General features: G+C 72.1%; 35 protein-coding genes and 1 pseudogene (1 of these 36 running past the window's edge). 19 read left to right on the top strand and 17 right to left on the bottom strand.

Annotated elements, in window-relative coordinates; genetic code table 11:
• The 12 genes in view from ACWCQK_RS28240 to ACWCQK_RS28185 are tightly spaced (at most 7 nt apart) and all read left to right on the top strand, a layout consistent with a single transcriptional unit that may run on beyond the window.
• Positions 1 to 65, top strand: partial view of an O-antigen ligase domain-containing protein gene (locus ACWCQK_RS28240; RefSeq protein ID WP_451159618.1) — the final stretch only. Its footprint begins 1,168 nt before the window's first position; only the last 65 of its 1,233 coding nucleotides appear in the window; the start codon falls outside the window, past its left edge; it ends in the stop codon at positions 63 to 65.
• Positions 66 to 67: 2 nt separating this feature from the next.
• Complete coding sequence (locus ACWCQK_RS28235; protein WP_451159616.1) at positions 68 to 1,345, top strand: glycosyltransferase; 1,278 nt, start codon at positions 68 to 70, stop codon at positions 1,343 to 1,345.
• The gene (locus ACWCQK_RS28230) at positions 1,342 to 2,577 is read left to right on the top strand and encodes a class I SAM-dependent methyltransferase (protein ID WP_451159614.1); all 1,236 of its coding nucleotides are present in this window, start codon (positions 1,342 to 1,344) and stop codon (positions 2,575 to 2,577) included. The genes ACWCQK_RS28235 and ACWCQK_RS28230 overlap by 4 nt, the downstream gene beginning before the upstream one ends.
• A complete protein-coding gene (locus ACWCQK_RS28225; protein WP_451159612.1) occupies positions 2,574 to 3,401 on the top strand; it encodes a sugar phosphate nucleotidyltransferase in 828 nt (275 codons plus the stop codon). The genes ACWCQK_RS28230 and ACWCQK_RS28225 overlap by 4 nt, the downstream gene beginning before the upstream one ends.
• Positions 3,398 to 4,045 (top strand): PIG-L deacetylase family protein, encoded by a 648-nt coding sequence (locus tag ACWCQK_RS28220; protein WP_451159610.1) that lies wholly within the window; start codon positions 3,398 to 3,400, stop codon positions 4,043 to 4,045. Before ACWCQK_RS28225 ends, ACWCQK_RS28220 begins: the two co-directional genes overlap by 4 nt.
• Positions 4,046 to 4,048: 3 nt before the next feature.
• A complete protein-coding gene (locus ACWCQK_RS28215; protein WP_451159608.1) occupies positions 4,049 to 5,074 on the top strand; it encodes an NAD-dependent epimerase/dehydratase family protein in 1,026 nt (341 codons plus the stop codon).
• Positions 5,062 to 6,345 carry a DUF4910 domain-containing protein gene (locus tag ACWCQK_RS28210; RefSeq protein ID WP_451159606.1) on the top strand — a complete coding sequence of 428 codons (1,284 nt, stop codon included), beginning with the start codon at positions 5,062 to 5,064 and terminating at the stop codon, positions 6,343 to 6,345. Before ACWCQK_RS28215 ends, ACWCQK_RS28210 begins: the two co-directional genes overlap by 13 nt.
• Positions 6,346 to 6,350: 5 nt before the next feature.
• Complete coding sequence (locus tag ACWCQK_RS28205; protein WP_451159604.1) at positions 6,351 to 7,661, top strand: hypothetical protein; 1,311 nt, start codon at positions 6,351 to 6,353, stop codon at positions 7,659 to 7,661.
• Positions 7,658 to 8,605, top strand: a complete 948-nt coding sequence (locus ACWCQK_RS28200; protein WP_451159602.1) for a glycosyltransferase family 2 protein — start codon at positions 7,658 to 7,660, stop codon at positions 8,603 to 8,605. Before ACWCQK_RS28205 ends, ACWCQK_RS28200 begins: the two co-directional genes overlap by 4 nt.
• Entirely contained in the window at positions 8,602 to 9,834 is a 1,233-nt protein-coding gene (locus ACWCQK_RS28195; protein WP_451159600.1) for a polysaccharide pyruvyl transferase family protein, read from the top strand. The genes ACWCQK_RS28200 and ACWCQK_RS28195 overlap by 4 nt, the downstream gene beginning before the upstream one ends.
• Positions 9,831 to 10,382, top strand: a complete 552-nt coding sequence (gene rfbC, locus ACWCQK_RS28190; protein WP_451159598.1) for a dTDP-4-dehydrorhamnose 3,5-epimerase — start codon at positions 9,831 to 9,833, stop codon at positions 10,380 to 10,382. The genes ACWCQK_RS28195 and rfbC overlap by 4 nt, the downstream gene beginning before the upstream one ends.
• A gap of 7 nt (positions 10,383 to 10,389) precedes the next feature.
• On the top strand, positions 10,390 to 11,733 hold the full coding sequence (locus ACWCQK_RS28185) for a glutamate-1-semialdehyde 2,1-aminomutase (protein ID WP_451159596.1): 1,344 nt from the start codon (positions 10,390 to 10,392) through the stop codon (positions 11,731 to 11,733).
• Positions 11,734 to 11,745: 12 nt separating this feature from the next.
• Here ACWCQK_RS28185 and ACWCQK_RS28180 read toward each other — a convergent pair whose 3' ends face one another.
• Both ACWCQK_RS28180 and ACWCQK_RS28175 read right to left on the bottom strand, forming a co-directional pair.
• Positions 11,746 to 12,426 carry a phosphatase PAP2 family protein gene (locus ACWCQK_RS28180; RefSeq protein ID WP_451159594.1) on the bottom strand — a complete coding sequence of 227 codons (681 nt, stop codon included), beginning with the start codon at positions 12,424 to 12,426 and terminating at the stop codon, positions 11,746 to 11,748.
• Between the two features lie 344 nt (positions 12,427 to 12,770).
• Positions 12,771 to 13,196 carry a nuclear transport factor 2 family protein gene (locus ACWCQK_RS28175; protein ID WP_451159592.1) on the bottom strand — a complete coding sequence of 142 codons (426 nt, stop codon included), beginning with the start codon at positions 13,194 to 13,196 and terminating at the stop codon, positions 12,771 to 12,773.
• A 177-nt stretch (positions 13,197 to 13,373) separates the two neighbouring features.
• Between ACWCQK_RS28175 and ACWCQK_RS28170 the strand changes: the two genes are divergently transcribed.
• Positions 13,374 to 14,267, top strand: a complete 894-nt coding sequence (locus tag ACWCQK_RS28170; RefSeq protein ID WP_451159590.1) for a LysR family transcriptional regulator — start codon at positions 13,374 to 13,376, stop codon at positions 14,265 to 14,267.
• Positions 14,268 to 14,333: 66 nt separating this feature from the next.
• Here the strand turns inward: ACWCQK_RS28170 and ACWCQK_RS28165 are convergent, their stop codons facing one another.
• The 5 genes from ACWCQK_RS28165 to ACWCQK_RS28145 all read right to left on the bottom strand — a co-directional run bounded on the left by ACWCQK_RS28165 (position 14,334) and on the right by ACWCQK_RS28145 (position 35,783).
• The gene (locus tag ACWCQK_RS28165; RefSeq protein WP_451159588.1) at positions 14,334 to 15,368 is read right to left on the bottom strand and encodes a ketoacyl-ACP synthase III family protein; all 1,035 of its coding nucleotides are present in this window, start codon (positions 15,366 to 15,368) and stop codon (positions 14,334 to 14,336) included.
• Positions 15,365 to 22,240 carry an acyltransferase domain-containing protein gene (locus tag ACWCQK_RS28160; protein ID WP_451159586.1) on the bottom strand — a complete coding sequence of 2,292 codons (6,876 nt, stop codon included), beginning with the start codon at positions 22,238 to 22,240 and terminating at the stop codon, positions 15,365 to 15,367. The genes ACWCQK_RS28165 and ACWCQK_RS28160 overlap by 4 nt, the downstream gene beginning before the upstream one ends.
• Before the next feature lie 338 nt (positions 22,241 to 22,578).
• Entirely contained in the window at positions 22,579 to 27,942 is a 5,364-nt protein-coding gene (locus ACWCQK_RS28155; protein ID WP_451159584.1) for a non-ribosomal peptide synthetase/MFS transporter, read from the bottom strand.
• A 204-nt stretch (positions 27,943 to 28,146) separates the two neighbouring features.
• The gene (locus ACWCQK_RS28150) at positions 28,147 to 29,427 is read right to left on the bottom strand and encodes an ATP-grasp domain-containing protein (RefSeq protein ID WP_451159582.1); all 1,281 of its coding nucleotides are present in this window, start codon (positions 29,425 to 29,427) and stop codon (positions 28,147 to 28,149) included.
• Between the two features lie 50 nt (positions 29,428 to 29,477).
• Positions 29,478 to 35,783 (bottom strand): amino acid adenylation domain-containing protein, encoded by a 6,306-nt coding sequence (locus tag ACWCQK_RS28145; protein ID WP_451159580.1) that lies wholly within the window; start codon positions 35,781 to 35,783, stop codon positions 29,478 to 29,480.
• A gap of 687 nt (positions 35,784 to 36,470) precedes the next feature.
• Between ACWCQK_RS28145 and ACWCQK_RS28140 the strand changes: the two genes are divergently transcribed.
• Positions 36,471 to 38,144, top strand: coding sequence for a B12-binding domain-containing radical SAM protein (locus ACWCQK_RS28140; RefSeq protein ID WP_451159578.1), 1,674 nt, complete (start codon positions 36,471 to 36,473; stop codon positions 38,142 to 38,144).
• 94 nt (positions 38,145 to 38,238) lie between these two features.
• On the opposite strand, the gene ACWCQK_RS28135 is transcribed toward ACWCQK_RS28140, so the two are convergent.
• The 6 genes from ACWCQK_RS28135 to ACWCQK_RS28110 all read right to left on the bottom strand — a co-directional run bounded on the left by ACWCQK_RS28135 (position 38,239) and on the right by ACWCQK_RS28110 (position 47,086).
• Complete coding sequence (locus ACWCQK_RS28135; RefSeq protein WP_451159576.1) at positions 38,239 to 43,053, bottom strand: amino acid adenylation domain-containing protein; 4,815 nt, start codon at positions 43,051 to 43,053, stop codon at positions 38,239 to 38,241.
• A gap of 447 nt (positions 43,054 to 43,500) precedes the next feature.
• Positions 43,501 to 43,935 (bottom strand): VOC family protein, encoded by a 435-nt coding sequence (locus ACWCQK_RS28130; RefSeq protein ID WP_451159574.1) that lies wholly within the window; start codon positions 43,933 to 43,935, stop codon positions 43,501 to 43,503.
• A gap of 52 nt (positions 43,936 to 43,987) precedes the next feature.
• Entirely contained in the window at positions 43,988 to 44,533 is a 546-nt protein-coding gene (locus ACWCQK_RS28125) for a GNAT family N-acetyltransferase (protein ID WP_451159572.1), read from the bottom strand.
• A 217-nt stretch (positions 44,534 to 44,750) separates the two neighbouring features.
• The gene (locus tag ACWCQK_RS28120) at positions 44,751 to 45,062 is read right to left on the bottom strand and encodes a hypothetical protein (RefSeq protein WP_451159570.1); all 312 of its coding nucleotides are present in this window, start codon (positions 45,060 to 45,062) and stop codon (positions 44,751 to 44,753) included.
• Between the two features lie 127 nt (positions 45,063 to 45,189).
• On the bottom strand, positions 45,190 to 46,236 hold the full coding sequence (locus ACWCQK_RS28115) for an NAD(P)-dependent alcohol dehydrogenase (RefSeq protein WP_451159568.1): 1,047 nt from the start codon (positions 46,234 to 46,236) through the stop codon (positions 45,190 to 45,192).
• Positions 46,237 to 46,387: 151 nt separating this feature from the next.
• Positions 46,388 to 47,086, bottom strand: coding sequence for a type 1 glutamine amidotransferase domain-containing protein (locus tag ACWCQK_RS28110; protein WP_451159566.1), 699 nt, complete (start codon positions 47,084 to 47,086; stop codon positions 46,388 to 46,390).
• 243 nt (positions 47,087 to 47,329) lie between these two features.
• Here ACWCQK_RS28110 and ACWCQK_RS28105 point away from each other — a divergent pair, with 243 nt between their 5' ends.
• A complete protein-coding gene (locus ACWCQK_RS28105) occupies positions 47,330 to 48,244 on the top strand; it encodes a helix-turn-helix transcriptional regulator (RefSeq protein ID WP_451159564.1) in 915 nt (304 codons plus the stop codon).
• Between the two features lie 75 nt (positions 48,245 to 48,319).
• On the opposite strand, the gene ACWCQK_RS28100 is transcribed toward ACWCQK_RS28105, so the two are convergent.
• Positions 48,320 to 48,754 (bottom strand): VOC family protein, encoded by a 435-nt coding sequence (locus ACWCQK_RS28100; RefSeq protein WP_451159562.1) that lies wholly within the window; start codon positions 48,752 to 48,754, stop codon positions 48,320 to 48,322.
• Between the two features lie 36 nt (positions 48,755 to 48,790).
• The gene (locus ACWCQK_RS28095; protein ID WP_451159560.1) at positions 48,791 to 49,633 is read right to left on the bottom strand and encodes an alpha/beta fold hydrolase; all 843 of its coding nucleotides are present in this window, start codon (positions 49,631 to 49,633) and stop codon (positions 48,791 to 48,793) included.
• Between the two features lie 571 nt (positions 49,634 to 50,204).
• Here ACWCQK_RS28095 and ACWCQK_RS28090 point away from each other — a divergent pair.
• The 4 genes from ACWCQK_RS28090 (at position 50,205) to ACWCQK_RS28075 (ending at position 55,947) form a co-directional block, all read left to right on the top strand.
• On the top strand, positions 50,205 to 51,581 hold the full coding sequence (locus ACWCQK_RS28090; RefSeq protein ID WP_451159558.1) for an NADP-dependent succinic semialdehyde dehydrogenase: 1,377 nt from the start codon (positions 50,205 to 50,207) through the stop codon (positions 51,579 to 51,581).
• Positions 51,582 to 51,600: 19 nt separating this feature from the next.
• Positions 51,601 to 52,509 (top strand): NAD(P)-dependent oxidoreductase, encoded by a 909-nt coding sequence (locus tag ACWCQK_RS28085; RefSeq protein WP_451159556.1) that lies wholly within the window; start codon positions 51,601 to 51,603, stop codon positions 52,507 to 52,509.
• Between the two features lie 44 nt (positions 52,510 to 52,553).
• Complete coding sequence (locus tag ACWCQK_RS28080) at positions 52,554 to 53,354, top strand: maleylpyruvate isomerase N-terminal domain-containing protein (RefSeq protein WP_451159554.1); 801 nt, start codon at positions 52,554 to 52,556, stop codon at positions 53,352 to 53,354.
• Between the two features lie 307 nt (positions 53,355 to 53,661).
• Positions 53,662 to 55,947, top strand: coding sequence for an FUSC family protein (locus ACWCQK_RS28075; protein WP_451159552.1), 2,286 nt, complete (start codon positions 53,662 to 53,664; stop codon positions 55,945 to 55,947).
• Positions 55,948 to 56,043: 96 nt separating this feature from the next.
• Here ACWCQK_RS28075 and ACWCQK_RS28070 read toward each other — a convergent pair whose 3' ends face one another.
• Together ACWCQK_RS28070 and ACWCQK_RS28065 are read right to left on the bottom strand one after the other, a co-directional pair.
• A complete protein-coding gene (locus tag ACWCQK_RS28070; protein WP_451159550.1) occupies positions 56,044 to 56,532 on the bottom strand; it encodes an RICIN domain-containing protein in 489 nt (162 codons plus the stop codon).
• A 761-nt stretch (positions 56,533 to 57,293) separates the two neighbouring features.
• A pseudogene (locus ACWCQK_RS28065) lies at positions 57,294 to 57,671 on the bottom strand (ScbR family autoregulator-binding transcription factor); the annotation flags it as partial.

The raw sequence follows: 57,671 nt of genomic DNA, 5'->3' as shown, positions 1-57,671 counted from the left end.
TGTCCACGCCCGAAGTGCCCCAACGACGCGTCCCGCGATGGGCCCAGAGATCGGAGGCGACCTGAGCATGCACGTGCTCGTGGTGCACAACCGCTACGCCTCGGCGCAGCCGAGCGGAGAGAACAAGGTCGTCGACCAGGAGGTGGCGCTGCTGCGCGAGGCCGGCCACCAGGTCGGGGTGTTCGAGCGGCGCAGCGACGACATCGCCGCCCGGTCCCTGCCGGGCAAGGCCGCGATCCCGCTGCTGGTGCCGTGGAACCCGGCGGTGCGCGCGGAGCTCGCCGCCAGGCTCCACAGCGAGCGGCCGGACGTGGTGCACGTCCACAACGTCTTCCCGCTGCTGTCACCGGCGGTGCTGGCCGCCTGCTCCGACGCCGGGGTGCCCGCCGTCGCCACCCTGCACAACTACACCCAGGTCTGCCCGCCCGGGACGCTGCAACGGGACGGCCGGCCGTGCGCGGAGTGCGTCGGGACCGCGCCGCTGCCCGCCGTCCGGCACGGCTGCTACCGCGGCTCCCGGCTGGCTACGGTGCCGCTCGCGGTCAGCCTGTCGGTCAACCGACGGCGGTGGTGGTCCGGCGTGGAGCGGTTCTTCTGCATCTCCGCGGCGCAGCGCGACGTCCTGGTGCGGGCCGGAATGCCACCCGAGCGGCTGGCGGTGAAGCACAACTTCGTGCCCGAACCGGGCGTCGTCCGGACCGGCCCGGGCGAGCATGTGCTCTATCTCGGCCGGCTCGCGGAGGCCAAGGGCGTACGGCTGCTCATGGCCGCGTGGGACGCGCTCGCCGCCGACGGCGGGGTGGGCGTCCCGCTCGTGATCGCCGGCACGGGGCCGCTGGAGCCGGAGGTGGCCGCCTGGGCGGCGGACCGGGACGACGTGCGCTACGTCGGCCTGTACGACCTGGCGCAGTGCCGGCAGGCCATCGCGCGGTCGGTCGCCGTGGTGGCTCCCTCGACGTGGCTGGAGGCGTTCGGTCTGGTGGTCGTGGAGGCGATGGCGGCCGGGGTCCCGGTCGTCGCCGCCGGTCACGGCGCCTTCGTGGAACTCGTCGAGGACGGGGTGGCCGGGCTGCTGCACCGGCCGGGCGAGGCCGCCTCGCTCGCGTCGTGTCTGCGCCGGATCACGGCCGAGCCGGCCGGCAACCGGGAGATGGGACAGGCGGCCCGGCGCCGCTACGAACAGGACTTCAGCCCGGCCGTCGGGCTGGAGCGCCTGGTGAAGGGGTACCGATCCGCGATCGCGGGTCGGTCCGGCGGCGGGGAGAGCCCGCCGCCGGAAGGGGACACAAGCACTGGCTCGCGGTGGGGGCACTCGCGCGAGCGGAATGGGGGCGGAAAAAGATGACACGATGCCGACTCTGCGACTCGGCGGCGCTGGAGAGCGTCGTCGATCTTGGGGCGACCCCGCCGTGCGAGAGCTTTCTCGCGGCGGACCGGCTGGACCAGCCGGAGCCCGCGTACCCGCTGCACCTGCGGGTCTGCACCGACTGCTGGCTCGCGCAGATCCCTCCGCTGATCACGCCGGAGGAGACGTTCAGCGAGTACGCGTACTTCTCCTCCTTCTCGACCTCGTGGGTGGAGCACGCGCGTACGTTCGTCGCCGACGCCGTACAGCGGCTGGAGCTCGGCTCGGACGCCTTCGTGGTCGAGGTGGCGAGCAACGACGGCTACCTGCTGCGGCATGTGGTGGACCGTGGGATCCGCTGCCTGGGCATCGAGCCCTCGGTGAACGTCGGCGCCGCCGCGCGGGACGCGGGTGTGCCCACGCTGACGAAGTTCCTGGACCCGGCCACCGGCGGCGACGTCCGGGCCGAGCACGGCCCGGCGGACCTGGTCGTGGCCAACAACGTGTACGCGCACATCCCCGACGTGGTCGGCTTCACCCGGGGGCTGCGCGCCCTGGTCGCCGACGACGGCTGGGTCTCCATCGAGGTGCAGCACCTGCTGACCCTGATCGAGGACAACCAGTACGACACCATCTACCACGAGCACTTCCAGTACTACACGGTCGCGTCCGCGGCCCGGGCGCTGGCGAGCGGCGGACTCACGCTCGTGGACGTCGAGTTGCTGCCCACGCACGGCGGCTCCATCCGGCTGTGGGCGCGGCCGGCCGAGGTGGCCGGCGAGCCGACCCGGCGGGTGGCAGAGGTGCTGGACCGGGAGAAGGCCGCCGGACTGCGGGAGCTGTCCGGGTACACCCAGTTCTCCGCTCGGGTGGCCAAGGTGCGCCGGGACCTGCTGCGGTTCCTCATCAACGCGGCCGAGCGCGGTGAGACGGTCGTCGGCTACGGCGCCCCGGGCAAGGGCAACACCCTGCTCAACCACTGCGGCATCCGGCCCGACCTGCTCCCCTACACGGTCGACCGCAACCCCTACAAGCACGGCAGGTTCACCCCGGGCACCCGCATCCCGATCCTGCCGCCCGAGCGGATCGCCGCCGACAAGCCGGACTACGTCCTGGTCCTGCCGTGGAACCTGCGGGCCGAACTCGTCGAGCAGTTGTCCTTCGTGCACGAGTGGGGCGGCCGGCTGGTCTTTCCCATACCGGAACTGAGCATTGTCGAGGCCAAGTCATGAAGGTCGTACTGTTCTGCGGCGGCTATGGGCTGCGGATGCGCAACGGAACCTCCGACGACGTGCCCAAGCCGATGGCGATGGTCGGCCCGCGGCCGCTGATCTGGCATGTCATGCGCTACTACGCCTCCTTCGGGCACACGGAGTTCATCCTGTGCCTCGGGTACGGCGCTCACCACATCAAGGACTTCTTCCTCAACTACGAGGAGACGACGTCCAACGACTTCGTGCTGCGGGGCGGGCGGACCGAGCTGCTGTCCACCGACATCGCCTCCTGGACGATCACGTTCGTGCAGACCGGCGTCGAGTCACCGATCGGGGAGCGGCTGCGCCGGGTGCGACACCACCTGGACGGCGACGAGATGTTCCTCGCCAACTACGCCGACGTCCTCACCGACGCCCCGCTGCCGCAGATGATCGACCGGTTCGCCCGGCGCGACGCCGGTGCGTCGATGATGGTGGTGCCACCGCAGTCCTCGTTCCACTGCGTGGACCTGGGCGATGACGGCCTGGTGGGGGGCATCACCCCGGTGAGCGAACTGCCGCTGTGGGAGAACGGCGGCTACTTCGTGCTGCGCCAGGAGGTCTTCGACCACATCCCGGAGAACGGGGACCTGGTCGCTGACGGATGCACCGAACTCGCCAAGCGGGGACGGCTGGTGGCCTACCAGCACCGCGGCTTCTGGAAGCCGACCGACACCGTGAAGGAGCGGGCCGCGCTCGACGACGCCTACGCCCGGGGCGACCGCCCGTGGGCCGTGTGGGAGCGGGACGACGCGGGGGCCGGCGCGACCGGCGGCGGAGACGGCGCCGGAGCGAGGGCGTGATCCGGCTCGGGGCCGGGCCCCTGGACCGGGTCGTCGCGGTGGGCGCGCACTGCGACGACATCGCCATCGGCGCCGGCGGCACGCTGCTGACGCTGTGCCTCGCGCGGCCGGGCATCCGCGTCGACGCGCTGGTGCTCTCCGGCGGTGGCAGCGCGCGCGAGCAGGAGGAGCGGGCCGCGCTCGCCGCCTTCTGCCCGGGCGCCGACCTGCGGCTGACCGTGCACAAGCTGCCGGACGGCCGGCTGCCCGCGCACTGGGACGAGGCCAAGGGCTCGGTCGAGGAGCTGCGCGGGCAGACCGATCCGGATCTCGTCCTCGCCCCGCGCACCGATGACGCGCACCAGGACCACCGCGGACTGGCGCAGCTGATGACCACCGCGTTCCGTGACCACCTGGTGCTCGGGTACGAGATCGTCAAGTGGGACGGCGATCTCGGCCGTCCGGCGGCGTACCAGCCGCTCTCGACGGAGGTCGCCGAGCGGAAGGTGGGGCTGCTCCAGGAGCATTACCCCTCGCAGCGGCACCGGCCCTGGTACGACCGCGAGGCCTTTCTCGGGCTGGCGCGGATCCGCGGCATCGAATGTCACGCGCGCTATGCCGAGGCGTTCGCCGTCACCAAACTCACTCTCAACCTGGGGGGTTGAACCATGCGTGTACTACTGACCGGACACCAGGGCTACTTGGGCACCGTGATGGCACCGGTCCTCGCGGCCGCCGGACACGAGGTCGTCGGTCTTGACGCCGGCCTGTTCGCCGACTGCGTCCTCGGCCCGACACCCGCGGACCCGCCGGGGGTGCGGGTGGACCTGCGCGACGTCACCGCCGACCAGGTGGCCGGGGTGGACGCCGTGATCCACCTGGCCGCGCTGTCCAACGACCCGCTGGGATCGCTGGCGCCCGACCTCACCTACGACATCAACCACCACGCGTCCGTGCGGCTGGCCCGGCTGGCCCGCGAAGCCGGAGTGCGGCGCTTCCTGTACGCGTCGACGTGCTCGGTCTACGGCGCCGCCGGCGGCGACGACCTGGTGGCCGAGGACGCCCCGCTGCGCCCGGTGACGCCGTACGCGGAGTCCAAGGTGCGGGTGGAGGACGACCTGCACGAGCTCGCCGACGGCGACTTCAGTCCGGTGTTCATGCGCAACGCCACCGCCTTCGGCTTCTCGCCCCGGCTGCGCGCCGACATCGTGCTGAACAACCTGGTGGGGCACGCGCTGTTGTCCGGTGAGGTCCTTGTGCTCTCCGACGGCACCCCCTGGCGTCCGCTGGTGCACGCCGCCGACATCGCACGGGCCTTCACGGCGGCGCTCACCGCGCCGCGGGACTCGGTGCACGACCGGGCGTTCAACATCGGCAGCGAGATCAACAACGTCACGGTCGCCGAGATCGCCGAGCAGGTCGCCGAGGCGGTGGCCGGCGCGAAGGTGGTGATCACCGGGGAGAACGGTGCCGACCCGCGGTCCTACCGGGTGGACTTCTCCCGGTTCCGCGCCGCGATACCCGGCTTCGACTGCGAGTGGACGGTGAAACAGGGCGCGCTCGAACTCGCCGACGCCTACCGCGAACACGGGCTGACGCGGGAGGACTTCGAGCGACGCTTCACCCGGCTGGCCGTGCTGCGCGCGGCGTCCGAGGCGGGCACCGTCGACGACACCCTGCGGTGGCGCCGATGACCGACGCAGGCGAGGAGATGTACGCCCTGGTGGAGCGGTTGTACCCGCTGTGCCGGAGCATCACCGGCGACGGGGTGCGCGCCACCCTGGACATCGTCGGCGAGTACGTCCCGCTCCAGGTGCACGAGGTGCCGACCGGGACGCAGGTGCTCGACTGGACGGTGCCGCAGGAGTGGAACATCCGGGACGCGTACATCGCCGACGCCGCCGGCAACCGGATCGTCGACTTCGCCGCGTCCAGCCTCCACGTGCTCGGCTACAGCGTGCCGGTGTCGGCGACCATGCCGCTGGCCGAGCTGCGCGGACACCTGCACACCCTGCCGGAGCACCCGTCCTGGGTGCCCTACCGGACAAGCTACTACCAGCCGGAGTGGGGGTTCTGCCTGGCCCAGGAGACCCTGGACGCGATGCCGGACGGCGACTACGAGGTGCGCGTCGACTCCACGCTCGCCGACGGCCACCTCACCTACGCCGAGCACGTGGTCCCCGGGCAGGTCGCCGACGAGGTGATCGTCTCCTGTCACGTCTGCCACCCGTCGCTGGCCAACGACAACCTGGCCGGCATCGCGGTGGCGACCTTCCTGGCCCGGGCGCTGGCGCGGCGGACGCCGTACTACACCTACCGGTTCATCTACGCGCCCGGCACCATCGGGGCGATCACCTGGCTGGCCCGCAACGCGGAGCGGGTGGAACGGGTCAAGCACGGGCTGGTGCTGGCCTGCGCGGGCGACCCGGGCCGGCTGACGTACAAGCAGAGCAGGCGCGGTGACGCGGAGATCGACCGGGTACTGCGGCATGTGCTGGCCGCCTCCGAACGCCCGCACCACGTCACCGAGTTCACTCCGTACGGCTACGACGAGCGGCAGTTCTGCTCACCCGGGTTCGATCTCGGCGTGGGCTCGCTCAGCCGGACCCCGTACGCCGGGTACCCCGAGTACCACACCTCGGCCGACAACCTGGACTTCGTCTCCCCGGAGGCGATGGCGGACACGCTCGCCCTGTGCCGCGAGGCATTCGCGGTGCTGGACGGCAACAGGCGGTACGTCAACCTCAGCCCGTACGGCGAACCACAGCTGGGCAGACGCGGGTTGTACGACTCGCTCGGCGGCCGCAGCGACGCGAAGCAGGCTCAGATGGCCATGCTCTGGGTGCTCAGCCTCTCCGACGGCGAGCACTCCCTGCTGGACGTCGCCGAACGGTCCGGGCTGCCGTTCGACACCGTCGTCGCGGCGGCCGACGCCCTGTGCGACGCCGAACTGATCAAGGCGTGACGCCCATGACCACCGAGAAGGAGAAGACGACGGCGACGGCGGCGGCACCGGAGGGACCCCGGCGGACCGCCAAGCGCGCCATGCTCGGCCGGCTGTCCTGGGGACTGGCCGACCAGGCGGCCTCCAGCATGACCAACTTCGCGGTGGGCATCTACGTGGCACGCTCCCTGGGGCCGGCCGCGTTCGGCGTGTTCAGTCTGGCCTGGGTGACCTACGGCGTGGTGCTCAACGTCTCCCGGGGGCTGGCCACCGACCCGCTCGTGGTGCGCTTCAGCGGCGTGTCGGACACCGCCTGGCGCGGGGCGGTGGCCCGGTCGTCGGGTACGGCGCTCGGCGTCGGTGCCGGCCTCGGCGCGGTGTGCCTGGTGATCGGGCTGGGCCTCGGCGGCAGTGTGGGGCCGGCGTTCGCCTGTCTCGGCGTCGTCCTGCCGACGCTGCTGTTGCAGGACGCCTGGCGGTACTCGTTCTTCGCCGCCGGCACCGGGCAGAAGGCGTTCGCCAACGACCTCGTGTGGGGCGTCGCGCTCATCCCGGCCATGGTCGTGGCGGCCCGTGTGGGCAGCGTGGCCGCGTTCGTGGTCGCCTGGGGCGCGTCCGCCGCGGTGGCCGCGGGGTACGGCTGTCTCCAGTCCGGCATCCGGCCCCGGCCGGCCGGAGCGCGCGGGTGGCTCCGCGAGCAGCGCGACCTCGGCTACCGGTACCTGGTCGAGAACGTCAGCCTCAGCGGCGCGAGCCAGCTGCGGGCGTACGGGCTCGGCGCGATCGTCGGAGTCAGCTCGGTGGGCGCGGTCCGGGGCGCCGAGCTGCTGCTCGGTCCGTTCCTCGCCGTGCTGATGGGGCTGTCGCTGGTCACCGTCGCGGAGGCGGCGCGGGTGCTGCGGCGGGCCTCGCACCGGCTGGGCACCTTCTGCCTCCTGCTCGGCGGCGGGCAGGCCGTCGCCGCGCTGTGCTGGGGCGGGGCGCTGCTGCTGATGCCCGACCGGTTCGGCGAGTTCGTGCTCGGCGACGTCTGGCACTCCGCCTCGCAGCTCATCCTGCCGGCCACGCTCGGCGTCGCGGGCGCGAGCCTCGGCACCGGCGCGGCGGCCGGGCTGCGCGCGCTCGGCGCGGCCCGGCGCAGCCTGCGCTGCCAGCTGTTCGCCTCCGCCTGCTATGCCGGCGGCGGCCTCGGCGGGGCGGCCGTGGCCGGCACGGTCGGCTCGGCCTGGGGCGTCGCCGCCGCGACCCTCGGCAGCTCGGCCCTGTGGTGGCTGCACCTGCGCGCCGCCCTGCGCGAGCACCACCGCGATCCCATTCCCGAAGTGAGGACCTCATGACCGACCGACCCCGGCTGAGCATCGGCCTGCCCGTCTACAACGGCGAGGAGTACCTGGCCGAGTCGCTGGAGGCCCTGCTCGGCCAGACCTACGAGGACTTCGAGCTGGTCATCTCGGACAACGCCTCGACCGACGGGACCCAGGACATCTGCCGCCGGTACGCCGCACGGGACTCGCGCATCCGCTATCTGCGGCTGCCCCGCAACATCGGCGCCGCACCGAACCACAATCATGTGTTCACCGAGTGCCGGGGCGAGCTGTTCAAGTGGGCCTCGCACGACGACCTGTACGCCCGGGACCTGCTGCTGCGCTGCGTCGAGGCGCTGGACGAGCGGCCGGACGTGATCCTCGCGCACTCCGGCCAGGCGGTCATCGACGGCGAAGGACAGGTGAAGGTCCCGTACGAGTACGGGCTCGCGACCGACTCGCCCGACGCGCCGGAGCGGTTCCGCAGTCTGCTGTTCGAGCCCGGTGGCGACGACTTCTACGGGGTGATGCGGGCCGACGTGCTGCGCCGGGTGAAGCCGCACGACAGCTACCACCACGCGGACCGCACGTTCGTCGCCGAGATCACCCTGCACGGACCCTTCCACCAGGTCCCGGAGCTGCTGTACTTCCGCCGCGACCATCCCACCCGCGCCGAGCGGGCGAACCCCGGCAAGCGCTCCCGGTGCGTCAACCTGGACCCGCGCCGGGCCGGCCTGTTGCACCCGACGCCCCGGCTGCTCGCCGAGTACGTCTGGGGCTTCGTCTCCGCGATCCGGCGGGCGCCGTTGACCCCGGCCGACCGGCGCGCCTGCCACCGCCACCTGATGGCGTGGATGACCAGCCGGGTCCGGCCGGGCGCCGGCGAGCGGGTCGAGGACCGCGCCCCGGTCGACCCGGCCCTGCTCTCCGTCTCCGTCGACGCCCTCGTCGCGGGTCGTGAGGGGAGGCGGGCATGACGTCGGCGAACGAAACTCCGGTACGTGTCGGGGTGTTCGGGCTGCTCGGCTCCGGCAACCTCGGCAACGACGGGTCGCTGGAGGCCGTACTCGGCTACCTGCGCGCCGAGCACCCGGAGGCGGCCGTGGACGCGCTGTGCGGCGGACCCGAGGTCGTCGCGGCCCGGTACGGCATCCCCGCGACGCGGCTGCACTGGTACGGCGGGGAGTACCGGACCGCGTCGCGGGCGGGCGCGATCGCGGCGAAGGGTCTGGGCAAGCTCGTCGACGTCTTCCGTACCGCCGCCTGGGTGCGCCGCCATGACGTGGTGATCGTCCCGGGCATGGGCGTCCTGGAGGCGACGCTGCCGCTGCGGCCGTGGGGCTTCCCGTACTCGCTGTTCCTGCTCTGCGCGACCGGCCGGCTGTTCGGCACCCGGGTCGCGCTGGTCGGCGTCGGCGCCGCAGCGATCGGCGACCGGCCGACCCGCGCCCTGGTGCGCTGGTCGGCGCGGCTGGCCGCCTACCGGTCGTACCGTGATGTCCTGTCCCGCGACGCGATGCGCGCGATGGGCGTGGACACCGCGCGCGACAAGGTCCACCCGGACCTCGCTTTCGCCCTGCCGACGCCCTCGCCGAGCGCGCCCTCGGGACCGGGCGGCCCGGTCTGCGTCGGGGTCATGGACTTCCACGGCGGCAACGACGACCGTGCCCGGGCCGAGGAGATCCACCGGCGCTACCTCGACGGGACGACCCGTTTCGTCCGCGCGCTGGTCGAGGACGGCAGGCGGGTCCGGCTGGTGACCGGCGACGAGTGCGATCGGCCGGTGGTCGCCGCGATCCTCGACGCGGTGGACTCGCCGCTGGTCACCGCCGCCGAGGCGGCCTCGCTGGCCGACCTGATGACGGAGATGGCGGCCGCCGACACCGTGGTGGCGACCCGGTACCACAACCTGATCTGCGCGCTGAAGGTCGGCACACCGACGCTCGCGCTCAGCTACGCGGCGAAGAGCGACGCGCTCATGGCTCAGCTGGGGCTGGACGCGTACTGCCATCCGGCCCGCGAGGTCGACGCCGACCAACTGCTCGATCTGTTCCGGTCGTTGGAGAAGCGATCGGTGGAACTGCGGCGGACCCTCACCGAGCGGAACGCGGCCGTCCTTCAGCAACTCGACCACCAGTTCACCGCCTTGACAGCGGCCCTGTTCCCGGCGGCCGACAACGCCCACGCCCTGCGGGAGACCTCATGAAGGCGACCGAAGTCCCGGCGATCGCCGGCGCGTACCTGTTCGAGCCGACGCCGTACGCCGACGAGCGCGGCTTCTTCTGCCGCACCTTCGACGCCGACGTGGTCCGCTCGGTGGGCCTGGACCCGGACACCTTCGTCCAGGACAGCCTGTCCCGCTCGGCCCGGGGCGTGCTGCGCGGCCTGCACCTGCGCTCCGGCGCCGGCGAGGCCAAGCTGGTGCGGTGCTCGTACGGGAAGGTCTTCGACGTCGTCGTGGACCTGCGGCCCGACTCGCCGACGTACCGCAACCGGGCCTTCTTCGAGCTGTCCGGCGAGACACAGGTGACCCTGTACATCCCGGCGGGGTGCGCGCACGGCTTCCAGGCGCTGACCGACACCGCCGACACCTCGTACCGGATCGACCGTCCGCACGATCCGGCCGAGGACGTGACGATCGCCTTCGACGACCCGGAGCTCGCCATTCCCTGGCCGCTGCCGGCCGCGTCGATGTCCCAGCGGGACCGGGAGGCGCCGAGACTCGCCGAGGCCCTGAAGCAGATGGAGAAGTGAGGTCGGCGTGAACACCGAACACACCGAAGACACCGCGGAGTTCGTCCTGCCCCGGTCGCGGGCGGCGAACGAGCGGCTGCACGCCATGATCCCCGGGGGCGCGCACACCTACGCCAAGGGCGACGACCAGTATCCCGAGAACCTGGCCCCCGTCATCAGCCACGGCCTCGGTGCCCATGTCTGGGACATCGACGGCAACCGCTACATCGAGTACGGCTCCGGTCTGCGCTCGGTCAGCCTCGGCCACGCCCACCCCCGGGTGACCGAGGCGGCGCGGCGGGAACTCGACCGCGGCAGCAACTTCGTCCGGCCGTCCATCGTGGAGGTCGAAGCCGCGGAACGCTTCCTGGCCACGGTGCCGACCGCCGAGATGGTGAAGTTCGCGAAGAACGGCTCCGACGCCACCACCGCCGCGGTGCGCCTCGCCCGCGCCGCCACCGGGCGGCCGCGGGTGGCCCTCTGCGCCGACCATCCGTTCTTCTCCGTCGACGACTGGTTCATCGGCACCACGCCGATGTCCGCCGGTGTTCCGGCGGCGACCGAGGAACTCACCGTGACGTTCCCTTACGGGGACCTGGCCGCCACGGAGGAGCTGCTCACCCGCCACCAGGACGAGATCGCCTGCCTCATCCTCGAACCCGCCACCCACACCGAGCCGCCGCCCGGGTACCTCGCCGGCCTGCGCGCGCTGGCCGACCGGCACGGCTGCGTCCTGATCTTCGATGAGATGATCACCGGTTTCCGCTGGTCCGAGGCGGGCGCCCAGAGCCTGTACGGCGTCGTCCCCGACCTCTCCACGTTCGGCAAGGCGCTGGGCAACGGGTTCGCCGTCTCCGCGCTGGCCGGGCGCCGCGACCTGATGGAACGGGGCGGGCTGCGCCACTCCGGCGACCGGGTCTTCCTGCTGTCCACCACGCACGGCGCGGAAACACACTCCCTGGCCGCCGCGATGGCCGTCCAGGCCACCTATGTCGAAGAAGGCGTCACCGCGCGGCTGCACGCCCTCGGCGAACGGCTGGCCGCCGGCGTCCGCGACGCGGCGGCCGGCATGGGCGTCGGCGACCACGTCGTCGTCCGGGGCCGGGCCAGCAACCTGGTCTTCGCCACCCTCGACGAGAACCGGCAGCCGTCGCAGCGGTACCGCACCCTGTTCCTGCACCGGCTCCTCGCGGGCGGGGTGCTGGCCCCGTCGTTCGTGGTGAGCAGCGCGCTCAGCGACGCCGACATCGATCAGACCGTCGACGTGGTGGCCCAGGCATGTGCGGTGTACCGGAAGGCGCTGGACGCCGCCGACCCCACTCCCTGGTTGGTCGGACGACCGGTGAAACCCGTGTTCCGCCGCCTGGTCTGAGGTGATGTGCCGTCAGCGACTCTCCTCATGAGCGGCGTCGGCCGTCCGGTCGGGCAGCCGGTCGGCCATCCGGTCGACCAGCCACGCGGTGGCCGGTGTCACCGCCAGCGCGGTGCACCAGCCGCCGAGGACGTCGGTCGGATAGTGCGCCCCCAGGGCGACCTGCGCCCAGCCCATCGCGGCGCCGGCGACCAGCGCCGTGGCGAGCACGACCGACGTGCCGGCCGTCCCGCCGAGGCCGAGCCGGCCGGTGCCGACCAGCGCCACCACCAGGGCGAGCGCGGTGACGAAGGCGGTGTGCCCGCTCGGGTAGGACAGGTTCCCGTCGTGGATGGTGCGTCCCACCACGGACTTGAGCAGCGTCGCCGTCGTCACGGTCGCGCCGGCGCCGGCGACGACGAGCACCGCCGCGCGAGGACGCCGAAGGAGCAGGCAGCCCGTCACGGCGGCGACGACCAGCGTCGCCGCTCCCCCGGGCTCCCCCAGGAAGTCGAGGGCCAGAGCGACATGCCGCCACGGCGAGGGCACGCCGTACACCGCCGCCCAGATCCGCGCGTCCACCCTGCCGGGCTCGCTGTCGTCGGCATACAGGACCCCGAGCACGACGACCACCAGCGCGGCGAGGGCCGCGATCAGCCCGAGCCGCGCGCGCAGCGTCGGGGGCAGCACCGGGCGCCCCGACCGGCCGGTCACACGCTCACCGCGTACGGTCGACCCGTGGCTCTTCCCCGCCCCAGGCGCGTCTGACGACGGCCCGGTCCGCCTTCGGTGACCTTCGTGTCTTCTCCGCGCAGCAATGGTCCATGCCCCCGTCCCCGTGGTGCCGACTCCTCACCGGCAAGCCCGTCGTCATGTCCGACGTCATGTCCGACGTCGTATCCGACCTGGCTCGCGCGGGAGCGTCAGCCTGTACGGCCCTGAACTCCCCGGCCTGTCCAACACCCTGGTCAAGGGCGCCAGTAGCAGTCTCCGCCCGCCACCCTAACCAACAACGTGGTCCGGCGGAGCGCCGGGCGATGGCGGGCCGCTCCGGTTCCTCAGGAGGCCGCCGACGGGTACACCGGGAGGCCGTCGATCGAGTCACGCCCCTTGGCGGTGTCCGCGTACAGTCGGGCCTCGGTGATCAGCCCGTCGCGCACGGTGAACAGCAGACAGTGTTCATTCTCCATCGAGCGACCGGTCTTCGCCTTCGCCCGAGCCCTGACGGGAACGATGACGTGCGACCCGGCATCGAGCACCGTGTGCGCGTCATAATTGAAGGTCTCGTAGTAGTGGTCGTAGATATCCTGGTAGAAGGCTCGAAACCCTTCAGGTCCATGGAATGTCCCGCCGTACGGCAGCGACGCCGGAAAGTCGAAAACCACCTTCGGCGACATCAGGGCCACCAGATCCGAGGAATCATTCTCCTCGAATCCCGAATAGGCCCGCCAGCAAGCATCCACGATTTTCTGATTACGGGACACGTTTCCTCCATATCGCAGCGGAAATGAGCCGGCCTCGCAAGGAGTCAGTTCCTGCTTTCTGCAGTTCCACTGATGAAGAGGATCGCTCTGCGCGACGGTCGGTGTCCAACGAAAGTCAGAGAACGCGGCCATCTCGCTCAGAGATACTTGAGGGGCTCACTGTGGGATATTGGGAGGGTGGAACTGCGCCAACTCGAACACTTCGTCACCGTCGCCGAGGAAGCGAACTTCACTCGTGCCGCCGCACGGCTGCACGTCGTCCAGTCCGCGGTCTCCAGCACGATCAAGAACCTCGAGCGAGAACTCGGCACGCCCCTGCTGGAGCGCACCTCCAAGCGCGTGCTGCTCACCGATGCCGGTGCCGCCCTGCTCCCCCGCGCCCTCGCCGCGCTCGACGCCGCCCGGGAGGCCGTGGACGCGGTGGCCGAGGTCCGCGGAGGACTGCGCGGCACCCTGCGGCTGGGCACGATGACCACGGTGGGGCTCATCGACTTCCCCGCGCTTCTCGGTGAGTTCCACCGGCGTCATCCCGGTGTCCTCCTGCAGACCAGCGCCGCGGCCTCCGGCTCCCAGGGCCTGATCGACGCCCTCCTCGAACGGCGGCTCGACCTCGCCTTCGTCTCCCTGCCCGGACCTCACCCCACGGACATCACGCTGACCGACCTCGCCACCTCGGTGCTCGACCTCGTCGTACCGGCCGATCACCCACTCGCGAAGCGCCGCACCGTGCCCATCACCGCACTGGCCGGGCTGGACTTCGTCGACTTTCCCGAGAGCTACGGCATCCGGACCGTCGCCGACCAGGCCTTCGCCGCCGCCTCCGTGTCCCGTCGCGTCGCCCTCGAGATCACCGACCTCCCCACCGGCGTGGCCTACGTCCGCAACGGCCTGGGCGTCGCGCTCCTGCCACGCCCCGCCCTCGCCAAGGCCGAAGGAGTCGCCACGCTGACCATCGACGACGCCGACCTGGACTGGCCGTTCTCCCTGGCCACTCCGTCCGAGCGCACGCCCAGCGCCGCGGCACGGGCCCTGATCGCGATGGCGCACGAGTTCCTCATCTGGCGAGGGTGAGCACGGTATCGGCGCGTTCGGCGCGTTGAGTCCGTTCAGTGCGTTCGGAGGGGGCTTCGCCGCGGCTCAAGCCTGGGCGACCGCCCAGGACGGAAGGTGGTCGATGCGGACCACCGCGCAGGTGATCGAGACACCGCCCCCGTGCGCGACGATGAGGATGTGGTCGCCGGCGGCCACCTGGCGCGTCTCCACGAGATGGTTGAGGCCGACGATCTGGTCGTTGACCGTCATGTGCCCCAACCCCCGTCCGAAATCAAGGAGTCCCTGCTCGGGGCTGAGGCCCATCGGGTCGAGGATGCCCTTGAGATAGCTCTCCCGGCCGGTGAAGATGTGCGCCACGCGGGCGATGTCGGCGACGTCGAGGTCCGCCTCGGTGATCGTGCGCAGGGCGAGTTCCGTGCGCAGTTCCCCCTGACGGCCCACCGCCTCCAGGACCGCCTCGTCCGCGAATCCGGCCGCCGCGGGCCTGTCGACGGCGTCCGCGGTCCCGCCGACGTTCACCGGGGGGAACTCCTCCTCGCGGAACTGCTCCTCGACCTCGGCGGTGGAGCCGCTGTTGATCGACAGGACGCGGGCGAATCCCGGCTCCTTGGTGAGGACGACGGCGCTCGCCCCGTCCGCGACGATGCCGTTCTCGAGGGAGGCCCAGCGATTGAAGTGCGGAGCCCCCACGTTGTCGGAGCCGGTGACGAGGGCGGCCTTGCGTTCGGGGACGGCCTGGAGGTAGCACGCGGCCAGTTCGATCGAACCGATCAGGCCGCTGCACCCCTGCCGGACCTGGTAGGACGGGATGTCCAGGTCGGTGAGGTGGCGCAGGATGTAGTGCTGCGGCGACCATGCTTCGGGCCCCTGCCTGTACAGACAGGCGTGGACGTGGAGGGCGAGGTCGTGAGGATGCCGGCCGGCCCGCTCGACCGCCTGGCGCGCCGCACGTACGGCCATGTCCGGTGCCATGGTGTCCCCGGCGACGGCCGCGCCGGTCCAACCCTGGTACTCGAAGTCCTCGGCGTCGTAGAGGCCCAGCTCCATGGCCTTCCGCGCGTCGAAGATGTCGGGGACGTGCACGCCGAGTCCGGCGATGTACAGATCAGGGGTCTTCATTTCTGGGACGTTCCTTCCGGTGCCGCGTCGGTCGCCCCGGCGGCCACCGCGTCGGCGATGGCCTGGGCGAGTGAGTCGATGGAGCTGTCCCGCAGGATCGTGACCATCGGCAGCTTGACCTGGAAGCGCCGGTCGATGCCGGTCCTCAGCTGCACCGCCGTCATCGAGTCCATCCCCATCTTGTTCAGTGGCCGGGCCGCGTTCAGACGCTCCGGCTTCAGTCCGAGGATCTCCGCGGCCGTCTCCTTGAGTGCGTCGACGACCTGTGGATCCGTCGCCCCGCGCTGGCCGGGGGCGGGAGTCCCCACTGCCGAGGACGCGGCGGCGGTGGGTTCGACGGCCTCCGGTCGGGAGACCGCCGGGGACGCCGAGGACGCCGGCCGACTAGTAGGGGGCTGTGCCGCCCAGGAGGCGGCAGGGGACCCCGGCTGCGGCTGCGGCTGCGGCTGCGGCTGCGGCTGCGGCTGCGGCTGCGGCTGCGGCTGCGGCTGCGGCGATCGTGCCGGTCGGTCCGGAACAGGCCGCACTTCCGGCACTGGCGGCACTGGCAACACGGGTGACACTCGCGCCTCGGCGCCGAAGCCGGGTGCCGTCAGTTCGCTGAGCAGCGGGGTGCGGGCCGCCTCGGGGTAGGCGCGCGCCCAGGACGGCCAGTCCGCTCGGAGGACGACGGTGTGCGAAGCGCCCTCGCCCAGAATGCCGTCCAGGGCGGCGAGGCCCTCGCCGGGCGAGAAGCTCGCCATGCCCTGGGGGACGAGGCTGCGGCCGTCTTCCTCCTCCTTGCGGGCGACCATGCCGACGCGGTCCCAGTAGCCCCAGTTGACCGAGGTGGCCGGGGCTCCTTCGGCGCGGCGGTGGTGGGCGAGGGCGTCCAGGAAGGCGTTTCCGGCGGCGTATCCGCCGAGGAAGGGCGCGGACAGGACCGAGTAGCAGGACGAGAAGAGGACGAACATGTCCAAGGGTGTGCCGCTGACCAGCCGGTGGAGGTTCCAGGCGCCCGAGACCTTGGCCTTCAGTTGGTCCGTGAGCTGCCGGGCCGTCAGATCGCGTATCAGGACACCGTCGAGGGTCCCGGCGGCGTGCAGGACTCCTCGCAGCGGGGGCTTGCCCTGGCGGGCTCGTTCGTCGAGGAGGGCGCGCATGGCCCGGTGGTCGGCCGCGTCGACCGCCGCGTACTGGACGTCGACACCCCGCCGGGCGAGATCACGCAGCACCGCCGACCGCGTGGCGCCTGGGTGGTCGGGTGCGGCGGTGGCCGGGTCGGGCAGCGGGGTCCGGCCGGTCAGCAGGAGGGTGCGGGCGCCCTGGTCGACGAGCCAGGAGGCCACCTGCGCCCCGATGCCTCCGGTGCCTCCGGTGACGAGGTAGGTGCCCACGGAGTGCACCCGCGCCTCCCCAGCCTTCTGGGACTCCTGGGGCTCCACACGCCTACGGCGTTCCTGCGGGGCGGGGAGCAGATCGTCGGTGAAGGCGAGGACGATCTCGCCGGCGCTCCCCTGCCGGACTGCGGCCCGGAGGGCATCGCCGGAGACGGCGGCGCTCAACTCGTGGTGAGGCAGGAGGGCGAGCGTTCCCTTGTCGACAAGGTCCGCCGTCGCCCGCAGCACGGCACCGGCATGGTGCGGGCGGTGCTTGATCATGTGGACGGTGTCGATCGCGTGGAAGGAGAGGTTGGGCGCGAGGTCACCGTGGTTCAGGGGGCCGGCCTCGGCGGAGGTGGCGAGTTCGAGGTAGTGGCCGTAGGGCGCGAGCAGGGAGAGGTCCGTGGGGGCGGCCTCGCCCGCGAGGGTGTTCACCACGGCGTCGAATCCGGTCTCGCCGGTGGCCTCATGGCGCATGGACGGGACCGCGGACGGTCGAGGGTGCGTGACATGCCCGGCCCCTTCTTCGTCCGGGCGGCGCTGCTCGCGTGGGGTCCCGGCCGTGGTCACGACGTCGGCGCCCAGCAAGCGGGCCACGCTGACCACGGCCTGGCCGACTCCCCCGGCAGCCGTGCGGACGAGCACGCGGTCGCCCTGCTCGACGCGGGCGCGGTGGTGGAGCGCGTGATAGGCGGCGAGGTACGCCCCGGGCAGTGCGGCGCCTTCGGCGGAGGTGACGCCTTCGGGCCTCGGCGCCGTCAGGACGGCCTTGGTGACGATGTGGGTGGCCGTCGTGTTCTCGGCGAGGGCGATGACCTCGTCGCCGACGCTCACGTCGTGCACCCCGTCGCCGACGGCGGTCACCGTCCCGGAACAGCCCGTGCCGAACGGCCGTACTCCTGGGAACGGGCGGGTGCCGGAGGGAGCGGGGGTATTGAGCGCGGCGTGCGAGACACGGATGACGACTTCGTCGGCGGCGGGCGCCGGCAGGGGCACGGAGGTCAGGCGCAGGTCGTCGAGACGGCCCGACGGCGGAAGGGTGAGGCAGACGGCGGAGACCGGTTCCTCGGCTCCGGCAAGTCTGCCGTGCTGGACCAGGCGGGCGACGTGACGGGTGCCGTCGCGCAGCGCGATCTGGTCCTCGTCGTCTGGGGCCAGCAGGGTCGCGACGAGGGCGGCCACGCTCTTGGGGTCGCGGTCCAGGTCGACGAGGCGGCTGCGCGACGCGGGGTGCTCGACGGCGAGCGTGCGTCCCAGGCCCCACAGCGGGGCCTGGAAGGGGGAGACCAGCCGGTCGCGGGAGGTGACGCGCTGGGCGTGCCGGCTGATCAGCCAGAGCCCGGGGGTGCCGGGCAGGCCGCGCGCGTCCAGGGCCTGGACGAGGTGGACGACGCTTCCGCAGGCGAGCAGTTGGGCTCTCTCGATCTCCTTGCCGGTCGCGTGCAGTCCCGCTTCCGCGTCCAGGGACCACAGGTGCACGATGCCGCGCAGTGTGCCACGCTCGGCCACCTCGTCCAGCAGCGTGGCGTAATGCGCGGCGTCGGCGGGGTCGATACGGATCCGGTCGGCCGCGGCCTGGTAGGTGGCGGCGGCGGTCACCACGACGACGTCCTCACCCTCGGCCGCGAGCCCTCGTACCACGGCTCTGCCGATGGGCCCGCTGTCGGTGAGGACCAGCCAGGTGCCGCGCCCGGCGGGCGGGGTGGCGGCGTCGGGTCCCGGCAGCGTCCGCCACTCGACGTCGTACATCCAGCTGTCCGGATCGTCCGCGGTCCGCGGCGTGCGGGGAGCGGGTGGGGTGGCGGTGGTCACGAGGGCGTCCTTCTGGGCGGGGGCCCGGCCGGTGAGGTGGTGGAGCCGCGCGCCTCTCATGTCGGCCAGGAGCCGGCCGGAGGCGTCGCGCAGGTGCAGGTCGGCGACGACGGTGTCGGTGTCGGTATGTGCGCCCGGCGCCGGGCGGGCGTGGCCGAACAGCCCGGTTCCGGGCCGGTCGTAGGAGCGGAACTCGTCGATGCCGCCGAGGACGAAGGCGTTGTCCGGATCGGCCGTCGACCGGGGGCGGAGCGCTGCCATCGCCTGGCTGCCGGCGTCGAGCAGCGCCGGATGGAAGTGGTGCCCGGCGAGGCCGGCGCGCAGTTCGTCGGGGCATGCGACGCGTGCCAGTGCCTCGCCGTCCCGGCACCACAGGTCCGTCAGGCCCCGGAAGGCGCCCTGCCACTGATTGCCGCGTTCGGCGTGGTAGGCGTAGAAGTCGGCGGCGCCGAGGCGCTCGGGGAGGGTGTCCTGGAGGGCGGCCAGATCGACCGGGGCTTCAGGTCCGGGGTGCGCCGGGAGGGCGTAGCCCCGTGCTCGGGCGAGCAGCGCCCATGGCGCGTGTCCGGTGGGTCGGCCGTGTACCTGGAGGGTCAGTTCGGTCCCGGCCACGCCGACGCTCACCCGCAGGGTGGGAGCCGGGCCGTCCTCGTCGAGGTAGAGGGCGTGCGTGAAGTGGACGTCCGCGAGGGCCACCGGTCCGTCGCCTAGTACCTGACGCGTCGCCTCCGTCAGCAGTTCCAGGTGGACGGCTCCCGGCAGGACGATCGTGTCCTGGACCCGATGACCGGCCAGATAGGCGTGGCGACGGGTGTTGAGGGGGCCCTGCCACACCCGGGTGCCGTCGGCGGCCGTCGTGAGCCGGCCCAGGAGGGGATGCCGGCGCGCCGCGTCGAGCGGCGGCCGGGTGGAGGTCGGCGCGTCGGCGGTGGCCTCCCGTACAGGGGCGGGTTCGGGCAGCCAGTGCCGGTCGCGCTGCCAGGGGTAGCCGGGCAGCGGGACGTGGTGTCCGGCGTCGACGACGGCGGCGAGGTCGATCGGCACGCCGGCGGTGTGCAGGGTGCCGGCCGCGGTGAGCAGCGCGGTGCGCTCGCTCTCGTGGCGGCGCAGCGATCCCACCACCGTGACGTCCGCGAGGCCCGCCGCCCGGGCGGTCTCCCTGATCCCGCCCACGAGCACGGGGTGCGGGCTCATCTCGATGAACACGGTGTCGGCGGTGTCGAGTTGACGGCGCACGGCGCCGACGAAGTCCACGGGTTCACGGATGTTGCGCACCCAGTACCGGGCGTCCATGCCGGAGCCGTCGACGACCTCGCCGAGGAGGGTGGAGTGGATGGGTACGGACGCCGGGCGAGGGGCCACGTCGTCCAGCGCCTCCAGCAGGTCGTCGTGGAGCACGTCCATCTGCGGGCAGTGCGAGGCGAAGTCGACGTTGACGAGCCGATGGGGTGTCCCCTGGGCGTCGAGTGCCGCGAGGACCGCGGCCAGCGCGTCCGCGTCACCGGAAAGCAGCGTGGACGAGGGGCTGTTGGCGGCCGCGACGGCCACGGTGTCCTCGTGGCCAGTCAGCGCCCGGGCCGCGTCGGCGGCGGGCAGCGCGACCCAGGCCATGGCGCCGTGGCCGGACAGGCGCTTGGCGATCCGGCTGCGGCGGCAGATGACGGCGGCGGCGTCCTCGATGCTCAGGGCGCCCGCGATGTACGCCGCCGCCGATTCGCCCATGCTGTGGCCGATGACGACGTCGGGTTCGATCCCCCAGGAGCGCCACAGCTGTGCGAGGGCGATCTCCATCGCCCACAGGACGGGCTGGACGACGTCGAGTTCGGCGAGGCGTTGTTCGGAGCCGTCGCGGAGCAGTTCGACGACCGACCAGCCGGTCTCGGCCCGGACGGCCGCGTCGCAGCTCCGCAGGGCGCGGGCGAAGACGGGCTCGTCCTCGAGCAGTTCGCGTCCCATGCCCACCCACTGGGAGCCCTGGCCGGGAAAGACGAAGGCCACCCGGGGGCGCCGGGCGGAGTCGGTGTATTCCGAGGCGGACAGGCCCGGTTCGGGTTCGTCCCGCACGAAGGCGTCCAGTGCGAGCGCGGCCTGCTCGCGGGAGTCGGCCGGCAGGGCGAGCCGGGCGTCGAGGTGGGAACGGTGCTGGGCCGCGCTGTGGCAGATGTCGCGAAGGCGGTGCTGAGCGCTCTTGTCGTCGGTCAGGAAGCGGGCGACCGAACCCGCGAGTGCCTTGAGCGCCTCGGGGGTCGCGGCGGAGAGGGTGAGCAGTTGGGGCCGCTCCGGCGACTCTTCGCCTGCCCCATCGCCTGCGCCTGCGCCTGCGACCGCGCCTGCCCCTGCGGGCCGCACTTGGCGGCCGGGCACGTACTCCTCCAGCACGATGTGGGCGTTGGTCCCGGACAGTCCGAAGCTGCTGATGCCCGCGAGGGCGGGCCGGCCGGCGTCGGGCAGCGGTGTGTTGCGGGTCGCGACGGCCAGCGGAAGCGCCGCCCAGGGCACGGCCGGGTTGGGGGTGCTCAGATGCAGGCTGGGTGGGACGGCGCGCTGTTCGAGGCAGAGGACCGCTTTGATGAGGCCGGCGATTCCCGCCGCCGCCTCGGCGTGCCCGATGTTCGTCTTGACCGAGCCCACGAGCACGGGGTGAGCGGCGGACCGGCCTGTGCCCAGGACGTCCGCGAGTGCCTGGAGTTCGACCGGGTCGCCGACGGCGGTCCCGGTGCCGTGCGCCTCCACGTAGTCCACGTCGGCCGGGTCCACGCCCGCGTTCGCGTAGGCGCGGACGAGCACGTCGCGCTGGCCTTCGACGCCGGGGGTGGTCAGGTAGCCGCTGGAGCGGCCGTCGTTGCCCACGGCGGAGCCGCGCAGGACGGCCCGGACGCGGTTGCCGTCGGCCAGCGCCAGGGCGAGCGGTTTGAGGATCACGGTGCCGATGCCGTCGCTGCGGACGAAGCCGTCCCCGGACGCGTCGGCGAACTTGCAGCGGCCGTCCCGGGCGAGCATGCCGGCGCTGGAGTACCCGATGCCCTCTTCCGGCCGGAGTACGAGATTGACCGCGCCGGCGATGGCCGTCCGGCACTCGCCCAGGCGCAGTGCCTGGACGGCGTTGTGCACCGCCACCAGGCCCGAGGAGCAGGCCGTGTCGACGGTGAAGCTGGGCCCGCGCAGGTCGAAGGCGTACGACAGCCGGCCGGAGGTGATCGCGCGGAACGCGGCCCCGGTCAGGCCGTAGAGGTCGAGCCCATCTCGTCGCGTGTACTGGGTGTGCCAGTAGTCGCCGCCGGCCTGGCCCACGTAGACGCCGGTGTCGGAACCGGCCAGGTGCGCCAGCGGGATGCCCGCGTCCTCGAGTGCCTCGTAGGCGACCTCCAGCAGCAGGCGCTGCTGGGGGTCCATCTTCCCGGCCTCGCGCGGAGCGATGCCGAAGAACTCGGCGTCGAAGTCGGCTACGCGGCGCAGGAATCCGCCCCACCGGCTGACGGTCCGTCCGGGGGTACGCGGCTTCGGGTCGTAGAGGGCCTCGACGTCGTACCGGTCGGCGGGGATGTCGGTGATCGCGTCGGTGCCGTCGCGCAGCAGGGTCCACAGGTCGTCGACGGTGTCGGCGCCGGCGAAGCGGCCGGCCATGCCGATGACGGCGATGGGTTCGGCGGCGCGGTTCGCTGCGGTGGGACGGGACGGGTCGTCCACGGGCACGGGCACGGGTGGTTCCTGGTTCGTGAGTCGGTGGTCGGAGGTCAGCCGCGTGGCGGGCCGACCGCCGCTGTGGTGGCGCCCGCACGGTGGCCGTTCGGCCGCGGGCCGGCCCCGCTGGGTCCGGGCGGGCCGAGATCTCGCGAGGGGCGGGACCACGGGCCGGCCGGGACGACCTCGGGAGGGGCACGGTCGGCCACGCGGTCCCCGGGGAGGGGGCGCGGTCGCCCACGCGGTCCTCAGGGGCTCGTGCCGCCCTGCCCGGACGCGGGTGCGCCGGGGTGTGGTCCCCCGTACCGGGTGCGGCGGCGCGCGGCCGTGCCGCCGCACCCGGTACGGGGGTGGTCTCAGCCGGTGCGGGGTACGACGGCGAGCCGCCGGTCCGCCATGTCCTGGACCGTGTCGAGATCCTGATCCGTCTCGGGGTCGGGGGTCGCGTCGGGCAGGTCGTCCTCCAGTCGGCGCAGCGGCCGCCAGCACAGGCCGAGCGTGCCCCAGACGGCGATGCACACCCCGCACACGATCAGCAGAAGGGCCATGCCGCGGCCGGGACCGGTGCCCAGCGCGTCGCCCAGCGCCGCGTGCTCACGCAGGGCCGGGGCGAACACGTGATCGGCGAGCGGGCCCGCCGCGAGGAGGCCCAGGGGCTGGGTGGCGAGGGCGAGCGTGACGTTGGTGGCCAGGACCCGGCCCTGCAGTTCCTGCCCGACCTTGACCTGGATGATCGACAGCCAGTGCGCGTTCAGCACGGCCATGGCCCCCATCCGCACCGCGAGTCCGGCCGCCACCAGCGGCAGGGACGCGTGCAGGCCCATCAGGACGGTGCCCGCTCCCACGCCGAGGGTGGCGCCGATCATGCCGGTCGCCCGGCGCCGGGTGCCGCCCCACGGCACCATCAGCAGGCCGCCGACCACGCCGCCCAGTCCGCCGATGGTCGTGACCAGTCCTAGCTGCGGGACACCGGCGAACGACAGGACTAGCGGCTGTACGGCGACGAACACCACGGAGGCGAAGAGGTTCAGCACGGCGGCGAAGCCGGTCAGCAGCAGCAGCGGCCTGCGCCGCGCGATGAACCGCCAGCCTCCGATGAGTGCCTGTCCGAAGGTTTCCCGCTGCCGGGGAAAGAGGCGGTCGGGGAAGCGTACGGCCAGCAGGGACGCGATGCCGGCGGCGAAGGCGCCCACACCGGCGGCGACGACGCCGGACACGCCCACCACCGCCACGAGCGCGCCGCCCAGGAGCGGTCCGACGACGGTGGCGAAGCCGAGTCCGAGTCCGACGAGGGCGTTGGCCTGCGGCAGATAGGGCTTGGGCACCAGTTGGGCGGTGGCGGCCAGGTACGCGGGCCGGTGGAAGGCGGTGGCGAGTGCGGTGATCGTGACGATCAGGCACACGGCCGGCAGCGACAGCCGGTGGGTGAGCAGGAGCACGGCCGGCGCGGCCATCGCCAGGGCGCTGACGGTGTCGGCGGCGAGCATCACCCGGCGGCGGTCCACCCGGTCGGCCACCGTTCCGCCGACCGGGGTGGCGAGGACGGCGGGAAGCGTGGCGAGCATCGTGACGAGGGCCAGGTCCAGGACCCGGCCGCTGCGCTGGTAGGCCCACACGCCGAGGGCGAACATGCTGAGGCTGCCGCCCAGCATGGACAGGAACTGGCCGCCGGCGACGGTGTAGAAGGCCCGCAGACCGGAGGGCCGCGCGGGGGCCGGGGCGGCCGGCTCGGGCAGGTGGCCGGCGGTCCAGTCCGTGATCCGTCGTCCGAGCAGGGCGGCGAGGGCGGTCGCCTGGTGCCGCAGGAAGTAGTGGCCCGCCTTCGGGATGGTGGCGAGCGCGACCCGGGGGGAGAAGGTCTCCCATTCGCGGTAGCGCTCCTGGTACAGCTCGGTGGAGTGGTCGGCCTCGCCCACCACGCACAGGATCGGGGCCCGCAGGGCGGCGCCCGGCGCGGCGAGTTGCCGGGCGTACCAGGCCCTGGCCTCGCCGGAGTCGTGACGCATGGCCCGTAGCGCGGTCTCGGTGGCCGTGTCGTCCATGTCGTCGAGGATGCCGCCGGTCGTGCGCAGCACGTCCCGGTAGTGGCGGTTGGAGGCCCATCGCTCCAGGGGCAGGACCCGGTGGGCGAAGGCGGCGGCCCGTCCCGGCAGCCGCGCGGAGGGGAAGTTGCCCGCCACGACCACGCCGAGCACCTCGCGGCCGCCGTCCTCCAGCCTGCGGGCCAGGGCGACGGCCGCGGCGGAGCCCACGGAGTGTCCGTAGACGACGACGGGCCCGCTCACGGTCGCGTCGATCTCCTCGGCGAGCCGTTCGGTCAGCTCGTCCAGCGGCAGGAACTCCTCCGCGGGCCGGGCCGGATCGTGTCCCGGCAGCTCGACCGCCAGGAGCGCCAGATCGTCCGGCAGGGCGGCGGCGAGCGGCTGGTACACGGCCGCCGATCCGCCGCCGTAGGGGACGCAGACCACGGTGGCCGTGGCGTCGCGCGTCCCGCTCAGGCGGTGCAGCAGACGGCCCTGCCCGGTGTCGGACGCTTCGAGGTGCGCGGCCAGTTCCCGGATGGTGGGACGGGTGAACATGTCGATCACCCGCAGGCCGGGGTCGCAGGCCCGGACGGCGCGGACCGCGGCGAACGAGTCCCCGCCGAGGGCGAAGAAGTCGTCGTCGATGCCGATGTCGTCCATCCCGAGGATCCGCGTCCAGGCCTGGGCCAGGCGGTGCTCGGTGGGGGTCTGCGGCATCGCCCGGCTTCCGGCCTCCTCGGGCGCGGGCAGCGGCAGGGCCTTTCTGTCGACCTTGCCGTTCGCCGTGAGGGGCATCCTCGCGAGCACGGTGAGGGAGGCGGGCACCATGTATTCCGGGAGGCGCTCGCGCAGTCCGGTACGGATCTGCCGGACGTCGAGCCGACTCCCGGACTCCGGCACCACCCAGGCCGCCAGCGCCTGGCGCTGCCCTTCGCCGACGGGCAGGACGACCGCTTCGGCGACGCCCGGCAACTGCCGCAGGGCGTCGGCGACATCGCCCGGTTCGACCCGGTAGCCGCGCACCTTGACCTGGTCGTCGACCCGTCCGCGGAACTCCACCCAGCCGTCCCGGCGGATCCGCAGGACGTCTCCGGAGCGGTACATGCGCTGTCCGTCGACGGTGATGAACCGCTGGGCGGTGAGCTCGGGTGCCCCGATGTAGCCCCGGGCGACGCCGGGACCGCCCACCAGCAGTTCTCCCGGGATGCCCACGGGCACCGGGCGGCCGTCGCGGTCGGCGAGGAAGCCCACGGTGTTGGCGACCGGCCGGCCGAGGGGGACGATGCCGGTGCGCAGGTCCTCGGGGACGTCGTCGACGTCGCAGACCGTGCGGACCATGGTGGATTCGGTGTGCCCGTAGTGGTTCTGCACCCGCAGTCCGGGGCGGGCGGCGCGGGCCCGCTCGACGATGGACCAGGGCAGCGCCTCGCCCGCGAACATCAGCAGTTTGCGGGGCAGGACGGCGCCGACGTCGCCGTGGGCCGCCAGCAGCTCGAAGTGGCTCGGGACGAGCTTGATGACGTCCATGGGGTGGTCGGCCAGGTAGCCGGCGAGCGCGACCGGGTCCATGGCCGTCTCACGGGCGACGAAGTGGACGGTGCCGCCGGTGGTGAGAGCGGCGTGGAAGCAGGTGTGGGCGAAGTCCGCGGCGATCGTCGACATCACGGCGAACACACCGCCGCGGACGTCGTCGCCCAGGTGTTCCAGCACGCCGTCCAGGTAGTCGGTCGCGCTGGCGTGCTCGACGGCGACGCCCTTGGGCGTGCCGGTGGATCCGGAGGTGAAGATGACGTGCAGCAGGTGTCCGGGGTCCAGCGGGATGTCGGGCCGGTGCTCCGGCCGGTCCGCGAGTACGGCCGGGTCGTCCAGGACGACGATGTGCCGGCCGTCTCCCTCGACGAGGTGGGTGAACTCCCGCACGGTGACCACCGTGCGCACCCGCGCGGTGTCCAGGATCGCGGCGATCCGGTTCGCGGGGTGCGTGGCGTCCAGCGGCAGATAGCCGGCGCCGGCCTTGAGCACGCCGTGCAGGGCGGCCGGCAGGGCCACCGAGTGCTCCAGCAGCACGCCGACGGGCTGGTCGGGCAGGACGCCCGCGGACATGAGGGCGTGGGCGACGCGATTGGCCGCGCGGTCGAGCTGCCCGTAGGTCAGCGTGCCGTCGGGCGCCACGACAGCGAGCGCGTCGGGGGTGCGGTCCGCCCACCGCTCGACGAGCGGATGCAGGGTGCGGGGGGCCTCCTCACGCACCGGGCCGCGCAGCTCCGACGCGGCCAGGGACACCGGCGCGGCGGCGGACACCGGCGCGTCGACGTCGTCAACCAACTGCGCCAGCACGTCGAGGTACCACGAGGCGATGCCCTGGACGGTGTCCTCGTCGAACAGCTCGCTGCGGTAGTTGAGGGTGCCGGTGAAGCCGGACGGTCCCTCCGCCACGGTGACGTGGAGGTCGGACTTGGCGGACAGGACCGGTCGGCCCAGCGCGTCGGCGTCGAGGCCGGGGAAGGCCGGCGGTTCGTCGTCCAGGACGAGGAAGTTGAACAGCGTCTGGACGATCGGGGCCGCCGTGGCGGTGCGGTCGGGCCGCAGCCTGGCCACCACCTGCTCGAACGGCACGTCGGCGTGCGCGTAGGCGTCGAGCGCCACCTCCCGCACCCGCGTGAGCAGTTCGGCCCCCGTCAGGTCGCCAGAGAGGTCGGTGCGCATGACGACGGTGTTGACGAAGCAGCCCACCATGCCGTCGGTGCCGGGGTGGCGGCGGCCCGCCTCCACGACGCCCACCGGCACGTCGGTGGTGGCGCACATGCGCGACAGCAGCGCCTGCCACGCCGCGAGGAACACCATGAACGGGGTGCAGCCGGTCCGTTCGGCCACCGCGCGGACCTGTTCGGCCAAGGGGCCGGTGACCGCGAGGGCGACCTCACTGCCGGCCGACCCGGCGACCGGGGGCCTGGGTCGGTCCAGCGGGAGGTCCAGCAGCGGTGCGAGATCGGCCAGTTCCTCCTCCCACCAGTCGACGGCCTCGGGCTGCTCGGAGCGGGCGGCCAGCCACGCGGCGTAGTCCGTGTGCTGGGCGGCGGGCGGCGGACTCTGGCCGAGGCCGAGCCGTGCCGCGTACAGCACCGGGAGTTCGGCGCGGATCAGCCCCAGGGACCAGCCGTCGATGGCTACGTGATGGAAGGTCAGCGCGAGCACATGCTCGTCGCCGGTTCGCCACAGCGCCGCGCGCAGGGGCGGCCGCGTCGCGAGGTCGAAGGGCTCGTCGGCCTCCGCGGCCAGCGCCTCCTCCAGCCGCTCGGGCCGTACGTCCCCGGTGGACACCGGTACGTCCGCGGCCTCGCCGACCACGGTGACGGGTTGCCCGCCGTGTTCCTCGATCCGGCCGCGCAGCACCTCGTGGCGCTGCGCCAGATCCCGGACCGCGCCGATCAGGGCCGCCTCGTCCACGGCGCCCCGCAGCCGCAGCACGAGGCGGGCGTGGAACGCGGTACCGCTGGTGCCCAGTTCCTCCAGGAACCACAGGCGGGACTGCGCGGCCGACAGCGGGAGGGGTGCGGCGGGGTCGAAGCGGCGTGGAATGGTGTCGGCGGGCTTGGCGAGTGCCGCGGCCAGGCGCCGTTCCAGCAGTTCACGGGAGCGTGCCCGCGGGTCGGCTGTGGTCGAGCGCGGGGCCGTACCGAGGGCCTCAGTTCCCATTGCGTTCATTCTCCATCGACGTGCGCGCTGTCGCAGGGGGCCGAGTGGCCGGGCGCACGCACGCGTGTCCGTGCGGCGCCACCTGTTCCTTCGCGGTCTTGCGTGTCCGGCTCGCGGCCGGCGTGGGGCGAGCGATTGAGTGGAAGTCGTGCGGGGCGGGTGCCCGCCCGCGGGTGCCGGCGGGCGGGGTGCGGGGGTGCCGGATCATGGCCCGGACGCCTCCGGGGGCCGCGGTTCGATCCGCAGGCGGCCGATGGCCTCCTCGGCCCGGCGTACGGCCTGCTCACGCGTCGCCGCGCAGCTCACGGCGTAGGCGGCGCGGTCCAGGGAGTGGCGCGGCTCGCGGGTGCGCGCTCCGGGCTCGACGAGGAACCGGCAGGCCATCACGTCCGGTACGGCGTAGGCCGCCGCCAGTCCGTCGAGGCTCTCCACCACGCCGTCCGGGGCTCGCAGGAAGCGGACGGCTGCGGCCTTGCGCGCCCGCCGCGGCAGGGGCGCGGACGGTTCCTCCCCCCGGAGCACGCTCCAGAAGGCGCGCACCAGTTCGGTGTCGTACGCCCACTCGATCAGGTCCACGATCTCGTCGCCCGGCGGGCGCCCGGCGCACTCGACCAGGTAGGGCGTGCCGTCCTCGACGATCCACTCGCAGTGCACCATGCCCGTGCCGAAGCCGACCGCGCGCACGACCTGCTCGGTCCGCTCACGCAGGAGCGTGTCGAGCTCGCCGGAGATGTCGGCGGGTACCAGGTGTCCGCGCTCGACCGGCCGGGGGCCGGGGAAGAGGTCCTTCTCGGTGACGTTGCCGAACAGGACGCGGCCCGCCGACACCAGCATCTCCACGCTGTACTCGCGGCCGCTGACGTACCGCTCCACCAGCATCCGCGCCGGGAGCGGCCGGTCCGGCAGCCAGACCCCGCCGGTCAGGGCGGCGCACTCGGCGACGCACTCGGCCCAGGCGTCGTCCGCCTCGTCCGCGTGGCGCAGGACGCGGATGCCCACGCTCCCCTGCCGGTCGGCCGGTTTGAGCACCGCCGCACCGGGGTGGGCCGCCATGAACGCCCGCACCTGCTCCGGATCGTCCACCGCCTGCGAGGCGGGGTTGGGGATGCCGGCCGCCCGGGTGACCCCGCGCAGCAGCGCCTTGTCGTGCAGCACCTGTGCGGCGCCGAGCCCGGCGCCCGGAAGCCCGTAGCGCTCGGCGAGGCGCGCGGCGAACACGGTGGCGTCCTCCACCACCGGCGCGATCGCGGCGGGTGCGAGATCGGGGTGGGCGTCGTGGAACGCGTCGGCCGCGCCCGCGAGTTGGTACTCGAACGCGACCAGCTCGCGGATCACCTCCGCGTCCCGCGCCTGCGCGCGCAGTGCGCGTTTGCGGACGACGTCGGGCTCCTCGATGACGATCACCGAGGCATCGGGCTGGAACGCGCCGACGGCGGCCACCGCGGTCCAGGTGAACCCCACCATGATCACGGGGTGTGTCGTCATGTCCTGCTTCCCGCTCGGTCGTTCCTGGTCGGCCAAGGCGCCGGATCCGGTCATGCCGGTGCCTCGCCCTGCTCTTCGGCGAGGCGCTCCAGCATCAGCCGCTCGACGTCGTCGGCGAAGTCCGCGAGCACCGGACGGTCGAACACGGCCCGTACCGGGATCCGTTGGCCGATCGCCTCACGCAGTCGGCCCACCATCCGGGTCGCGGCCAGCGAGGTGCCGCCCAGCGCGAAGAAGTCGCCCCGGGCCGCGACCTCGTCCACGTGCAGCACCTCGGCCCAGACCTTCGCCACGACCTGCTGCATCAGGGACATGGGTGCGTCCGCCGCCAGCTCGGCCACGGCCGGCTCGGGCAGCGCGGCGCGGTCGACCTTGCCGTTCGGCGTGGTGGGGAAGGCGTCCAGCACCATCCAGCGGCGCGGGACCATGTAGTCGGGCAGCCGCTCGGCTAGATGGCTCTCGAAGGGAGCGTGCGCGGTTGCCGTGGACACGACATAGCCGACCAGGTGCCGTTCACCGGCCGGGCCGGCGACGGTGACGACCGCGTCGGCGACGTCGGGGTGCTCGCGCAGCACGGCCTCGATCTCGCCGAGCTCGACGCGCTGGCCCCTCACCTTCACCTGGAGGTCGCCGCGCCCCAGGTACTCCAGCCCCCGGCCGTGCCGGCGCACGAGGTCGCCCGTGCGGTAGCAGCGCTCGCCGTCGGCACCGGTGACGAAACGCTCGGCGGTCAGCTCGGCCCGGTCCAGGTATCCGGTGGCCACGCCCGCGCCCGCGATCCACAGCTCGCCGGCGCTCCCCGGCAGCGCGGGCCGGCCCCACCGGTCGACCACGTGGATCCGGGTACCGGCGATCGGGGTGCCGATGGGCACGGCACGGTCGGTCGCCTGCCCGTCCACCCGGCCGATGGTCGAGTAGATCGTGGTCTCCGTGGGTCCGTAGGCGTTCCACAGCTCGCCGAGCCGCGGCGCGAGGTCACGGGCGAGGACGGGGTCGAGGAGTTCACCGATGCTGATCACCCGCATCCCGGGCCGGTCGGGCCAGTCGGCGGCCTGGAGCAGGCGCAGCGTGGTCGGCGTGGCCGTCGCGACCGTCACGCCGGTCCGCTCGATCCACTCGGCCAGCGCGTGGCCGTCGGTGGTGGTGTCGCGGTCCGCGAGCGCCAGCCGCGCGCCGCGGGCGAGGGTGACCCACAGTTCGTAGCCGAACACGTCGAAGGTGAACGGCACCACGCCGAGGGTGACGTCGTCCTCGGTCATCCCGGGCCGGGCCGACAGCGCGGCGACGAAGGCGGCCAGGTTCGCGTGCGTCACCTGCACCCCCTTCGGCCGTCCGGTGGAGCCGGAGGTGAACAGCACGTAGGCCGTCCGCTCCGGTTCGGGTTCCGGCAGGTCGGCCGGACGGGCCCGGGTCACGGCCTCGTCCACGTCGATCACGTGCGCTCCCGGCAGGGCGCGGGCCGCGGCCAGGGCCGTGCCGCCGGAGACGACCACGCGCACCCCGGCGTCCGCGGCCAGCCCGGCCAGCCGGCCCGGCGGGTGCTCGGGGTCCAGCGGCAGGTACGCCGCCCCCGCCCTCAGCACGCCGAGCAGCGCCCCCGGCAGCCGCCGGTCGCGGGGCAGGCAGACGCCGACCGGTTCTCCCGGCTTGAGGCCCCGCGCGGCGAGGACGGCCGCGATCCGGCCGGAGGACTCGGCCAGTTCGCCGTAGCCGACCGTGCCGTCGGCGGCGAGCACCGCGACGGCGTCCGGCCTGCGGCGGGCCTGCTCCAGCACGGCGCCGACGACCGTGGCGGGCCGGTCCGGCGCCAGCGCCTCGCCCGTGGCGGCCGAGCGCAGTTCGGCGCGCTCGCCCGCCGTGAGCGGGTCGAGGGCGAGGATCGGCCGGTCCGGCTCGTCGAGCGCGCCATCGAGCAGGGCGACGAACCAGCGCGCCCAGCGGCTCACGGTGGCCTGGTCGAACAGCCCGGTCCGATAGGTCAGCGTGCCCGTGAACCCGGTGCCGTCGTCCATCAGCGCGAGCGAGAGATCGACCTGCGCCGCCGTGCGCGGCGTGTCGACCCGCGCCGCGGAAAGGTCGGCGAAGGTGTCCGCGGCGGCGGGCACGCCGATGACGTTCAGCATCGCCTGGAAGAGCGGTGTGGAGTCCGGATCACGTTCCGGCCGCAGACGTCGGACGACCTCCTCGAACGGGGTGTCGGCGCGGTCGAGGGCGTCCAGCACCCTGCTTCGGGTGCGCAGCAGCGCCTGTCTGACCGTGGGGTCGCCGGAGAGGTCGCCGCGCAGGACCAGGGTGTTCGCGAAGCAGCCGACCATGCGCTCGGTGCCGGGCAGCGTGCGCCCGGACACCGGTACGCCGACCGGCACGTCCTCGGTGCCCGCGAGCCGGGCCAGCAGTGCCTGCCAGGCGGTGAGCAGCACCATGAACGGCGTGCAGTCCAGCTCCGCCGCCACCCGCCGCAGGCGTGCGGCCAGTTGGGCGGGGAGTTCCACCGGCGCGGAGGCGCCCGCCCAGCCGGCCGCCGGTCCGCGCGGCCGGTCCACCGGCAGCGCGAGCGGGGTCAGGCCGTCCAACTGCGCTGTCCACCAGTCCAGATGGGCGTCCGCGGCGTGTCCGTCGCGTTGCGTACGCTGCCACTCGGCCACATCCGCGTACTGCGCTGCGAGCGGCCGCGGAGCCGGTCCGGTGCCGCGCCGCGCCAGGTACAGCGCCGACAGGTCGTCCGTGATCGTCGCCCAGGACCAGGCGTCGACGGCGATGTGGTGCACCGTGAGCACCAGGACGTGTTCGGTCGCCGAGGTGCGCAGCAGCAGCGCCCGCGAGGGCGGTTCGCGGTCCAGGGCGAACGGCCGCGACACCTCCGCGCGTACCACTGCGTCGACGCCGTCCGTCCCGGCGTCCACGACGGGCATCGCGAGGGTGGCGGGGGCGGCCGGCGCGGTCACCGGCCCTGACTCCGTCTCGGTGACGACGGCGCTCAGCACCCCGTGGCGGTCGCCGAGTGCGCGCACCGCCGCATGCAGGGCGGGCACGTCGAGCGGGCCGTTCAGCCGCAGTGCCACGGCGGTGTGGTACGCGTCGCTGTCGGGGCGCAGCCGCCACAGGAACCACAGCCGCTCCTGCGCGGGCGACAGCCGCGCCGGGGCGGCGGGATCCGCGCGCCGGGGCACGGGCCCGGACGCGGCCTGCCCCGCCGTGCGGCGTTCCAGCTCGGCGGCCAGGTCGCGCAGCACCGGCTTTTCGAAGACCACCCGTACGGGCAGCCGGCAGCCGGTGGCCTCGGCCAGCAGGCCCACCATCCGGGTGGCGGCGAAGGAGTGGCCGCCGAGCGCGAAGAAGTCGTCGCTCGCGCCGACCCGGGGCACACCGAGCAGTGCCGTCCACACCTCGGCGACCGCCCGCTCGGCGGCGGTGGCCGGTGCGACCGCGGCGGCCTCGGACCGGGCGGCCCTCGGTGCCTGGCGCAGGGCCGCCCGGTCGGGCTTGCCGTTGGAGGTGAGCGGGATGCGCTCCAGGACCACGACGTCGGACGGGACCATGTGGGCGGCGAGCGACTCGCGCAGCCGGGCCCGGATCCCGTCGGGCCCCGGCGTGTGGCCGGGCGCGGGCACGACCCAGCAGACCAGCCGCCGTTCGTGCGCTTCGCCCTCGGCCAGTACGACGGCCTCGGCGACCTCGGGCAGCGACCTGAGCGCGGCCGTCACCTCGCCCGGCTCGACGCGGTAGCCGCGCACCTTGACCTGGTCGTCGGCGCGGCCGAGGAACTCCACGACGTCACCGTCGCGCAGTCGTACCAGGTCGCCGGTGCGGTACCAGCGGCCGCCCCGCGGGTCGTCGACGAAGCGTTCCGCGGTCAGGTCCGGTCGTCCCACGTAGCCGCGGGTCACGCCCGGTCCGCCGAGGAGGAGTTCGCCGGGGACGCCGGCCGGCTGGGGGCGGCCCGCACGGTCCACCACGCGGCCGATCACGTTGGGCAGCGGGCGGCCCAGCGGCACCAGCCCGGTGCGCGCCGCCTCGGGGACCTCGTCCACGTCGCAGACCAGCGACATCATCGTGGCCTCGGTGGGCCCGTAGTGGGTGTGCACGGCGAGGTCGGGCCGCACCCGGCGGACGTCCTCGACCAGGGACCACGGGCAGCCCTCACCGCCGAGGATGAGCAGCCTGCCGGGCAGGACGCCGGCGAGGTCGCCGTGGCGGGCGAGCATGGTGAGGTGGCTCGGGACGAGTTTGACCACGTCCACCCGGTGCCGCGCGAGGTACGCGGCGAAGGCCCGCGGGTCGGTCGCGGTCTCCCGGTCCGGCAGGTGCAGGGTGCCGCCGGTAAGCCAGGCCCCGTAGAGGCAGGCCAGGCCAAGGTCGGCCGCGACCGTGGACACCATCGCGAAGGACCCGCCCGCGACCTCGGGCATGCGGCCGATCAGACCGGTGACGCAGTGGGCCAGGTTGCCGTGCCGGACCGCGACGCCCTTGGGGGCCCCGGTCGAGCCGGAGGTGAAGATGATGTGCGCCAGGTCGTCGGGGCCGACCCGCACGTCCGGCCGCGTCCGCGGACCGTCGCCGTGGGCGGCCGGCTCGACGACATCGGCGAACCCGCGTACGCGGTCCGCCGGTTCGCCCGCGGTCACCACCAGCCGGGTGCCGGAGGCCCGCAGCATGTCGTGGATGCGGGCGGCGGGGTGGGCCGTGTCCATCGGCAGGTAGGCGCCGCCCGCCTTGAGGATGCCGAGTACGGCCGTGGCGAAGTCCGCTCCGGGATCCAGGAGGACGCCGACCGGACGGTCCGGGCCGACGCCGAGCGCGATCAGCCGGTGGGCGAGGCGGTTGGCGCGCCGGTCCCACTCGCCGTAGGTCAGGCTGCCGTCGGCGCCGGTCACGGCCGTCGCGTCCGGGCGCTCGTCCGCCCACCTCTCGATCAGCGTGTGCACCGGCACCTCGGCCGGCGCGGTGACGGGACCAGCGAGCGCGGGTCCGGTCTCCGGTTCCAGGGGGATCTCGCCGACCGGACGTGCCGGATCGGCGGCCATCCCCTCCAGCAGCGCGAGGAACCACCGCACGAGGTTCTCGGCGGTCGCCGCGTCGAACAGGTCGCCGCGGTACTCCAGGCGGCCGCTCACACCGGATCCGGGCCCGCCGTCGGCCAGCTCCATGCTCAGGTCGAACTTGGCCGTACGAGGCGGCACGTGCCGCCACTCGGCGTGCACGCCGGGCAGGGCGGGGGCTTCCAACGCGTCGTACAGGTTGAGCAGCACCTGGAACACCGGCGTGGCCGACAGGGTCCGCTCCGGGCTGAGCCGTTCCACGACGCGTTCGAAGGGCACACGGGAGTGAGCGAAGGCGTCCAGCGCGCCCGCCCGCACCCGGGCGATCAGATCGCGGCCGGTCGGGTCGCCCGCGAGGTCGGTGCGCACCACGACCGTGTCGAGGAAGCAGCCGACGGCCGCCTCGCTCGCCTCGGTGTGCCGTCCGGCGTGCGGGACGCCCACCGCGACGTCGTCGGTGTCCGCGAGCCGTCCCAGGAGGGCCTGCCAGGCGGCCATGAGCACCATGAACGGGGAGGCGCCGCTCTCCGCGGCGACGGCGCGCACCCGGGCCGCCGTCGAGGGCGGCACCGTGACCGGGGTGGCCGCGCCGGGCCACGCCGATGCCAGGGTGCGGGGCCGGTCGGTGGGCAGGTCGAGCAGGGCGGGCAGGCCGGCCAGGTTCGCGGCCCACCAGTCGAGACCGGCCGCGTCCTCGGGCTCCTCGCGCACCACGTCCGCGTACTGCCGTGCCGGGGCGGGCGGTTCGCTCTCACCGCGCCGGGCGGCGTAGAGCGCGGCCAGGTCCGCGACGAGGATCCGGTGCGACCATCCGTCGGTGGCGATGTGATGGAGCGTGAGGGCCAGGACCCGGCAGCCGGGCGTGTGGAACAGCACGGCCCGCATGGGCGGTTCGGTGGTGAGGCGGAACGGGCGGCCGGTCTCCTCGGCGAGCGCCGCGTCGAGGTCCGCCTCGTCCACCTCCCGCACGGACACCGGCACGTCGGCGGCCGGACGGGTGCGCACGACCGGGAGCGGTCCGTCCGGATCGATGACGCCGCGCAGTACGCGGTGGCGTTCCGCCAGGTCCCGCAGGGCGCCGAGCAGTGCGCCCTCGTCCAGACTCCCGGTGAACCGCAGCACCACGGGCACGTTGTACGCCGGGCTGTCCGGCTCCAGTTGAGCGAGGAACCACAGTCTGCGCTGCGCGGCCGACAGGGGAGCCGGGCCTTCGGACGTCGCGGCCGCGGAAGGGACGGTGCCCTGGGCCACCGCCTCCCGGCCGGCCGCGAGACGCGCTGCCAGCCGTTCGCGCAGGCCGTCGCCTGTGTTGCTCATGGTGCCCTTTTCTTCGAAGTCGTGGGGCCGGCTCACCGGGAGGGCGGCTCTCGGTCCGGCGAGCGGCACACGCGTCTCCACCGGCCCTGGCCGAAGGGCCGGCCGCTGCCCGTGGCCGGGCCGGAGACGGTGATGACGGTCGGTGATGGTGACGGTGGCGGGGCGAACCCGCGATGGCCTTGACGCCCGCCGGGGTGACCGCGGTCGGCGGCCCCGATCCGGGCACCGACGGGCACGGCGGGACAGCCGGACGGTCAGTGGCCCGTGCGGGTCTGCGTCCGACGTAATCCCTTACCGGCCCTGGGGATGACTCTTTCTCCAACCGTGCGTAAAGCGAATGGTCCGCGGCTGCTCAGGCAGGCCCGGCGATCATCATGGAGGGGGCGAACGCCCTCGTTCCGACGCTTAACGCGTCCATGACGGCGACCGGCCCTGTTCTGACGCGATCCACACGCCGCGCCCCCGTACGATCGGTTTCCGGCGGATCTGCTCCCTTGCTTCCGCACATTGCGCGCGTGTTACTCGGATCCGCGCGTGGCGACAACGGCCTGTGCGGACCGCCGCCCCATCGGACCGGAATGGTGAAACCGGCCGTTGGCGACCTGGTCCTACGGAGACACGTCATGTCGCGCATATCTCGACGCGCCGCGAACTCCCCTTTCAGAAAGTCAAGAGACCGTAATCATGATGAGCCTTGAGCCGGTGGAAGAGCTGGTCTCCGCCGATGATTCCCGATACATCTGGTCCTATCCGGTCGACCAGCCGGCGTCGGAACCGCGGGCGAAGAAGGTCCGGACGGTCTGGTACGTCGGGCTTCCGCTCACGTCCGCTCATCGCGGCAGCCACTCCGGCGGAGGGGCCCTGATCGACGACGCGGGGGACCAGTCCCGCTACGCGAACGAGGGCACCGTCTACCCGCACTCCGCTCTCGTCGAGATGATCACGTACCAGAACGCGCACTTCCCCGATCTGGACTGGCAGTACCTGGACATGAGCCATCTCGAATGGGAGGCCGTGCGCGCGAGGATCCAGGCGGACCCGCCCGACATGGCGGCGTTCACGGTGTACTCCTCGACCGCGATGTGGGCCTACATCGTCGCCGCCGAGATCAAGCGGGTGAACCCGGACGCCGTGATCGTCTTCGGCAACGACCACCCCGGCATCCTGCATCGCGAAGTCCTCTCCGGCACCTACGGGTCGAAGATCGTGGACTTCGTCTGCACCGGGAACAACGGTCCCTTCACCATGATGGGACTGCTGTCGTGGATCGAGGGGAGAATCGATCTCGCGCGGGTTCCGTCCCTGGCGTACCGGAGCGCCTCCGGGGAGATCCACAACCAGGCGGCGCCCACGTATCCCCTCTCCTCACGGATGCTGCCGGACTACCGGCTCATCGAGGACCAGCTGGAAGCCCACTACGACGACGCGTTCAGGGTCTGGTACGCGTCGCACTACGACTTCAAGCGCATGGTCACCCTGCCGCTGGACGGCGGCTGCAACTGGGGGCGCCGCCCCACCCGCCGCTGCCTGCACTGCTCCATCCAGGGGCTGACGCCGAAGACGACCGACGTCAACGCGGCCGTGTCCACCCTGGAAGTACTCGTCGGCGAGCTGAAGTCGAACGTGTACGCGGCCGGCGACTCCACTCTGGGCATGTCGAAGGCTCAGTGGAACGGGAGTTCCTCCTTCCTCGACGAACTGGCCGAAGCCTGCGCCGGTTCGGAGATCCTCCGTGGCCAGCGGTTCATGCTCGCCTACGGACTGGTCTACGAGTTCCTGCAGTCGGCGGAGCTCTGCAAGGGATTCGTGAAGACCTGGAACGTCGGGATCGAGGCCTTCGACCCCAAGCTGCTCAAGGACAACTCGAAGGGCATCAACAAGGGACCGGACCGCGTTCTGGAAGCCCTGCAGCTGGCGCAGAGCCTCGACTACAAGATGTACCTCTCAGGGATCCTCGGACTTCCGGGCACCACGTTGCGGCAGCTCAAGGAGGAAGTGGACAACTGGCTCTCCATCGCGGAGACCTACGCGGGATCCATCACGACGATATCGGTCGCCGCGCCGGCCATCATCCCCGGATCCCGCATGTACCGTGACGCCTTCAAGAAGAACGCGACCGTGCGGGAATGGCACGGCGAGCTGCTCCCCATCAGGAAGCTCTCCGAGCTCTACATCCGGGAGAACACCGAAGTGGAGTTGGCGGACGTCGAAGCGGCGCTCACCGAACTCGGACGCGGGGTCATCGCCCTGGACAACGCGGGCGGCAACATCAAGTTCGGTGGTTACATGCTGGGCGGCGTGGACCACGAGGAGACCTACGAACGCGGTCTGCTTCAGGAGATCTTCGCCGAGCTGCGCTGACCCGATCATCTTCAGCTCCCCCGTGACGACGGCCCGCCATCACTGGCGGGCCGTCGTCATGTGGTCATGTCGTCACGTCGCTGCGAGCACGCGGTCAGCCGGCGGTCCCCCGGGCGTCGCTCTTCAGGTCGTCGAGCAGCAGCGCTTCCACAGCGGCGGCGAAGTCGCCGAGGACGGGGTGGTCGAACAGCAGCTGCACCGACACCGGGAGGTCGAGGGCTTCACGCAGTCGTCCGACGACGCGGGTGGCGGCGAGCGAGTGGCCGCCCAGGGCGAAGAACTGGTCGTCCCGCCAGACCGGGGAGACGTCCAGCACCGCGGCCCACACGTCGGCGACGAGCTGTTCGGCCTCTCCGCCGGGCGGCACCTGTGAGCGCCCGGACCGCTCCGCCGGCTCCGGGAGCGCCGCGCGGTCGACCTTGCCGCTGGTCGACGTCGGCAGCGCCGGCAGCGTCACCCACCGGCTGGGGACCATGTGCTCCGGCAGTCGCTCGCGAAGCCGTGCCTGGACCGCCGTCACATCGACCTCGGTGCCGGCGCCGACGGGCACCAGATACCCCACCAGGTGGGCGTCGCCGCCCGAACCGGACAGCGCCACGGCGGCGTCGGCGACGTCCGCGTCCGCGCGCAGCGCCGCCTCGATCTCGCCCGGCTCGACGCGGTAGCCGCGCACCTTCACCTGGCCGTCCCGCCGGCCGTAGTACTCCAGTGCCCCGTCGGCGCGCCAGACGGCCATGTCACCCGTGCGGTAGCAGCGCTCGCCGGGCACGAACGGGTCGTCCACGAACGCCGTCGAGGACAGGTTCCGGTACCCGCGCGCCACCCCGCCGCCCGCCACCCACAGCTCGCCGGTCACTCCCGGCGGCACCAGTCGGCCGAGCGGATCCATCACGTAGCAGCGCGTGCCCGCCACGGGACGGCCGATCGGCACCGGGTCGTCCGCGGCGGTCACCCGGTGCACGGTGGCGGTGACGGTCGTCTCGGTCGGCCCGTAGGAGTTCCACACCTGGCCGACCCGGCCCATCAGGTCGCGGGCGAGCCGCGTGTCCAGCACCTCGCCTCCGGTCAGGACCGGCATCCGCGGGTCGCCCGGCCAGTCGGCGGCGAGCAGCATGCGCATCGAGGTGGGCGTCAGGTGCAGCATCGTGACGCCGCTGCGGGTGATCCGCTCGGCCAGGGCGTACCCGTCCGTCGCGCAGGCCCGTTCGACGACGACGCAGCGGCCACCGACCGCCAGCGGCGCCCAGATCTCCTCGACCGAGACGTCGAAGGAGAGGGGAGCCACCGCGGCCATCGAGTCGGCCGCGCCGATGCCGGGCGTGACACGGAATCCCTCGACGAAGGCGGCCAGGTTGGCGTGTGTCACCTCGACGCCCTTGGGTCTACCGCTCGAACCCGAGGTGTACAGGACGTAGGCGAGGCCGTCGGGGCGCGCTCCGGGCAGCGCCCGCCGTACATCACGCGTGGCCAGCTCGTCGGCGTCCAACGGGAGGGGCAGTCCGGGCGGAACCGGTCCGCGCGCCAGTACCGCCCGGGCGCCGCCGTCGTCGGCGAGCCTGGTCAGCCGCTCGGCCGGGTAGCCGGGGTCCAGCGGCAGATACGCCGCGCCCGCCCGCCACACCGCGAGCAGGACCGCCGGGAGGAGATGGTCCCGGGGCACGCTCACTCCGACGACGTCACCAGGGCCTATCCCGGCGTCGAGCAGCCCCGCGGCCACCCGGCCGGACCAGGCGACGAGTTCGGCGTAGGTGAGGGAGTCCTCGGGCCCGGTCACCGCGACCGCGTCCGGCCGGGCGTCGGCCGCGGCGAGCACAGCGTCCGCCACGGTCGTCGGCACGGACTTCGGCAGCAACGGTCCCCGGGCGAAGGCCAGTACGGTGTCGCGCTCCCGTCCGGTGACCAACTCCAGCCCGCTCAAGGGCAGATCTGGGTCGGCCAGTCCCGTCCGCAGGGTCCTCAGCATGCGCTCGCCGAAGGCTTCCACGTCCGGCCGCCTGAAACGCCGGGTGGCGTACTCGATCTGGAGTTCCAGACCGGTGGCCGTCCGGGAGATGAAGACGGAGAACTCGTTCGCCGCGGCCCCGCTCCCCCGGTCCGAGCGCAGATCCAGACGGAACGGTCCGCGCACCAGCGTCGCCGGTTCGTCGAGGGGCAGCATAGTGATGACGACCGGCGTCCGTGACGCGCCGGCCACCCGGTGCGCCGGCAGCAGGTCGATCAACTCCCGTGCGGGAAGCTCCTGGTGGGCGAGCGCCGCGACGGTGGTGGTGGCGCAGTGCCGGACCAGGTCCCGGAAGGTCAGGTCGCCGGTCATGCGCAGCCGTAGGGGCAGGGTGTCCACGAGGGGGCCGAGCATCCGCTCGGTTCCGGCCCGGTGACGGCGAGCGGCGGCGGCGCCGATCACGACGTCGTCGTGCCCGGCGAGACCGCCGGTCACCAGGCCCAGAGCGGCCAGGTAGCCGGCGAAGGCGGTCGCGCCGCTCTCGGCCGCGAACCGGTCCAGCCGGGTCACCAGCGGCTGCTCCAGCGTGAAGGCCGCCCGGTCCGTCTCCCACCTCGGTGCCTCCGGGCCGCCGGGCAGGTCGTCGGGAATGACGGCGCCTTCCAGGGCGGCCCGCCAATAGGCGTGCAGCCGGTCGTGGCGCGACGGTTCCCCGTCCAGTTCCCGCTCGTGCAGCGCGATGTCGCCCATCTGCACCGGCAGATCGTCCACCGGTTCGCCGGCGAGTTCTCCCGCGAGCTCGCGCAGGAACACGGGGACGGAGGCGCCGTCGAACGCCACGTGGTCGACGGCCAGGAGGAGTTCACCCGCGTCATCGGCCGTCCGGGCGAACACGGCCCGCAGCAGCGGGCTCTCCGCGCTCAGGTCGAAGGTGTGTCCCGCCGTCTCGCGGTGCAGCGCGTCGAGCCGCCGCCGCTGCTCGGCGGCCGGCAGTGCGCGCAGGTCCGTCTCGGCCAGCGGGACGGACACCGGCGGTCCGACGACCAGGTACGGCTCGTCGTCGTCGGCCCGGATGGTGCTGCGCAGCACCTCGTGCCGTTTCACGACGGCGTCCAGCGCTTCCCGCACCGGCGCACCGTCCACCGGTCCGCGCACCCCGATGCGCAGGCTCAGGGTGGTGACGGGGACGTCCGGGGCGAGCTGGCGCAGCAGCCAGAACTCCCGTTGTACAGCGGTGAGCGGGTAGCGGGCCAGGCCGGGCGTACGGCGCAGGGGCGGTTCCGCGGCGACGGTGGCCAGTGCCCGGGCGAGCGACTCCACGGTGGGATGCTCCAGGAACGTCGCGAGCGGCACCGGGGCTCCGCGCCGTCGTCCGAGCTCGCCGACCACTCGGGCGGCGGCCAGTGAGTGGCCCCCGAGGTCGGTGAAGCGGTCGTCGACGCTGACCCGGTCGACACCGAGGATCTCGGTGATGACGTCCGCGACGAGTTCCTCGGTGGCGTCACGCGGCGCCGTGTACGGGGCGTCCGGCCGGCGGCCCGCCGTGATGGCGGGCAGGGCCGCGCGGTCGACCTTGCCGGTGGGGTGGACGGGGATGCGGGGCAGCACCGCGATCCGCCAGGGAACGGCGTGCCGCGGCAACCGGGCGGTCAGCCACTCACGCAGTTCGGCCTCGGTCGCCGCGTCCGACTCGGCGTATCCGACGAGCCGGTCCCCCGATGCCAGGACGACGGCGTGCCGGACACCGGGGTGGGCGGCGAGCGCCGCCTCGACCTCGCCCGGTTCCAGCCGGACGCCACCGATCTTCACCTGCTCGTCGGCTCGGCCGACGAAGTAGTAGGTGTCCCCCAGCCGTCGCACCAGGTCGCCCGTGCGGTAGCCGAACGAGCCGAACCGCTCGGCGGTCAGGTCCGGGCGGTCCAGGTATCCGCGGGACACCCCCGGCCCGGCGACCCACAGCTCACCCGTCTCCCCTTCCGGCAGGACGGCGCCGTCCGGGGACCGCACGGACAGTTCCGCGCCGGCGATCGGCTGTCCTATCGCGGGGTTGCCGGTTCCGTGCCGCTCCACGTCGGCCATGGTGCAGCACACGGTGCACTCGGTGGGGCCGTAGAAGTTGAGTACGCGGCGGACCTGGGGGTGGGCGTAGACCCGGTCGCACAGTGCGCGGCTGACCGACTCGCCGCCCGTGATCACGGTGCGTACGTTCGGCGGCAGCCCGTCGCGCAGGAGCGCCGACAGGGCGGATGCCGCGGCGACGAGCACGGTCGCCTCGGAGCGCGCCGGAAGCGTCGGCAGGGCGAAGGCGTTCTCCGCCAGGATCACCGTCCCGCCGGCCACCAGCGGGGCGCAGATCTCGACGGTGGAGGGGTCGAAACACACCGACGTCGTCGCGAGCATGCCGCTCAGTTCGTCCGAGGAGAGGTGATCGGCGAACCAGCGGATCAGATTGTGGAGGTTGTGGTGCTCTACGACCACGCCCTTCGGCGTCCCGGTGGAACCGGAGGTGTAGATGACGTACGCGGCGTCGTACGGTTCGGGATCCCCGTCCGGGCGGTCCGCCGGCGAAGTGCCCTCCACGGGCACGGCGGTGACGCCGTCCGGCACCACGTGCTCCGTGCCCGTCGACGTGAGGACCGCCGAGAGCGAGGCGTCCTGGGCGATGAACCGGATGCGCTCCTCGGGATACGCCGGGTCCAGTGGCACATAGGCGGCACCGGACTTCAGCACCCCCAGGAGGGCCGGGATCAGCCACGCGTCACGCTGGACGCACAGGCCGACACGGTCTCCGCGACGCACTCCTGAGGCGTGCAGTCGCCTGGCGATCCCGTTCGCCAGGCGATCGATTTCCGCGTAGGAGAATCTGCTCTCGCCGACGACCACGGCGGTCCTGTCCGGATTTCTCCGAGCCTGATTCTCGATTTCCTCATGCACGCAAGATGCCGTCGCGTGAACGTCAGTTCCCATCAAACTCTCCGCCTACCGTGCGCGATGCGCAGGGAAAATGTTCTTCTGCCCGAATGCGGGTGCCGGCGTAATTTCACGGCGCCGGACCCCACAACTGGGCAGTGCTCGAGCAGAAGAGTTTCTCCATAAAACAGTCAGCGCGCGCAATGCCGTGTATGTGCGAAGCGAGGAGGCCCGAGAGGACCTCCGCGGCCACGCATTACTCACCTCAAGGCGCGCATATTTTATGGATTCGAACTGTAACACCGGCCCAGGACGCAAAAAGGGCGCCTTGATCAAGGCGCCGTCAGAGTCACGTCAGGATTGCGTGAGCGGCCCGGTACCAGAGAAAGTCCGGCGGGGGGTGGCGGAGGGACCACGGCCGTCGCGGACGGCCGCGTCGGCCGGCCTGGTCGCCCGCACCACCACACACACGGCCAGGCCGAACCCCGCCGTCCCGAAGGACGCTCAGTCGAGACAGAACTCGTTGCCCTCGACGTCCTGCATCACCAGGCACGACTCATTGTCCTCATCGGCGACCAGCAGTCGTACGCGCACCGCGCCGAGCGCGACCAGTCGTGCGCATTCCGCCTCAAGCGTGGCCACGCGCTCGTCACCCACGAGTCCCGTGGCGACCCGCACGTCGAGATGCACCCGATTCTTGACGACCTTGCCCTCGGGAACGCGCTGAAAGTACATGCGCGGGCCCACACCTGACGGGTCGGCGCATACGGCCCAGGCGCCCCGGTCCTCGGGAGCGAGGGAGTTGTCGTAGTCGCCCCACGTGGCGAATCCCTCCGGCGGCGCCGGCATGACGTACCCCAACACCTCGCTCCAGAAGCGAGCGACGCGACGAGGTTCCGCACAGTCGAAGGTGACCTGGAACTGCTTGATCGAAGACATCGGCGCACCATAGCAGGGAGACGTTCATCTCTCCGTGAATATCGGCGAGTTGTCAGGAGGGCGCGACCGAGGACCACACGCCGGACCACTGTTCGGCGCCCCACTCCTCGAACCGTCGCATCTCGGTGAACCCCAGCTTCGCCGCGAGGCGCATCGAACGGTCGTTGGCGGTCTGGGTGCAGACCGTCACCGGCTCACCGGGAAGCGCGTCGCCGAACCAGCCGAGCGCCGCCGCGCACGCCTCGGCGGCGTACCCGTGTCCCCATGCCTCCGGCAGGAACAGGTAGCCGAGCTCTGCCTCCCCGGCGTCCGGACGGACCTGACTTTGATGCTCCGCCTCGCGCCGGTTGAGTTCGACGACGCCGATCATCGCTCCGTCGTACTCGACCACGAACAGGCCGGGACGCCGCGCGGGCGTCTCAGGCACCGCGCGCTCCAACTCGGCGCGCGGTCGGGGGCCGCCTATGTAGGCGCCCACCTCCGGCGAGGAGAACAGCTCGATGAACGCCGCGCGGTCGCGGGCCTCGGCCTCGCGAAGCACCAGCCGCTCGGTCCTGATCGGAGCGGGTGGCCAGGCGACGGATCCGAGGTCGGTCATGGCGGGCAACCTATCGCAGGGCCCCGGTGGAGCCCCGAGCCGATGAGGACCAGGATCATCCGCTCGCGTCTCCCGAGACGCTCGATGAGGGACCGTTCGGCGGTGAGCCCTGCGGGCGTCCGGCCGGAGGGCCACGCGGGTGCCTCGTGGCGTTCCCCGGCGAGGCGTATGCCTTGCCGCGTGAGCCGGACGAACTCCCCCAGCACCGCGGGCCGTTCTACGCGGCGGGCCGCCGCCAGTCGTCCAGGCGGGTGCTCGGGTCGAGAGACACCTCGCCCAGGAGACTGCGGCGAAGTCTCCGGATCTCGAAGTCCGCGATGCGCTCGGCCGCGTGCGTGAGGGCCGAGTCAGAGGTTGTGGCCCGCCGGATCGCGGTGGCTACGGCGTCGACCGGTTCCGGGGTCTCGTCGACGACGTAGTAGTGCCAGGTCACGGCGGTCCGGGTGGTGTGGAGACGCAGGCCCACGAGCCACTGGTCCTGGGAAACGTGGACCTCGGCCGGGTGCGGCCGGTGGGTGGCGGTGTACATGAGTGTTGCCCTTCTCGATCACGTGACCACTGTGGGTGGTCATGTCGGACGGGTTCCAGGCGCGAAACCCCTGGTCGGCGCGCCTCCCTCAGTGGCCGCCGACCGGGCGGCCGCTTCGGCCCGTGGGTCAGATCGTGGCCGTGTCGATCACGAAGCGGTACCGGACGTCGCTCTTGAGCACGCGCTGATACGCCTCGTTGGCCTGGTCGGCCCGTACCAGCTCGATCTCGGCGCCGAGGCCGTGCACGGCGCAGAAGTCCAGCATCTCCTGGGTCTCCGCGATGCCCCCGATCAGGGAGCCGGCGATGGTCTTACGGCCGGTGACGATGCCGAAGAGGTCGACGGAGATCGGCTCCTCGGGCAGCCCGACGTTCACGAGGGTGCCGTCGGTCTTCAGCAGGGACAGGTAGGCGCCGAAGTCGAGGGGGGCCGAGACGGTGGAGAGGATGATGTCGAAGGTGCCGTCCAGTTCCTCGAAGGTCTTCGGGTCGCTGGTGGCGCGGTAATGGTCGGCGCCCAGTCGCAGGCCGTCGTCCTGCTTCCGCAGCGACTGGGAGAGGACCGTGACCTCGGCTCCGAGCGCGTGGGCGATCTTGACGGCCATGTGGCCGAGGCCGCCCATGCCCAGGATCGCCACCTTCTTCCCGGGGCCGGCGCCCCAGTGCCGGAGCGGGGAGTAGACGGTGATGCCGGCGCACAGCAGCGGGGCGGCGGCGTCCAGGGCGAGGCCGTCGGGGATGCGCACCACGTAGTTCTCGTCGACGACGATGGCCTGCGAGTAGCCGCCGTAGGTGGGCCGGCCGTCCTTGCCGGTGTCGTTGTAGGTGCCGACCATGCCGCTGCCCGTGCAGTACTGCTCGTTGCCCGCTCGGCAGTTGTCGCAGGTGCGGCAGGAGTCGACCATGCAGCCGACGCCGACGCGGTCACCGGCGCGGAACTTGGTGACGCCCGGGCCGACTTCGGAGACGATGCCCGCGATCTCGTGGCCGGGGACCATCGGGAAGATCCCTTCGTCCCAGCCCTCGTCGACCTGGTGGATGTCGGAGTGGCAGATGCCGGCGTACTTGATGTCGATCAGGACGTCGAACTCGCCGACGTCACGGCGCTCGACGGTGGTGCGCTCCAGCGGCGCCTTCGGGGAGTGTGCGGCGTACGCCGCGGTGGTGGTAGTCAAGCTGGTGATTCCTTGAGGAGTGTGTTGGAGAGGTGGTCAGCGGTCGAGCAACAGGGCTGCTGCGGCCGGGGCGCCGGGCGCGACGACAGCCGCTTCGAGACGTGTCTTCGTGTCCCTGCTCTGCTGGTCCGCGCGGCCCACGGTTTCCCGGTCAGCGGCCGGTGAGCGCGGCGACGAGCCGCTCGGCCAGGGGCTTGCTGGAAGCGGGGTTCTGCCCGGAGTAGAGGTTGCCGTCCACGACGACGTTCGCCTCCCAGGCGTTCACGGACCGGACGACCGCGCCGCGTGCCGTGAGCACGGTCTCGACCAGCCACGGGGCGCGGTCGGCGGTGCCGTTGAGCCGCTCTTCCTCGTTGGTGAACACGGTCAGCGTGCGTCCGGCGAACAGCCAGCGTCCGCCCGGCAGGTTCGCGGACAGCAGCGCGGCCGGGCCGTGGCACACCGGGGCGATGATCTTCCCCGCGACGTCGGCCTCGATGAGGACGCGGCCGAGGTCGGGATCGTGGGCCAGGTCCTCCATGGGACCGTGGCCGCCGGGCAGGAAGATCGCGTCGTAACGGGCCGTGTCGACGTCGGAGAGCGCCGTGGGCTTGGCGAGGGACTCGGCCGCCGCGTCGATGTAGGCGGCGAAGTCGTCGGCTTCGGGGCCGGCGACGTCCGGCCGCAGGCTCACGGGGTCCGCGGCCGGCTGTCCGCCCGTGGGGGCGGCGATGTCGACGGTGAACCCGGCTTCGGTGAGGATGCGGTGCGGGACCACGAACTCCTCGGCCCAGTAGCCGCTGGGATGCTTGCTGCCGTCGTTCAGCGTCCAGTGGTCGACGCCGGACAGCACCATCAGGATCCTGGTCATGTCGGGACTCACTTTCTTCGGGCGGGGTGCCGGCGGTGGCCGGCGGAAGGAGTTGACCGGAGTCCGGCCCGGTCACAGGATTCGTCGCCTGCCCGGTGGGCCTCCGCAATCCAGAACACCACGCGGCCGCCGCCGTGCGGACGCCGCTTCCCTGCCCTGACCTGCCAGGGAAGCGTGTGCCTAGGACTCGGCGACCCCCCTTCCCCGGTCGACCTGGCGTCACCCCGGACGGAAAATGGAGGCATGGCCAGAAACGTCGAGCTCAGCGAATTCCTGCGCCGCTGTCGCGCCCGTATCCACCCCGAGTCGGTCGGGCTGCCCGAGCGGGGCGCCTACCGGCGGGTGCCGGGGCTACGCCGCGAGGAGGTCGCCCAGCTGGCCGGGGTCAGCACCGACTACTACACACGCCTCGAGCAGGGGCGGCAGATCAGCCCCTCGGCGGGGGTGCTGGAGGCCGTGGCCGCCGCGCTGCGGCTGGACGCCGCCGAACGCGCCCACCTGTACGACCTCGCCGGGCCCAAAACCGGCACGGCCCGCCGTTCCGCACCGACCGTGCAACGCGTGCGGCCCGTGGTCCGCCGGTTCCTGGACTCCTTCACCGACCAGGCCGGCTTCGTCCTGGGACGCCGCACCGACGTACTGGCCACCAACCATCTGGCCCGCGCGCTGGTCGCCGACTTCGAATCGATGCCCGCACGCGAGCGCAACCTCACCCGCTGGGTCCTGTTGGACGAAGCCGCCCGCTCCCTCTATCCGGACTGGGAACAGGTCGCCGCCGAGATGACCGCCATCCTGCGCCTCGACGCGGGCCGCCATCCCGACGACACCCGGACCGCCGAGCTGGTGGGCGAACTGGCCATGAAAAGCCGGCACTTCCGCCACTGGTGGGCCGACCACAAGGTCTTCGACCGCACCCACGGGCACAAGCGCCACCATCACCCCATCGTCGGCGACCTCACCGTCGACTACCAGGCGTTCACGATGCCGGGCGATTCCGACCAGACCTTGTTCCTGTACCTTCCGGCCCAGGACCAGTCCTCCCAGGACGCGTGGAAGCTGCTGGCCAGTTGGAGCGCCAAGGAACCAGCGGGCTCTCCGGATTCCGGCAGCCACAGCGGCGCCTCGGGGCACACTTCACCCACCCGGCGTCCCCGATAGCGCGCTGCCCACGGAATCGGCCCGCCACCTCACCTCACCGCGCCGTCAGGCCAGGACAGGCGAGGTCACGTCACGTCACGTCACAGCCATGAACTCGAGCTGGAGGTTGTCGGGGTCTCGGAACACGACTGTCGAGTAGGCGAAGGGCTCCGTCTCGTCCCTGATGGGCGTGTGCGCGATCCCCAGTTCGTCGAGCCAGGCCGTCCACGCCTCTAGGTCGGCGCGCGAGCCGACCTGGAACGATATGTGGTCCAGACCGGTCCGGGATTCGAGGAACCCCTCGTGCTGGTTACCCGTGTTCTTGTGCAAGCCGATCACGACCCCGGAGTCAGGGGTGATCAACAGGATGCCGTAGCCGGTCGATTCGCGGTAGAGGTGGTTGAACTTGTAGTCCACACGTTCGGCGCCGAACAGGCGCTGATACCAGTCAAGGCTGTCTTCCAGATTGGAGACGGTGAAGGACAGGTGGTGGACTCCGGTGATCCTGGGTCCGGCGGCTACCTGCGTCATGAACGTACCTCCGACAGAACGTGGTCGAGGACCCGGTCACCGGTTACCGGAGTCGCGGGCCGCGCTCACGATGAGATCCGTGACGGCCTCGGGGTGGGAGATCATGGACACGTGTGAGGAGTCGATCTCCACTGTCTTACGCGCGTGCGCACGCTTGGCCTCGTAGCGCTCCAGGCTCGGGTTGATGCTCCGGTCCTGCTTGCCGACGAGTACGTAGACCGGCTTGTCCCGCCAGGCCGCCTCGGTGAGCTTGTCGGTGAACGCCGACTGCGCGATGGGGCGTTGCGTCGACGCCATCACGGACGCCTGTTGCCGGGAGAGGTCCTGGGCGAAGACCGCGTGGAGTTTGCCGGGCTGGACGTACACATCGGTGCCGGTCGTGCCGTCACCGTTGCGGAACGGCACCGGATGGAAGGCCTTGGAGAGTGGGGCGGCCGGGAACTTTCCGGAGAGGCTGGCGAACGACTCGCCCTTGTCCGGCATGATCGCGTTGATGTACACGAGCGACTTGACGTTGTCCACGCCGGCGGCCGCCTGCGAGATCACTTCGCCGCCGTAGGAATGTCCGACGAGGACGATCGGCCCCTTGACCGACTTGAGGAAGCTGTTCAGGTACGTGGAGTCCTGAGGGATCCCGCGCAGCGTGTTGGGCGGGGCGAAGACCGTGTAGCCGTCACCCTGCAGACGCTGCACCACGCCGTTCCAGCTCGAGGCGTCGGCGAACGCCCCGTGCACGAGGACCACGGTCGGCTTCTGGTTCTCCGGGGCTCTGCCGGGCGCGTCTGCGGCATGAGCCGGCACCATGGCCAGGGCTGACAGCGCCGCTATCCCGATGGCCATTCTGCTTTTGCCTGAGTTCAGGACTTCGTAGACGGTCATGTGCTTCCACTTCCTCGGCGTGCAAGGGAACGCGACCTTTTCGGAAATGTGCGCGAGACGTCGGCCGGGCCGTGCTGATCCCCGCTCCGGTCGGCGACGCGAACCCGTCCTGCCGCACGCCGCACCGAAGGCTCTGAGCCGACGTGGGGCACGAGGCCAGCGTAGCTCCGGATACACAGCGGTCAAACCGAGACCCCTGCGGACGCGCTGCAACTCCGGCCCCATGTCGAGGAATTCGAAGGAATCCCACAGGCCGAAAAATGTAATACGCGTGCCACACCCTTCGCATGTGCGCGCCATCATGAACGCCGACCCCACCTGGGAAGCAGTCGCGGCGCACAGGTCGATTCGGCGGCACTGAGTCCATCACTCGTGACACCGCGCAATCACGAGACGTCATGGGAGAGCGGACGGCCGCGCGCGTTCACATCGAGTTGTCCAGCCGTCGACACACCGTGATGGAAGCGAGTCACATTGATTAAAGTCGACGCAATCGCTTTGCCAAGCACGAGTAATCCGCGAGCCGCTGCAGGAATTGCCGCGGTCGTTCGGCCTCCGTACCGTTATCCGTATGGCTATTGCATCCACGAATCCGGTTACCGGAGAGGTCGTCGAAAGATTCGATGAACTCACTGCCGAGCGACTGGAAGACAGGCTTGCGCGTGCCGCGACCGCGGCCGGGTCGTACCGGCTGACGAGCACCGAGGACAGGGCGGGATGGCTGAGGTCCGCCGCCGACCGCCTGGAGGGGGAGACGGACGAGGTCGCCGCGCTGATCGTCTCGGAGATGGGCAAGACCTTCCGGTCGGCCCAGGAGGAAGTGGCCAAGTGCGTGCGGGGGTTGCGCTTCTACGCCGACCACGGCCCCGCCTTCCTGCGGAACGTGGACGGCGACGGGCGCGGCGTCGGCGCGCGGAGCACGTACGTGACCTACCAGCCGATCGGCGTCGTCCTCGCGGTGATGCCGTGGAACCTGCCGCTGTGGCAGGCCATGCGGTTCGCCGCCCCCGCGCTGATGGCGGGCAACGTGGGCCTGCTCAAACACGCCTCCAACGTGCCGCGGTGCGCTCTGTACCTGGAGAGTCTCTTCCGCGAGGCCGGCTTCCCGGAGGACACCTTCCAGACCTTGCTGATCTCCTCGGGAACGGTGGAGCAGGTCCTGCGGGACCCGCGAGTGGCGGCCGCGACGCTGACGGGCAGCGAGCCCGCGGGGCGGTCGGTGGCCTCCATCGCCGGTGACGAGATCAAGAAGGTCGTCCTCGAACTCGGCGGGTCCGACCCGTTCATCGTCATGCCGTCCACGGACCTGGAGCGGGCCTCCGACGTCGCCGTCAAGGCGCGCACCCTGAACAACGGGCAGTCGTGCATCAATGGCAAGCGATTCCTCGTGCACGAGGACATCGCCGACGCGTTCATCGAGAAGTTCGTCGCCAAACTGGGCGCACTGGTCGTGGGGGATCCCATGGACCAGAACACCGACATCGGGCCGTTGGCGACGGAGTCCGGCAGGCAGGACGTGGAGGACTACGTCGCGGACGCCGTGGGCAAGGGGGCGACGGTGCTGGTCGGCGGTGAACGGCCCGAACGGCCGGGCTGGTACTACCCGCCCACGGCGCTGGCCGACATCACCGCGGAGATGAGGATGTACCACGAGGAGGTGTTCGGCCCCGTGGCGCAGGTGTTCGTCGTCTCCTCGCTGGAGGAGGCACTGCGGGAGGCCAACGGCCATCCGTACGGGCTGGGTTCGAACCTGTGGAGCGAGGACGAGGACGAACGGGCACTGTTCGTACGGGACGTGCAGTCCGGCATGGCGTTCATCAACGGCAACACCACCAGCTACCCCGAGATCCCCTTCGGCGGTGTCAAGCGCAGCGGCTACGGCCGTGAGCTGTCCGACCTCGGCATGCGCGAGTTCATGAACGCCAAGACCGTCTGGGTCGGCGCATAGCGCGACGAAAGGCGCGACGATGAGTGAAGCGAGGCACGCGCCCTCCGGGGGCGAGCGGCCCGTGGTGGCGGTGCTGGGCATCGGCACCATGGGGGCGGCGATGGCGAGGAACATCGCGGCGGCGGGCCTGGGCCAGCGCGTGTGGAACCGCAACCGTGCCCCGGCCGAGGAACTGGCCGACGTGGGCGCGGTCGTGTGCGACACCCCGGGCGAGGCCTGCCGCGGCGCCGATGTCGTCCTGACCCTCCTCGCCGACGAGAAGGTCGTCGCCGAGGTGATGGACCAGGCCCGGGACGGCCTGGACGAGCGGACGGTGTGGGTGCAGTCGTGCACCGTGTCCCCCGACGGCACCCGTCGGCTCGCGGACCAGGCGGCACGCCTGGGCGTCACCTACGTGGACGCCCCGCTCCTCGGCACCAAGGAACCGGCGGTGGCCGGAACCCTGGGCATCCTGGCCGCCACGGACGATCCGGCGGCCCGGGAGTCCGTCCGCCCGGTGTTCGAGGCGGTCGGCTCCCGCACGGTGTGGCTGGACGAGGTCGGCCAGGCCAGTGGCCTCAAGCTCGCCTACAACGCCTGGGTCCTGGCGACCGTCGAGGGTGTCGCCGAGTCCCTCACTCTCGCCAAGGTGCTCGGCATCGACCCCCGCAAGGTCATCGAGGCCATCGACGGCAGTGCTCTGAACAGCCAGTACGTCCAGACCAAGGGGCCGAAGATGATCGACGACGACCTGGACGACCCGTCGTTCCCCCTGGAGGCCGCGGCCAAGGACGCCACGCTCATCACCGACACGGCCCGCGCCGCGGGACTGCACCTCGGGATCGCCGCGGTGGTGCGGGAACGGCTCGGCCTCGCGGCGGACCAGGGTCATGGCCGCGCCGACGTCGCGGCCACGTACCGCCAGTCGCGTCGGACAGGGGCCGGCTGACGGCGTCCGGCGCCGGCGTCCGTCCCGGCAGGAGGGAGAGGGCCATGACCTGGGCGGGTTGGGAGTCAGCGCGCGCGAGCACCGCGCAACTGGCGGACATCGTGCCGGAGGTGGACGAGTCCGCGTGGGAACTGCCCTCGGCCTGCCCGGGCTGGCGCGTCATCGACGTGATCGCGCATCTGGGAGCGCTCGCCCACGAGGCCGTCGAGCCCCCTCCCGTCGACCCCTCGTGGCCATCGAACCGTGAGCGCTATCACGATCTGCGGGTCGAGGAGCGCCACGGCTGGAGCCACGGCGAAGTGATCGACGAGTGGCGGCACTTCACACCGCTGCAACTGAGCCTGATCGCGCGGGGACAGGAGTCGCCGCAGGCGGACGACCCGGTGCTCGTCCCCGGCCTCGGCACCTACCCGCGGCACCTCCTGGCCAACACCATGGCCTTCAACGTCCTGTGCCACCTGCGCTACGACGTCCTCGCCCCGGGCGGCCCACTGGCGTTCGAGCTGCCCCCGCCGACCGACGGCCTCGTCGCCCCGGCGGTCGAGTTCATGCTCGCCGGGCTGCCGCAGATGCAAGGCCACGCACTCGACGACACCGTCGGCGAACCCCTCGTGCTCGACCTGACAGGGCCGGGCCGGACCACCGTCACCGTCCTCCCCGCCCGGAGCCCGGGTGACCCTCTGACCGTCGTACCCGGGGACGAAGGCGCCGCCGTCCGCGTCCGGAGTTCGGCTAGCGACTTCGTCTCCTGGAGTACGACCCGCACGTCCTGGCGCGAGAGCTGCGAGATCACCGGCGACCCCTCCGCCGCCGAGCCGTTCCTGGACCGCCTGGACATCGTCTGAGGCGGCCGGACAGCGGCCGACCGGCGGATGCCACGACCGAGGAACACCTGGATCAGTCGGAGAACAGTCGGAGATATCAGTCGGAGATCAGCATGACGCAGACCAGTCGGGCGATCCGACCCCCACCCAGCGGGGACGGCACACCTACCGCCGCCGGGTACGGGCATGGCGGGCCCGCCGCCACGTGCGGGTGTCCCGCATGAGGTCGCTCGGGGCCGGGAGCTCCGGCGGCGAGGCGCACAGGAGTCGCTTCCCCGAGCTGGTACCGCCCGGGTTGTCCCGGTGGGTGCGGGCACACGATCCGGGGTTGTCGGCGTTGCGGCGCTCGCTGCGCGCCGCCGTCATCACGCCCTCGCTGTTCGCGCTGTCCTCCCTCGTGATCGGCAGCCCGACGATGGCGATCTTCTCGGCGTTCGCGCCTTTCGTCCTCATGATGTTCGTGGACTTCGGCGGCCCGATGCGCGAACGGGTGGCCGAGCAGACCGCCCTGGTACTGGCCTCCACGTTCCTGGTGTGCGTGGGCACCCTCATCGGCCAGACGGTGTGGCTCGCGGGCATCGCCACGTTCGTCATCGCCTTCGTGATCCTGTTCTCCGGAATTCTCAGCTCTGCTCTGGCCGGCGCCACCACCTCCCTCTTGATCAGCCTGGTGCTCCCGGCCACGCTCAAAGCGCCGGTGAGTTCCCTGCCGGAGCGGATCGCGGGCTGGACCCTGGGCGGAGCCGCGACGATCGTCGCCGTCGCCGTCATGTGGCCGCGACCGCCCGAAGAACCCCTGCGCACCTCGACCGCCAGGGTCTGCGCCACGATGGCGAGGCAACTGCGGGCCGAGGCCCTATGCGCCGGGGCGTCATCGTCCGTCCCCGCGGCCCCTGTCCCGTCGGCGGCCGTCCAGGAGACGACGGACGCCGTCGCCACCGTACGGAGGGTCTTCCTCACCGCACCCCACCGGCCCACCGGCCTGTCCACGACCGCCCGCGCCTTGGTGCGGCTCGTCGACCGGGTCGTCTGGCTCGGCGAGTTGCTCAAGCAGACGCCGTCGTACCGGCCGGACGAGCCCGCCGGGGCAGCGGTGGGTGAGGTCCACCTGGCCACCGCGGTCCTCCTGGAGCACGGCGCCTCGGACCTCCTCGCGTCGGAGACACCGCGCACACCCCGCCCCGGCCCCTCTCCTCCACCCCACCCGGCAATGCTCTCGCCGGGCGGACTCGCCGAGGACAACACACGTCTCGCGTCGGCGCGGGCCCGGCTGGAAGCGGCGGTGACCAGCTCTCTTCCCGTACGGCCGGCCATCGCGTCGACCGAGCCTCCTGCCGCGCTGGTCGGCTCACTCCTGTCCGGCTTCCGAGCTCAGCGGATGAGCTTCGTGGCCGCCGCCATCGCCACGGACATCGACGTGGCCGTCAGCGCTCGCCGGCGCACCTGGTGGCAGCGCCTGTGCGGACATCGCCCGGCGGGCGCCCAGTCCGACCTCTCCTCGGCGCGCGAGCGCCTGGCCGAGCATCTGAACCGCCACTCCGTGTGGCTGCACAACAGTGTGCGCGGAGCCGTCGCCCTCGCCATCGGTGTCGTACTGGCACAGGTCAGCGGCGTGGACCATGCGTTCTGGGTCGTCTTCGGCACGCTGGCGGTGCTGCGCACCAACGCGGTGAACACCGGCCAGACCGTCGGCCGCGCCCTGCTGGGGACCGTCCTGGGCTTCGTCGTCGGAGTGGCGTTCATCGTCGCGCTCGGCTCGCATCCCGAGGTGCTGTGGCTGCTGCTGCCGCCGGCGATCGTCCTGGTCGGGCTCGAACCGTCGGTGACCTCGTTCACGGCCGGGCAGGCGGGCTTCACGGTCGTCCTGCTGATTCTCTTCACCATCATCCAGCCCGTCGGCTGGCGCGTCGGACTGGTCCGCGTCCAGGACATGGCGCTCGGGTGCGCGGTGAGTCTCGTGGTGGGACTTCTGTTCTGGCCGAGAGGGGCCGGCTCAGCTTTGGGCCAGGCCTTGTGCGAGGCGTTCGGCGCCAGTTCGCGGTACGTGCGCGCCGCCGTCGGACACGGACTGACCCCGTGCGACCCCGCACCATTCCCTCGAACGCCCGTGGAGGAGCAACGGCGGGCCACGGCCTCGGCACGCAGGCTGGACGACGCCTTCCGTGGGTACCTGGCCGAGCGCGGCACCAAGCGGATAGCTCTGCCCGACGTGGTCTCGCTGGTCAACACGGTCGCCGCCCTGCGACTCACCGGCGACGCCGTGACCGACCTGTGGTCGCACGCGGACCGCGTCCCCAGGTCTGCGAGCACGGCGAGCCAACGGATCGTGGGCGACTGCGACTCCGTCCTCGCGTGGTTCGAGACATCGGGGCGCGCACTCGCGGGACTGACCGCCGCGCCGGCTCACCTCCTCGACGAACGAGTCGCGGGCCCGCGGCTCTGGGAAGCCTTGCGCCGCGACCTGGCCGAGGACGCCGGAGAGGCCGCCGCCTCGGCGGCTGTGCGGGAGATTTGGACGGCGGACCATCTCGACATGCTGCGCCACCTGCAGACCCGGATCCTACGACCCGTGAAAGCCGCCGCCGAGGTGACGGCGGCCGGTACACGGTCCTGACGCACACGGCCTCGCGGACCACCCGTCGGCCGACATCGCGCCGGGCCGGGGTCCCGCAGGACAGGGCGCTGCTTGGCGGCCTCTGCCTGGTCCCCGTCAGTTGTAGGTGGTCCAGTGCATCTCATCAGCGGTGTTGCAGTCCCAGATGACGGTCCTCGTGTTGTTCGAGGTGCCGCCGCCACCCGCCGTCGACAGGCACTTCTCGGCCTTGACGTTGACCCACTGGTACCCGGAGCGGATCCATTGCTGCTCAAGACCGCCGTTGCAGGTCCACTGGATGACTTCCGTGCCGTTCGCCGTGCCGCCGCCGCCCGCTGTCGACAGGCATTTGCCGCTCTTGCTGTTGTGGAGTTCGCCGGAGTCGTACGCGGCCCAGTACTGCTCATGCTCGATGTTGCAGTCGTAGATGATGGCGTGAGCTCCGTTACTGGTGCTGCCACCGCCTTCGAGCGAGAGGCATCTCCCGCTCTTGTAGTTCACATAATGAAAGGCGATGGTGGCCCCGGATGCCGAACCGGCACCCGTCGCCAGCGACGCGAAGAGCATGGCGCCAGTCGCCACCGCGGCCCAGGATTTCGTTCGCATGTGCCCAACCTTCCCTCCGCGAGACAGATTTGCGGTCTCGCCGCTTCATCCGGCACCCGCGCCGTACATGCCGCGGGAACGTCGATGATCTTGACACATCCGTCACGCATGGCCATGACAGTTTCCGCCACTCATCGGTGAACAGTGGGCAATCGCCGGGTAAATCAAAAGCCTCACGCCGTCTCAGTTCCAGAGCTTCTTCCCGTCACGAAACGCGAGAAGTCTTCCGTGGCGGACGAGCGGACGAGCGGCCGACGGACGCGGCACCGGCCGCAGGCGACCAGGGACCAGTCCGGGTCCCGGTCCGGATCCGGCTGCGGACGCGGCGGCGTCGGCGCAGGGCCGCGCTGCAACTCGCGATCACCGGCGTGCGCCTCGCGGCCGTGAGCCGGGTCGCCGAACGCCTGCGGGCGCCGGCGACCGCCACGGATGCCCGCATCCCCTTCGAACCGGCCGGTGCGGTACGGGCGTTGCTGCCCTTGCCGGCCCGACCGCCGTCGTGCTCGCGGGACTTCGGACACCCGACCTGCTGCGGATGGACAGCCGGATGCCCGCAATGGACGGGCTGACCGCGATGCGCCTCATCACCGCCCAGCAGGCGAGACCCGCCATCCTGGGCTACGAGACCGGCCCCATCCGCCCACACGGGTCGTCCGCCCACCGACCTCCGCCGGACAGCACGGTCCGCGTTCGGCACGGTCTGCGCCAGGGCAGTGCGGACCGCCTACGGAACGGTCTTCAGACGAGTTACGAGCCGGTCTTCAGACGAGTTCGGCTGTTTCTCCCGCGTTCTGCAGGCTCTGTTCGATGGCCGCCTCGTAGACCTGCTGGGCCCGTTGCGGGGTGAACTCCAGCCGGATCAGGACGCCCGGGACAGCGATGGTCGCCATCAGATGCCGGTACAGGTCCGACACCCGCTCCAGCATGTCCTCATGACGGGTCATGATGTTCGACAGGATCTGCACCCCCGTGAAACTGCCCACGAACAGCTTCGCGATCAGCTCCACATCGACCTGCGGCACCAGCTCCCCGTTCGCCTTCGCTTTCTCGAAGACTTCCACCGAGCGGGTGATCCATCCCTGCATCGGCACCCGGCGGTCCAGACCGTCCTGCGGAGAGCCCTGCTCCACGGTCAGCCG

This window comes from Streptomyces sp. NPDC002306 (assembly GCF_053593435.1).
Note: the sequence above shows the minus strand (reverse complement) of the source record. Positions and strands in the feature narration are given on the sequence as shown.

Coding starts and splice junctions, on each gene's coding strand:
- ACWCQK_RS28155 (WP_451159584.1), bottom strand. CDS start 27,942: ATGGGAACTGAGGCCCTCGGTACGGCCCCGCGCTCGACCACAGCCGAC.
- ACWCQK_RS28165 (WP_451159588.1), bottom strand. CDS start 15,368: ATGAAGACCCCTGATCTGTACATCGCCGGACTCGGCGTGCACGTCCCC.
- rfbC (WP_451159598.1), top strand. CDS start 9,831: ATGAAGGCGACCGAAGTCCCGGCGATCGCCGGCGCGTACCTGTTCGAG.
- ACWCQK_RS28130 (WP_451159574.1), bottom strand. CDS start 43,935: ATGTCTTCGATCAAGCAGTTCCAGGTCACCTTCGACTGTGCGGAACCT.
- ACWCQK_RS28120 (WP_451159570.1), bottom strand. CDS start 45,062: ATGTACACCGCCACCCACCGGCCGCACCCGGCCGAGGTCCACGTTTCC.
- ACWCQK_RS28080 (WP_451159554.1), top strand. CDS start 52,554: ATGACCTGGGCGGGTTGGGAGTCAGCGCGCGCGAGCACCGCGCAACTG.
- ACWCQK_RS28225 (WP_451159612.1), top strand. CDS start 2,574: ATGAAGGTCGTACTGTTCTGCGGCGGCTATGGGCTGCGGATGCGCAAC.
- ACWCQK_RS28205 (WP_451159604.1), top strand. CDS start 6,351: ATGACCACCGAGAAGGAGAAGACGACGGCGACGGCGGCGGCACCGGAG.
- ACWCQK_RS28195 (WP_451159600.1), top strand. CDS start 8,602: ATGACGTCGGCGAACGAAACTCCGGTACGTGTCGGGGTGTTCGGGCTG.
- ACWCQK_RS28200 (WP_451159602.1), top strand. CDS start 7,658: ATGACCGACCGACCCCGGCTGAGCATCGGCCTGCCCGTCTACAACGGC.
- ACWCQK_RS28110 (WP_451159566.1), bottom strand. CDS start 47,086: ATGACCAGGATCCTGATGGTGCTGTCCGGCGTCGACCACTGGACGCTG.
- ACWCQK_RS28230 (WP_451159614.1), top strand. CDS start 1,342: ATGACACGATGCCGACTCTGCGACTCGGCGGCGCTGGAGAGCGTCGTC.
- ACWCQK_RS28135 (WP_451159576.1), bottom strand. CDS start 43,053: ATGGGAACTGACGTTCACGCGACGGCATCTTGCGTGCATGAGGAAATC.
- ACWCQK_RS28100 (WP_451159562.1), bottom strand. CDS start 48,754: ATGACGCAGGTAGCCGCCGGACCCAGGATCACCGGAGTCCACCACCTG.
- ACWCQK_RS28125 (WP_451159572.1), bottom strand. CDS start 44,533: ATGACCGACCTCGGATCCGTCGCCTGGCCACCCGCTCCGATCAGGACC.
- ACWCQK_RS28095 (WP_451159560.1), bottom strand. CDS start 49,633: ATGACCGTCTACGAAGTCCTGAACTCAGGCAAAAGCAGAATGGCCATC.
- ACWCQK_RS28140 (WP_451159578.1), top strand. CDS start 36,471: ATGAGCCTTGAGCCGGTGGAAGAGCTGGTCTCCGCCGATGATTCCCGA.
- ACWCQK_RS28215 (WP_451159608.1), top strand. CDS start 4,049: ATGCGTGTACTACTGACCGGACACCAGGGCTACTTGGGCACCGTGATG.
- ACWCQK_RS28145 (WP_451159580.1), bottom strand. CDS start 35,783: ATGAGCAACACAGGCGACGGCCTGCGCGAACGGCTGGCAGCGCGTCTC.
- ACWCQK_RS28150 (WP_451159582.1), bottom strand. CDS start 29,427: ATGACGACACACCCCGTGATCATGGTGGGGTTCACCTGGACCGCGGTG.
- ACWCQK_RS28235 (WP_451159616.1), top strand. CDS start 68: ATGCACGTGCTCGTGGTGCACAACCGCTACGCCTCGGCGCAGCCGAGC.
- ACWCQK_RS28085 (WP_451159556.1), top strand. CDS start 51,601: ATGAGTGAAGCGAGGCACGCGCCCTCCGGGGGCGAGCGGCCCGTGGTG.
- ACWCQK_RS28105 (WP_451159564.1), top strand. CDS start 47,330: ATGGCCAGAAACGTCGAGCTCAGCGAATTCCTGCGCCGCTGTCGCGCC.
- ACWCQK_RS28090 (WP_451159558.1), top strand. CDS start 50,205: ATGGCTATTGCATCCACGAATCCGGTTACCGGAGAGGTCGTCGAAAGA.
- ACWCQK_RS28070 (WP_451159550.1), bottom strand. CDS start 56,532: ATGCGAACGAAATCCTGGGCCGCGGTGGCGACTGGCGCCATGCTCTTC.